The 56,232-nt window shown below is 70.2% G+C and carries 46 protein-coding genes and 1 pseudogene; 19 read left to right on the top strand and 28 right to left on the bottom strand.

Annotated features, from left to right (window positions below; genetic code table 11):
- Positions 1–282, top strand: a 282-nt coding sequence (locus tag ABD908_RS11120) for a hypothetical protein (protein WP_425584370.1), incomplete at its 5' end; no start/stop codon positions are given.
- Between the two features lie 10 nt (positions 283–292).
- On the opposite strand, the gene ABD908_RS11115 is transcribed toward ABD908_RS11120, so the two are convergent.
- On the bottom strand, positions 293–1,840 hold the full coding sequence (locus ABD908_RS11115) for a TM0106 family RecB-like putative nuclease (RefSeq protein WP_344995171.1): 1,548 nt from the start codon (positions 1,838–1,840) through the stop codon (positions 293–295).
- 194 nt (positions 1,841–2,034) lie between these two features.
- Between ABD908_RS11115 and ABD908_RS11110 the strand changes: the two genes are divergently transcribed.
- Complete coding sequence (locus tag ABD908_RS11110) at positions 2,035–2,700, top strand: DUF6474 family protein (protein WP_344995168.1); 666 nt, start codon at positions 2,035–2,037, stop codon at positions 2,698–2,700.
- A 314-nt stretch (positions 2,701–3,014) separates the two neighbouring features.
- A complete protein-coding gene (locus tag ABD908_RS11105) occupies positions 3,015–3,170 on the top strand; it encodes a hypothetical protein (RefSeq protein WP_344995164.1) in 156 nt (51 codons plus the stop codon).
- A gap of 169 nt (positions 3,171–3,339) precedes the next feature.
- On the opposite strand, the gene ABD908_RS11100 is transcribed toward ABD908_RS11105, so the two are convergent.
- The gene (locus tag ABD908_RS11100) at positions 3,340–3,912 is read right to left on the bottom strand and encodes a TetR/AcrR family transcriptional regulator (protein ID WP_344995161.1); all 573 of its coding nucleotides are present in this window, start codon (positions 3,910–3,912) and stop codon (positions 3,340–3,342) included.
- Positions 3,913–3,995: 83 nt separating this feature from the next.
- Here ABD908_RS11100 and ABD908_RS11095 point away from each other — a divergent pair, with 83 nt between their 5' ends.
- The gene (locus ABD908_RS11095; RefSeq protein WP_344995158.1) at positions 3,996–4,913 is read left to right on the top strand and encodes an NAD-dependent epimerase/dehydratase family protein; all 918 of its coding nucleotides are present in this window, start codon (positions 3,996–3,998) and stop codon (positions 4,911–4,913) included.
- Here ABD908_RS11095 and ABD908_RS11090 read toward each other — a convergent pair.
- Positions 4,863–6,113 carry an MFS transporter gene (locus ABD908_RS11090; protein ID WP_344995155.1) on the bottom strand — a complete coding sequence of 417 codons (1,251 nt, stop codon included), beginning with the start codon at positions 6,111–6,113 and terminating at the stop codon, positions 4,863–4,865. The two genes, ABD908_RS11095 and ABD908_RS11090, sit on opposite strands and share 51 nt — an antisense overlap.
- Before the next feature lie 115 nt (positions 6,114–6,228).
- Here ABD908_RS11090 and ABD908_RS11085 point away from each other — a divergent pair, with 115 nt between their 5' ends.
- Entirely contained in the window at positions 6,229–7,461 is a 1,233-nt protein-coding gene (locus tag ABD908_RS11085) for a cytochrome P450 (RefSeq protein WP_344995152.1), read from the top strand.
- On the opposite strand, the gene ABD908_RS11080 is transcribed toward ABD908_RS11085, so the two are convergent.
- Positions 7,448–8,998: a succinic semialdehyde dehydrogenase gene (locus ABD908_RS11080; RefSeq protein WP_344995149.1), complete on the bottom strand. Its 1,551-nt coding sequence runs from the start codon at positions 8,996–8,998 to the stop codon at positions 7,448–7,450. The two genes, ABD908_RS11085 and ABD908_RS11080, sit on opposite strands and share 14 nt — an antisense overlap.
- A 103-nt stretch (positions 8,999–9,101) precedes the next feature.
- On the opposite strand from ABD908_RS11080, the gene rraA reads away from it, so the two are divergent.
- A complete protein-coding gene (gene rraA, locus ABD908_RS11075) occupies positions 9,102–9,590 on the top strand; it encodes a ribonuclease E activity regulator RraA (RefSeq protein WP_344995146.1) in 489 nt (162 codons plus the stop codon).
- 53 nt (positions 9,591–9,643) lie between these two features.
- Here rraA and ABD908_RS11070 read toward each other — a convergent pair whose 3' ends face one another.
- Positions 9,644–9,955, bottom strand: a complete 312-nt coding sequence (locus tag ABD908_RS11070) for an RNA-binding S4 domain-containing protein (RefSeq protein ID WP_344995143.1) — start codon at positions 9,953–9,955, stop codon at positions 9,644–9,646.
- A 33-nt stretch (positions 9,956–9,988) separates the two neighbouring features.
- On the opposite strand from ABD908_RS11070, the gene ABD908_RS11065 reads away from it, so the two are divergent.
- Positions 9,989–10,867, top strand: a complete 879-nt coding sequence (locus ABD908_RS11065; protein WP_344995140.1) for an alpha/beta fold hydrolase — start codon at positions 9,989–9,991, stop codon at positions 10,865–10,867.
- Positions 10,868–10,871: 4 nt separating this feature from the next.
- Here ABD908_RS11065 and ABD908_RS11060 read toward each other — a convergent pair whose 3' ends face one another.
- Positions 10,872–11,015, bottom strand: coding sequence for a hypothetical protein (locus ABD908_RS11060; protein WP_344995137.1), 144 nt, complete (start codon positions 11,013–11,015; stop codon positions 10,872–10,874).
- A gap of 221 nt (positions 11,016–11,236) precedes the next feature.
- Here ABD908_RS11060 and ABD908_RS11055 point away from each other — a divergent pair, with 221 nt between their 5' ends.
- Complete coding sequence (locus ABD908_RS11055) at positions 11,237–11,782, top strand: hypothetical protein (RefSeq protein ID WP_344995134.1); 546 nt, start codon at positions 11,237–11,239, stop codon at positions 11,780–11,782.
- 57 nt (positions 11,783–11,839) lie between these two features.
- On the opposite strand, the gene ABD908_RS11050 is transcribed toward ABD908_RS11055, so the two are convergent.
- Positions 11,840–12,616 (bottom strand): helix-turn-helix transcriptional regulator, encoded by a 777-nt coding sequence (locus tag ABD908_RS11050; RefSeq protein WP_344995131.1) that lies wholly within the window; start codon positions 12,614–12,616, stop codon positions 11,840–11,842.
- 86 nt (positions 12,617–12,702) lie between these two features.
- Here ABD908_RS11050 and ABD908_RS11045 point away from each other — a divergent pair, with 86 nt between their 5' ends.
- Positions 12,703–13,092, top strand: coding sequence for a PaaI family thioesterase (locus ABD908_RS11045; protein ID WP_344995128.1), 390 nt, complete (start codon positions 12,703–12,705; stop codon positions 13,090–13,092).
- Between the two features lie 41 nt (positions 13,093–13,133).
- On the opposite strand, the gene ABD908_RS11040 is transcribed toward ABD908_RS11045, so the two are convergent.
- Both ABD908_RS11040 and gltB read right to left on the bottom strand, forming a co-directional pair.
- Positions 13,134–14,600, bottom strand: a complete 1,467-nt coding sequence (locus ABD908_RS11040; RefSeq protein WP_344995126.1) for a glutamate synthase subunit beta — start codon at positions 14,598–14,600, stop codon at positions 13,134–13,136.
- The gene (gltB, locus tag ABD908_RS11035; protein WP_344995123.1) at positions 14,593–19,200 is read right to left on the bottom strand and encodes a glutamate synthase large subunit; all 4,608 of its coding nucleotides are present in this window, start codon (positions 19,198–19,200) and stop codon (positions 14,593–14,595) included. Before gltB ends, ABD908_RS11040 begins: the two co-directional genes overlap by 8 nt.
- A gap of 232 nt (positions 19,201–19,432) precedes the next feature.
- On the opposite strand from gltB, the gene ABD908_RS11030 reads away from it, so the two are divergent.
- The 4 genes from ABD908_RS11030 (at position 19,433) to ABD908_RS11015 (ending at position 29,066) form a co-directional block, all read left to right on the top strand.
- On the top strand, positions 19,433–20,197 hold the full coding sequence (locus ABD908_RS11030) for an ABC transporter permease (protein WP_344995121.1): 765 nt from the start codon (positions 19,433–19,435) through the stop codon (positions 20,195–20,197).
- Between the two features lie 88 nt (positions 20,198–20,285).
- Positions 20,286–21,488 (top strand): diflavin oxidoreductase, encoded by a 1,203-nt coding sequence (locus tag ABD908_RS11025; protein ID WP_344995119.1) that lies wholly within the window; start codon positions 20,286–20,288, stop codon positions 21,486–21,488.
- 187 nt (positions 21,489–21,675) lie between these two features.
- Positions 21,676–27,261 (top strand): glutamate synthase-related protein, encoded by a 5,586-nt coding sequence (locus ABD908_RS11020; protein ID WP_344995117.1) that lies wholly within the window; start codon positions 21,676–21,678, stop codon positions 27,259–27,261.
- A 14-nt stretch (positions 27,262–27,275) separates the two neighbouring features.
- Entirely contained in the window at positions 27,276–29,066 is a 1,791-nt protein-coding gene (locus ABD908_RS11015) for a sulfite reductase subunit alpha (protein ID WP_385924601.1), read from the top strand.
- Between the two features lie 76 nt (positions 29,067–29,142).
- On the opposite strand, the gene ABD908_RS11010 is transcribed toward ABD908_RS11015, so the two are convergent.
- The 6 genes from ABD908_RS11010 to ABD908_RS10985 form a co-directional block, all read right to left on the bottom strand.
- Positions 29,143–30,396, bottom strand: coding sequence for a flavin-dependent oxidoreductase (locus tag ABD908_RS11010; RefSeq protein WP_344995114.1), 1,254 nt, complete (start codon positions 30,394–30,396; stop codon positions 29,143–29,145).
- A gap of 31 nt (positions 30,397–30,427) precedes the next feature.
- Positions 30,428–31,885, bottom strand: coding sequence for an aldehyde dehydrogenase (locus ABD908_RS11005; protein WP_344995112.1), 1,458 nt, complete (start codon positions 31,883–31,885; stop codon positions 30,428–30,430).
- A 25-nt stretch (positions 31,886–31,910) separates the two neighbouring features.
- Positions 31,911–32,711, bottom strand: a complete 801-nt coding sequence (locus tag ABD908_RS11000; protein ID WP_344995109.1) for an SDR family NAD(P)-dependent oxidoreductase — start codon at positions 32,709–32,711, stop codon at positions 31,911–31,913.
- Positions 32,712–32,776: 65 nt separating this feature from the next.
- Entirely contained in the window at positions 32,777–33,973 is a 1,197-nt protein-coding gene (locus ABD908_RS10995; RefSeq protein ID WP_344995106.1) for an NAD(P)/FAD-dependent oxidoreductase, read from the bottom strand.
- Positions 33,974–34,210 (bottom strand): ferredoxin, encoded by a 237-nt coding sequence (locus ABD908_RS10990; RefSeq protein WP_344995103.1) that lies wholly within the window; start codon positions 34,208–34,210, stop codon positions 33,974–33,976.
- Positions 34,211–34,259: 49 nt separating this feature from the next.
- On the bottom strand, positions 34,260–35,435 hold the full coding sequence (locus ABD908_RS10985; RefSeq protein ID WP_344995100.1) for a cytochrome P450: 1,176 nt from the start codon (positions 35,433–35,435) through the stop codon (positions 34,260–34,262).
- Between the two features lie 123 nt (positions 35,436–35,558).
- Here ABD908_RS10985 and ABD908_RS10980 point away from each other — a divergent pair, with 123 nt between their 5' ends.
- On the top strand, positions 35,559–36,182 hold the full coding sequence (locus ABD908_RS10980) for a TetR/AcrR family transcriptional regulator (RefSeq protein ID WP_344995098.1): 624 nt from the start codon (positions 35,559–35,561) through the stop codon (positions 36,180–36,182).
- Positions 36,183–36,203: 21 nt separating this feature from the next.
- On the opposite strand, the gene ABD908_RS10975 is transcribed toward ABD908_RS10980, so the two are convergent.
- From ABD908_RS10975 to ABD908_RS10925, 11 genes are all read right to left on the bottom strand, one after another.
- Positions 36,204–37,142: a hydroxymethylglutaryl-CoA lyase gene (locus ABD908_RS10975; RefSeq protein ID WP_344995096.1), complete on the bottom strand. Its 939-nt coding sequence runs from the start codon at positions 37,140–37,142 to the stop codon at positions 36,204–36,206.
- The gene (locus tag ABD908_RS10970; protein WP_344995094.1) at positions 37,139–39,418 is read right to left on the bottom strand and encodes a hydantoinase B/oxoprolinase family protein; all 2,280 of its coding nucleotides are present in this window, start codon (positions 39,416–39,418) and stop codon (positions 37,139–37,141) included. The genes ABD908_RS10975 and ABD908_RS10970 overlap by 4 nt, the downstream gene beginning before the upstream one ends.
- Complete coding sequence (locus ABD908_RS10965) at positions 39,415–41,529, bottom strand: hydantoinase/oxoprolinase family protein (RefSeq protein ID WP_344995092.1); 2,115 nt, start codon at positions 41,527–41,529, stop codon at positions 39,415–39,417. Before ABD908_RS10965 ends, ABD908_RS10970 begins: the two co-directional genes overlap by 4 nt.
- On the bottom strand, positions 41,526–42,755 hold the full coding sequence (locus ABD908_RS10960; protein ID WP_344995089.1) for a CaiB/BaiF CoA transferase family protein: 1,230 nt from the start codon (positions 42,753–42,755) through the stop codon (positions 41,526–41,528). The genes ABD908_RS10965 and ABD908_RS10960 overlap by 4 nt, the downstream gene beginning before the upstream one ends.
- A complete protein-coding gene (locus tag ABD908_RS10955; protein ID WP_344995086.1) occupies positions 42,752–43,999 on the bottom strand; it encodes an alpha/beta hydrolase family protein in 1,248 nt (415 codons plus the stop codon). Before ABD908_RS10955 ends, ABD908_RS10960 begins: the two co-directional genes overlap by 4 nt.
- Positions 43,996–44,259: a hypothetical protein gene (locus tag ABD908_RS10950; protein WP_344995083.1), complete on the bottom strand. Its 264-nt coding sequence runs from the start codon at positions 44,257–44,259 to the stop codon at positions 43,996–43,998. Before ABD908_RS10950 ends, ABD908_RS10955 begins: the two co-directional genes overlap by 4 nt.
- Positions 44,256–44,900 (bottom strand): VOC family protein, encoded by a 645-nt coding sequence (locus ABD908_RS10945; RefSeq protein WP_344995080.1) that lies wholly within the window; start codon positions 44,898–44,900, stop codon positions 44,256–44,258. The genes ABD908_RS10950 and ABD908_RS10945 overlap by 4 nt, the downstream gene beginning before the upstream one ends.
- Complete coding sequence (locus ABD908_RS10940) at positions 44,897–46,582, bottom strand: AMP-binding protein (protein ID WP_344995077.1); 1,686 nt, start codon at positions 46,580–46,582, stop codon at positions 44,897–44,899. Before ABD908_RS10940 ends, ABD908_RS10945 begins: the two co-directional genes overlap by 4 nt.
- Positions 46,572–48,173 (bottom strand): FAD-dependent monooxygenase, encoded by a 1,602-nt coding sequence (locus tag ABD908_RS10935; RefSeq protein ID WP_344995074.1) that lies wholly within the window; start codon positions 48,171–48,173, stop codon positions 46,572–46,574. Before ABD908_RS10935 ends, ABD908_RS10940 begins: the two co-directional genes overlap by 11 nt.
- Before the next feature lie 89 nt (positions 48,174–48,262).
- Complete coding sequence (locus ABD908_RS10930) at positions 48,263–48,991, bottom strand: TetR/AcrR family transcriptional regulator (protein ID WP_344995072.1); 729 nt, start codon at positions 48,989–48,991, stop codon at positions 48,263–48,265.
- Between the two features lie 247 nt (positions 48,992–49,238).
- A complete protein-coding gene (locus tag ABD908_RS10925) occupies positions 49,239–49,730 on the bottom strand; it encodes a Fur family transcriptional regulator (protein WP_344995069.1) in 492 nt (163 codons plus the stop codon).
- A 170-nt stretch (positions 49,731–49,900) separates the two neighbouring features.
- Here ABD908_RS10925 and nicT point away from each other — a divergent pair, with 170 nt between their 5' ends.
- Positions 49,901–51,034, top strand: coding sequence for a Nickel transporter NicT (gene nicT, locus ABD908_RS10920; RefSeq protein ID WP_344995066.1), 1,134 nt, complete (start codon positions 49,901–49,903; stop codon positions 51,032–51,034).
- 58 nt (positions 51,035–51,092) lie between these two features.
- Here the strand turns inward: nicT and ABD908_RS10915 are convergent.
- A pseudogene (locus ABD908_RS10915) lies at positions 51,093–52,200 on the bottom strand (Fic family protein).
- On the opposite strand from ABD908_RS10915, the gene ABD908_RS10910 reads away from it, so the two are divergent.
- Positions 52,091–52,333 carry a PaaI family thioesterase gene (locus tag ABD908_RS10910; RefSeq protein ID WP_344995064.1) on the top strand — a complete coding sequence of 81 codons (243 nt, stop codon included), beginning with the start codon at positions 52,091–52,093 and terminating at the stop codon, positions 52,331–52,333. The pseudogene ABD908_RS10915 and the gene ABD908_RS10910 sit on opposite strands and share 110 nt — an antisense overlap.
- A gap of 59 nt (positions 52,334–52,392) precedes the next feature.
- On the opposite strand, the gene ABD908_RS10905 is transcribed toward ABD908_RS10910, so the two are convergent.
- Complete coding sequence (locus tag ABD908_RS10905; RefSeq protein WP_344995061.1) at positions 52,393–52,854, bottom strand: GbsR/MarR family transcriptional regulator; 462 nt, start codon at positions 52,852–52,854, stop codon at positions 52,393–52,395.
- Between the two features lie 65 nt (positions 52,855–52,919).
- Here ABD908_RS10905 and ABD908_RS10900 point away from each other — a divergent pair, with 65 nt between their 5' ends.
- The 3 genes from ABD908_RS10900 to ABD908_RS10890 form a co-directional block, all read left to right on the top strand.
- Complete coding sequence (locus tag ABD908_RS10900) at positions 52,920–53,882, top strand: ABC transporter ATP-binding protein (protein WP_344995058.1); 963 nt, start codon at positions 52,920–52,922, stop codon at positions 53,880–53,882.
- Positions 53,879–55,444: an ABC transporter permease gene (locus tag ABD908_RS10895; RefSeq protein WP_344995055.1), complete on the top strand. Its 1,566-nt coding sequence runs from the start codon at positions 53,879–53,881 to the stop codon at positions 55,442–55,444. The genes ABD908_RS10900 and ABD908_RS10895 overlap by 4 nt, the downstream gene beginning before the upstream one ends.
- A 59-nt stretch (positions 55,445–55,503) precedes the next feature.
- Positions 55,504–56,232 (top strand): GNAT family N-acetyltransferase (locus ABD908_RS10890; RefSeq protein ID WP_344995052.1); only part of this gene is annotated, 729 nt, incomplete at its 3' end.

The following is a 56,232-nucleotide window of genomic DNA, read 5'->3' as shown; positions in this document are numbered from 1 at the left end:
CCCGCACACCACGCCCCCGCACACCACGCCCCTGCACACCGCGCACCCGCACACCGGGCGCCGGCTGCGTCGGCACCGGCGCGCATCGCCCCGGCTCCTCCGGCCCCGGCACCGTCGAACGCGGTACCCGACGACTCGTTCGCCTCAGAGTTGGGACGGATCGCCTCCACGGCCGCCGATCTCGCGCCGGCGCTGATCGCGACCGCGGGCGCCGTCGCGCTGCTCGGCAGCGCCGGCTTCATCGACGCGATGCGCAAGGCCGCCGCCGCCCGCGCCGGCTAACGAGCTGCCGCTACACCAGCGGCAGGTCGTCCACCGCCGTGCTGCACATCCACTCGCGCAGCACGCGGGTGGCGCGGACGTCGTCTTCGTTGTACTCGAGGATGCGGCGACGCTGCGCCGTGCGGGCGTCCGCGTCGTGCCCCGGCTCGCGGCCGGAGGCCACGAGGTACCACGCCATCGACGCCTCGCCACCCGCCTCGGGATCGCGCCACGCGAAACCCGCTGAGCGGGCGACCTTCTTGAGACCCCGTCCGTCGAGCGACAGGAACGACCGCCCGACCGCGATATACATGTCCACCCACTCGGAGGAGCCGATGAACTCCTCGACCGCGGCACGGGTGGGGATACCGGGCTCGCCGGCGAACCGGTCCGCCGAACCCAGCAGCCAGCGGTTCTCGGCCTGCTGTGAATAGCAATAGGCCGCGAACGTCTTGCCCGCGCCGTGGGCTTCCGCGCGTCGATCCATCAGCCACGACCAGAACGCGGCGAACGAGCGTGCCTCGTCGCGTGTGGGCAGTGGGTCCCAGGTGACGAACGGCCGGTAGCCCAGGTCGACGCCGTCGCGGTGCAGCCACGTGCCCCACAGGTATGCGCCGTCCTCCTGGAAGCTCTCCATGTCCACGTCGACCTCGACGTCGGCGCGCCGCACCGTCACCCTCGCGCGCCTGCGCACGAGGCGCTGCCCGCCCAGCCACGCCCGCGCCATCGCGCGCAGGTCGCGCCAGGAGCCCGCCAACTCGGCGGGCGGGTCACCGTCGTAGTCCACGAGCTCGTCGACGGTTTCCAGGCCCGACGCCCTGAGGATGCGCGCCGCGGACTGATCGGCGACGAGGCCCACATCCCGCACCGCGGTCAGCTGCGCCTCGCAGTCCTGCCACCACGGGCACCGTCGGCACTCCGCGACACGGACGGGCTCGGTCTCGACCTCGCCTGCCAGGATCGCCCGACGATCAGCGAACCGCTCGTCGTAGCCGGGCAGCAGCGGGGCGACATCGATACACAGGACGGCCTCGCCATCGACGCCGATCACGCCCCCGACCAGCGCAGCCGACGCGTGACCGGTGTCCTGCAGCATGCGGGTCAGGTGTGCCAGACGCATCGCGTCGCCGCGGTGCGTGCGGGCACGGCGCGTGGCGTCCTCATGCGGTGCCCACCGATCGAGCGGGGACGTCAGGGCGCCCGCACCCGGATCGGAGACCTTGTGGTTCACCACCAGGATCGGCACGTACCCGTCGCGCACGCGCTGCAGCAGCTCGGAGTGCCCCGTGCGCCCGCCCGACGGTGGCAGCACGGCGCCCCATATCCGCGGTGCGCCGCCGCGGATGGCCGCCATCGTGCGCCCCACAGCGCCCGGACCGGGTTCGATCACGGTGAGCGGGGCGAGAGCGGCCAGCCGCTCGCGCACGCGCGCACGGTGCAGCGCGGCGGCCTCCTTCCGCAGCACCGCACCCGGATCCGGTCCGGGGACGACGGTGTCGCGTGCCCCGTCACCCGATCCCGCCCCGCGCGTCTCGAGCCACAGGCGATGCCGGCAGCCGGTGAGTGCACGTGCCGGCACCGCCGGGCTCGGAGCCCGGGCCGCTTCACTTCGCCCCATCGGGGTCTCGACCGTATCCACTGAGGCCCATTATCGCGGGCACCTACGACACGAGCCGTCAGCGCCACTCGGTCGGCACACAGGGGGCCCTGGCCCGCCGGTGTGAATATGCGATGCTGTACCCACCACGAGGCCCCGGCGAAGGACGTGTAGTGATGGGACTGTTCCGCAGCAAGAAGCCGAAGACCACTCGCGCGCAGCGGCGTGCCGAGGCCCGCGCGCTGAAGGCGAAGGCCAAGCTGGAGGCCAGGCTCGCGGCGAAGAACCAGGCCAAGCGCGACAAGTCCGGCACGAAAGCCGACCTCACGCGCGCGAAAGTGATCGCCAAGATGCAGGGCAAGTCCGACAAGAACGCGCTCAAGATCGCCGAGCTCGACGCGAAGGCGGCCGTCGAGGGCAAGCTGCTGTCGCAGGTGCGCATCAAACGCTACATCTCCACGGCGCGACTCCTGGCGCCCGTCGTGGCCCCCGTCGCCTACCGGGCCGCGGCTGCCGGCCGCAACAAGCTCGACGCCGCGCGCGCCACCCGTCTGGGCGTGCCGGTCACCGAGGTGGCGCAGTACACCGGGCACGGCGGCGCGCTGGCCGCGCGGATCGACACGGCGCGCGCCTCGCTGACACGCCTCGAGCAGGCCCACCCCGACGCCGAGACCAAGGCGTTCACCGGCTCGGTGCGTACCCGCCTCGACGATCTGGCCTCTGCCGTCGCCACCTCGAGCTCGATGCCCACCGCACGCCGCCGCACGGCCAACGCCGCGGTCTCCCGTGAGCTCGACGGTGTCGAGGGTGATCTCCTCAACCGTCTCGGGGTCAGCTCCTGAGCAGAGCCCAAGGGGCGAGTGCTGCAGTCCCACCGTCGAACTCACGGTGACCTGCGGAAGGTGAAGTCCGCCACGACGACCCCGACGCCGGACTGGCACGTACAACTCGTGGGCAGCGCCGAACCCGAACACCCGGCACCGTCGCTCACGTTGACGACCGGCGATCCAGACGACGTCGGCAGCGCGGCCGGTGCGGCCCTCGCCGACACCGGAGCCCGCCGGCATCGGCATCCGCATCGCGCTGGGCGTGATCGGTATGGCCGCGGGCGCTCTCTCGCTGCGACGGCGCTCGTGACTGTCGGGAGGCGCTGACGGTGACGGGACCGGGCGCACGACCACCCGGTGGAACACCGACGCACCGGGTCACCTCCGCGGACGGGCACGTCGTCACCGGCAGCGGGCGGTCCACCCCGCCCCGGGCGTGGGTCGAGCCCGCGGTGCCGGCCTTCCTCGTGGGCCTCGCCGCCTAACCAGCGGCGCACCTGGCCGCGCGGGGGCCGGCGGCATGCCGAGGAGCGGTCCGGCCAGCGGGCGATCGCGGAGACGGCCGCCATCGCCGCGACGTTCGGTCTGGCGGCCGGCCTGTCACTCACCGCCTGACCACACGACACGCGAATGACACGCGAAACGGGAATCCGCTCACTCCAGCCGCGCGGCAGCCTCGCGCAACGCCGTGAGCTCACGCCGGGCGAGCACCGGAAGCGACTGCGACCGCGCCGGCTCCACCCAGCGGGCGAAGGCACGGCCGAACGCCTTCACACCCAGCTCGGCTGCGAGGTCCGCGTCCGGTTCCGGCACGCCACGCTCGACCAGTGCCGCCGCGGCGGAGGCGGCCAGCAGGTGCCGCTTGTACACCGACCGCTCGGCGAGTTCAGGGTTACCGGCGACCACCGCCAGCAGCCGCGGTCCGAAGTCCCGCTGCGCGGGCGTGAACGATGCACAGAGTGCGGCTACCCCGGCCCCTATCGCTTCGAGGACCGTGGCCGACGGTGGCGCGGCGGCCACCCCCTCGGCCAACAGCCGCGCGTGCACCTCCTGGCCGACGAACAGCACCTCACGCTTGTCGCGGAAGTGCCGGAAGAACGTGGTCTTGGTCAGCCCCGCCCGCTCGGCTATCTGCGCGACAGCGGTGGCGTCGTAGCCCTGCTCCGTGAACAGGTCCAGCGCCGCCATCACGAGACGTTCCTTCGCGTTCGGCTCCCATCGACCCATGAGCCAAGCATAGGTGATGTGACTCGGTACCATCATCGCGCTACAGTGACGGTACCAAGTAACGTCACTCAAGGGAGACTCCCATGCACGTTCTCATCACCGGCGCGGGCGGCCACATCGGATCCGCGATCGTCGCCGAGCTACTCCGCGCCGGGCACCAGGTGACCGGCCTGGTCCGCTCGGAGGCGTCGGCTGCCACCGTCATGGGGCTCGGCGCGCGAGTGTTGCGCGCCGACCTCGGCACGCCCGACGGGCTCGCCGCCACCGTCGCCGCGCTGGGTACCGACGGTGCCGATCGGATGGACGCCGTGATCCACCTCGCCTTCGACCACGCGGCGGTGTCTGCCGGGGACATGGCCGGCGCGGCACGGTCGGACCTCGCCGTGGTGCACGCGCTCGGCGACGCTCTCGCCGGGACCGATCGCGCCCTGGTGGCCGTCGGCATGACACCCATCGGCGATCCCGCGAGCGACGCGGCGATCGAGGCCAATCCACGCTCCGCCGTGGCGAAGACGGTGGCGGGGCTCGCCGATCGCGGCGTCCGCTCCGTGCTGGTCGGGGTCCCGCCGGTCACCCACAGCGCGGACGACCGGCACGGCTTCGTCCCCACGCTGATCGGCATCGCCCGCCGGACAGGCGTTTCCGGCTATCTCGGGGACGGGACCAACCGCTGGCCCGCCGCGCACACACGCGACGTGGCGCGCCTGTTCGCGGCGGCTGTCGAGCGCGCCCCGGCCGGTGCAGGACTATCGGCTGCAGCGGAGGAGGGGATCGAGGTCAGGGCGATCGCCGAGGCGATCGGTCGCCGCCTCGGGGTGCCGACGGTGTCGGTGGCACCCGCCGACGCAGCAACGCATTTCGGCCATTTCGCGCCGTTCGCAGCGCTGGACATCGCTATCCCCGGCGCTGCGGCCAGCCGGTCACTGGGCTGGACTCCCGTGCAGCCCGGACTACTCGCCGACCTCGACGAGGGCCACTACTTCGACGACGTCACCGTGTGAGCCCCGGTACCCGGCGCACGGGAAGGCGCGCTTGCCGGCGGCGGCGACGCCGAGCCCGGCGACCGCCAGCACCGCCCCCACCAGCGCGAGAGATGTTATAGGCGACGATGTTTCGAGCAGGACCCCGCCGAGTGCGGCGCCGAGGCCGATGCCCACGTTGGAGGCGGAGTTGATCCAGGCACCCGCGATCTCGGGTGCGTCGGGTAGGGCCCGCACCGCCGCGGCCTGGTACATCGACGACACTCCGCCGAAGGAGCCGGTCCACAGCGCCACCGCGGCGATGGTCGCGATCATCCAGTACTGCGCCACGCCTACGCACACCAGGCCACCGCCCAACACCGCCAGCACGGCGAGCACGGTTCCGCGCGGGCGGCGGTCGATCGCGCGCCCGGCGCCCCACAGGCCGATCAGGCCACAGAAGCCGAACACCATGAGCAACGGGCCCGTCCAGGTCTGGTGTACGCCGGCCGCCAGGAGCACCACGGTGATGTACGTGTAGACGGTGTAGTGGCCGAGGAATGCAAGTGCGTCCGAGACGACGACGATGCCGAGATCGCCACGCGCCCTTCGGTTCACACCATTCATGCGGGCCGTACTCCCAGGTACGGCGGGAAGCGTCGCGGCGAGCCGCACCAGCGCTACCGCGAGCGCGGCGGCCACCGTCAGGAATGCCGCGCGCCACCCCAACGCAGACCCCACCGCGGTGGACAGCGGGATGCCGAAGACGAATCCCACGGAACCTCCGCCGCCCACGATGGCGAGTCCGCGCCCCACCTGCTGCGCGTTCACGATGCGCGGCACGTATCCGATGCACACCGCGAAGAACAGGGCGTGCGACAGCCCGCCGACCACGCGGCCGGCGAGGACCACGGAGAAGGAGGGCGCCAGGGCGATCACGGTGTTGCTGAGGAGGTACACCGCCGTGGTCGCGAGGATCAGCGGCTTGCGGGGCAGGCGTCGCGTGACGATGGCGAGCGGGACGGAGCACACCGCCACCAGCACGGCGTAGACGGTGACGACCAGCCCCGTCCGCGACGTGCTGACGTCGAAGGACCGGGCGATGGTCGGGAGTAGGCCCACCGGGAGCATCTCGGTGGTGACGGCGAGGCATGCGGCGACTGCGAGGGTGAGCAGGCCGGGCATGGATTCGCGCAGGCTGCGGGTGGCAGGCGACTGGGGGGCAGTGATGCTGGTTTGCACGTGTCCCCAATATACTCAGCTTCTGAGTTTATTCGAATCGACAGGGCCCGTTGGTGATAGAAGACTCACCGCCGGCGACGATGAGCTCTCCGTCACCCCGGCGCACACTGGACGGGTGAAGCGGCTGATGTTCGACGACGCGTACTTCCGGGATCCGCACGCCGCGACCGCGGCCCTCCTCGCGGACGCGCCGGTCCACCGGTTCGCCACGGAGTCCGACATGCGCGGGTGGCTCGTGGTCGGCGCCGACGCAGCCCGGGCAGCGCTGACGGACCCGCGGATCGCCAAGTCTCGCGACGCGATGATCGGCAACGTGCCCCGACCCGGCGCGGGGCCGCTCGCGCGACTACGCCGCGCGGGAGCGCGGATGCTGGTGGCACACATGCTCGCCGCCGACCGACCGGATCATGCCCGGCTGCGCCGGTCGGTCGCGGCCGCATTCACCCCGGCGGCAGTCGCGGGGTACGCCCCGTGGATCGAGGATTCCGCGGCACGGCTGCTGGCCGACGGGGACCCGGCCTCACCCCGCGACCTCGTCGCGACCCTCGCGTTCCCGCTGCCGGCCCAGGTGATCTGCCGGATCCTCGGCCTTCCGCCGGAGAGCGCGGCCGCGCTCGCCGACGCCAGCAGCGTCCTGGGCGACGTGGTGGTCGCCGACCCCGATCACCTACGCCGAGCGGCGACGGTGTTCGCGCGCGAGCTGATTCCGCGGCTGGCGGCACGCGGCCTCGCGCCGCGGTCCGACCTGATGAGTGCGATAGCGCGCGACGTACGGTGCCGTGCGCTCACGCCGGCCGAGGCGCTGTCGACGACCGCGCTTCTGTTGATCGCGGGGCAGGAGACCACCTCGAGCCTCATCTCGCACGCGGCGCTCACGGTGATCACGCGCCCGGACCTCGCGGAGCGCGTCCGCGCCGACCCGACGGCACTGGACGGCGTCCTCGACGAAACCCTGCGATCGGACCCACCCCTGCCGGTGACCACGCTGCGCCGGACGACCGCCGCCGTCGACGTAGCCGGAACACGGATCCCCGCCGACGAATGGGTGCTCGTCTCACTGCTCGGCGTCGGGCTCGACACGGACGGGGATCCGCACGCGCACATGGCCTTCGGCCACGGAATGCACTACTGCCTAGGGTCGCACCTGGCCCGGCTGGAGGCACGGATCGCCATCACCGCGCTGTTCGACCGGTTCCCGCGCGCCGCGCTGGCGCCCGGGACCCGGCTGAGCCGGCGGCGTAGCGTGGTGTTCCGCCAGCTCGAGCGACTCCCCGTCGTCCTGGCACCACGCGACACGGCCCCGGAGCCGATCGATCCCCCACGCGCGGGCGGCGCTACCGACCGATGAACTTCAGGTTCTTGACGATCTCGGGCACCAGAGTCAGGAACACGTTGCGCGGCACGAACTTCACGCCACCCAGGCCGATCACGCGCTGACGGGCGATGGTCTGCGACTCCATGTACTTCAGGAGCCCCTCGGTGCCGTGCCGGCGCCCGACACCACTGATGCCCATGCCGCCCATCGGGGCGGCGGTGGAGCCCCACGCGGCGGCATAACCCTCGTTGATGTTGACGGTGCCGGCGTTGATCCGTTCGGCGATGGCCTGTGCCTGCTTCGCACTGCCGGCGAAAACGCTTGCGTTGAGGCCGTACTCGGTGTCGTTGGCGCGTTCCACCGCCTCGTCGACCGACTCGACCGCGTAGACCGACACCAGCGGGCCGAAGGTCTCGTTCGCATAGCAGGTCATCTCGTCGGTGACGCCGGTCAGCACGGTGGGCTCGTAGAAGTACGGGCCGAGGTCCGGCCGCGCCTTCCCGCCTGCGACAACGGTGGCCCCCTTGGCCACGGCGTCGTCGACATGCGCGGCCACGGTGTCGATCTGCGCCTGCGACGCGAGCGAGCCCATCTCGTTGACGAAGTCGTAGCCCGCCCCCAGCGGCAGCCGCGCGATGCGCTCCGCGAATGCCTTCGTGAACGCCTCGACGGCCGGACGCTCCACGTAGATGCGCTCGATCGAGATGCACAGCTGCCCCGAGTTCGAGAAGCACGCACGGGCGGCACCGTCGGCGGTGTGCTCGATCGGCGCATCGGCGGTGACCACCATGGGGTTCTTGCCGCCCAGCTCGGCGGAGAAGCCGATCAGGCGGCGGCCGCACTGCTCGGCGAGGGTGGCGCCGGTGGCCGACGAGCCGGTGAACATCAGGTAGTCGCAGGCCTCGACGATGGCGGTGCCCACCACGGCGCCGGGTCCGGGGACCACGGCGAACAGGTCCTTGGGCAGGCCGGCCTCGTACAGCAGCTCGGCGGCGGCGAGCGCACAGTAGGGCGTCTGACTGTCGGGCTTGATCACCACGGCGTTGCCGCCGGCCAGCGCGGCCACGGCGTCGGACACAGCCAGGGTCAGCGGGTAGTTCCAGGGCGAGATGACGCCGACGACGCCCTTGGGCTGATAGCGCACGCGGGTGGCGGTGAACACGGGCAGCATGCCCGCGACGCGCTTACCCGCGAGCAGCCCCGGGGCGTTCCGGCCGTACCAGCGGGCCGTCATCGCGACGTCGAGCGTCTCCTCCTGCGCGTACTGCCGGGCCTTGCCGGTCTCCGCCTGGATCATGTCGACCAGGTCGCTGCGGCGGGCGTTGACCAGGTCGGCGAACTTCAGCAGGACCTGTGCGCGCTCCCTGGCCGGTCGCTTCGCCCACTCGACCTGGGCGGCACGAGCCCGGGTGAAGGCGACCTCGACATCCTTCTCGGTGCCGATCGGGATCGTGGTGAGCGTCTCGCCGGAGAACGCCTCGAGCACGTCGCGGCTCGTGCGGGACTCGGGGGTGTCGATGGCGGCGAGCGCGCGGAGTCGGTCGAACGTGGCCTGGGTGGGAGCTGGCATGTGGGCCAGGTTACCCGCTTGTTGATGGACACTCAATAGGGCGCCGATCAGACGGTGCCACAGGCCGTGGGGTGCGCAGGCCCCCGGATTAGGATCGGCGGGCATGAGCCACGTCCAGTTCACCCCCACCGCCGACCTCGTCGATGAGATCGGCCCTGACGTCCGCAGCTGCGACACCCAGTTCCGCCAGTTCGGTGCGCGCCGAGCGTTCGCCGGCACCGTCGTCACCGTCCGCTGCTACCAGGACAACGCGCTGCTGAAGTCCGTGCTCGGCGAGCCCGGCGAGGGCCGCGTCCTCGTAGTCGACGGCAGCGCCGAGGGCGTGCCCTCGCTGCACACCGCCCTCGTCGGCGACCTCATCGCCGAGCTCGGCCGCTCCAACGACTGGGCCGGCATCGTGGTGTTCGGCGCGATCCGCGACTCCGCCGTGATCGGCACCCTGAACATCGGCGTCAAAGCGCTCGGTACAAACCCGCGCAAGTCCACCAAGACCGGCCACGGCGAGCGCGACGTGCCGGTGAGCTTCGGCGGGGTCACGTTCAACCCCGGCGACACGCTCCACAGCGACGACGACGGCATCGTACTGCTCTAGCAGCGTTCCGCGGAACGCTCAGGCCAGGTGCCGCGCGGGACGAGGTCGTCCCGTCACCGTCGCCACCGGCGCTTCTTGCCGGACGGCGACGGTGCCGGGGTCGGCTCGACCTCCTCGACGATCTCCTCGACCACGGCGCCGCCCTCGTCCTGCACCACGCGGGCCTTGGCGCCGCGCAGGGCCACCAGATCGCCGGATCGCAACTGCCGGCCCCGGCGCGTCTCCATGGCGCCGTTCACCAGCACCTGCTCGTCGGCGATCACGAACTTCGCGTCCGAGCCGGACTCCACCAGGCCCGCGAGCTTGAGGAACTGCCCGAGCAGGATGGACTCGTCGCGGATCGTCACTTCGATGATGTCTGCCACGACATAGATTCTGCCGGGTCGTAGGCTCGGCGTGTGCCGCCACCCGCTCCCGGTGATTCGATCGAGCTCGCCGGCGTCCGCACGCACATCGTCGTCGACGAGCCGCGTCGCACCGAGGACGGCGTACCCGCCGTCCTCTCGTCCGGTCTCGCCGGCAACTGGTTCGACTGGGATCACTGCGCCGCGCTCCTCGCGTTGCGCCGCCGTGTCGTGCGACTCGACCGCCCCGGCTACGGCCTGTCCGACCCGTGGCCGAACGACGTGCTGCCCACCATCGACGCGGAGGTCCGACGGTTCGCCGGCCTCCTCGATCACCTGGAGATCGAGCGCGCCGTGCTGGTCGGTCATTCGATGGCGAGCTTCTACGTGGAGGCGTTCGCGCGGATCCACCCCGACCGCACCGCGGGCATCGTCGTCCTGGACGGGAGCGTGGAAGACACGCCGCACCCCGTTCTGCCGGAGCGGACCCGCTCCCGGCTGGTCCTGGGCGGAGTCGGCACCACGGCGCGCTTGCGGCTGGGCCGACTCGCGGCGCCGGCGGTACGGAAGGTGCTCATCCACTCCGCCCCGCCGGGCGGGTTCACCGAGGGGCAGCGCGCCTGGTACCGGCAGATCGTCCCGACCGACAGGTACATGGTCGCGGCGCTGCTCGAGAACGCGCAGTACCCGATCATGGCGCGCGAGCTCCTAGCGGTGCGCGAGCGATACCCCCGGCTCACGGCCCCCGTGACGGTGGCGGCGGCGTTCAGCGGGCGGCCCTCGCCGTGGGCCGCGCACTGGTCGACGGTGCAGCGCCGCTACGCAGCGCGTCTGAGCGGGGAGTTCGCGGTGGTGTCACCGGCGGGCCACCACATGATGATCGACCAGCCGGGCCAGGTCGCCGCGCTCGTCGAACGCGTGCGCCGCCGGTGACGCGCTACGCGCGCAGGTCGCGCAGGTCCGCTGCGGTGACGAGCCGCTCCGAGTCCTCAGTGAGCATCCGGATCAGTCTGCGCGTGCGCAGACGGCTGATGCCGAGGGTGGATCGGTTGTCGGTTCGTCCGAATCGAGTCAGCTTCACGAGATGCTCCGAGGTTACGTGCGGCGGAATTCAGTAACGTAAACAGTACTTTTGATCTCCGGTGCCGTCCATTCGAGCGGCCGCAACGTGGCCAAGTCGACACCGACGGTTTCACATTCGCCACACGAGTATCACCCGTCCCGGCCGTGTGCGCGACCCGACGCGCCGGAGCGTCAGGGGCGACCAGTGGACCGCGAGCGTTCATCTCTACCGTCGTCCCCATGGAGATCCGGTTCACGCGGTCGGCGGGCGTCGTCATGCTGATCGTGCTGTGCGCGCTGTTGGGCACGCTCTTCGTGGTGGCTGCGGCCGCGGTGATCGCGTCCGGGGATGTGCTGGGCGTCGACCTCTTCGTGGGCCCCCTCGGCCTACTGGTCCTATGGGCGACGTGGGCGCTCGCGCGCAGGGTGTGGCGCCGCGAGATGCTGGCGGTCGTCGACCCGGCCGGCATCACATTCCCGCGGATCAAAGACCCCGCGCTGCGGCGGTGGGAGTGGTGGGAGATCGCGCGCGTCGACGGCGTGGACATCCGGGCGAACGCCTCCAGGATCCGGGAGCTGCGGTTCGTGCTCGCGGACACCCCCCGTGCACGCACGCTGTACGACACGTTCCCCACCCGCAACACCTGGCTCTCGTCGCGCAGGACACAGTTGCAACAGGCCACCACGGTGCGGTTCGCGGCGGGTGTCCGCCCGCGACGGCCCGAGGTCGCGCGATATCTGGGTCTCGTCGGACCGCGCACCGCGGGTCTGCCGTTCCGGCCCTGACCACTGTCGAACCTCGGTGGGATCGCCCCCGTATCGCGTCCACGCCCCGATCCGGCGCTATTCCACCGAGGTCGAGACGGCCGCCAGCCGGGCCCGCGTCGCCTGGTCCGCGGGCAGCAACGTCTCGAGGTGCAGGTCGTCGATGGTGGCGTCGTTCGGCGTCAGCACCACACTGACCACGCTGAACAGCCGCAGCGGCGGCTCCCCCGGCTCACCGCGCAGCACGAGTTCCACCACCGGCCCCGACGGCACCGACGCCGCATCGCCGCCCGGAAACGCCCGACACTCATCGAGCAAGGCCGTCAGTCGCGCGTCTGCGATGCGGTCGGCGCGCGCACCGACCTGGTGCAGCAGGTGCGCACGCCAGCCGCCGAGCCCGACGATGCGCGGCGCCAGCCCGTCCGGATGCAGGCTCAGTCGCACGACGTTGACCGGCGGCTCGAGCAGGTGCGGCGCGCAGCCCTCGAGCAGCGGCCCCACGGCGGCGTTCGCGTCGACCAGGTCCCAGTACCGGTCGAGCAGCACCGCGGGGTACGGCATGTGCGCGTCGAGCAGCGTGCGGAACGACGCGAGAACAGCGGAGGAGTCCGACGGTGTCGGCTGATACCGCGGCGCGTAGCCGCCCGCGAGCAGCAGGCCGTCGCGCTCGCGAAGCGGCACGTCGAGATGCTCCGCGAGCCGCAGGATCAGCTCGGCGCTGGGCCGAGCCCGCCCCGTCTCGACGAAGCTCAGGTGCCTACCGCTCACCTCGGCCCGGCTCGCGAGTTCCAGCTGGCTCAGGTGCCTGCGGTGCCGCCACCTGCGCAGCAGCCCACCCACCTCCGCCGTCGTCATGGCGTCGACGCTAACCCCGCCGGGTAATCGTCGCCATTACCTCCGACGTAATCGCCTGAGGCGAAGCGGTGGCGCAGACTGCGGACATGACGGATCCCGCGGCGCTCATGCCCTTCGCGACCACCCTCGGCATCTCGGCGCCCGAGGCGACCCCCGACCGGGTGGTGTGCACGCTCGACCATCGGCCCGAGCTCGCGACCGCGGGCGGCGCGATGCACGGCGGCGCGCTGATGACCCTCGCGGACTGCGCGGGCGCGCTGCTCGCGGTGCTCAACCTGCCGCCGGGAGCGTCGACCACCACGACGGCGTCCACCACCAACTTCCTGCGCGCCGCGACCGGCGGAACACTCACGGCCACAGCCGAACCCGTGAAGGTGGGCAGGCAGGTGATCGTGGTGCAGACCACGGTCCGCGACTCGCTCGGCAAGGCGCTCACGACCACCATCGCGACGCAGCAGGTCCTCGCCCCACGCTGAAGTGATCGACGGACCGCCCAACAACGTCCGCTCGTACCTCGCTACCGCTGGGGCGCGTCTGTCGGCGCGATCGGCGCCGGCAGCGCCGTGTAGCCCATCAGGAACTCGTCCACGGCCGCCGCGGCGCTCCGACCCTCGGCGATGGCCCACACGATCAGCGACTGGCCGCGCCCGGCATCGCCGGCCACGAACACGCCCGGCACCGTCGTCTGGAAGTCGTCGCCGCGCTTGACGTTGCCGCGGTCGGTGTACTCGACGCCCAGCTTGTCGAGCAGGTCGCCCCGCTCGGGGCCCACGAAGCCCATCGCCAGGAGCACCAGGTCGGCCTTCAGCTCGAAATCCGAACCGGGCACCCGCTCGAACTTCCCGCCCGAGAACTTCACCTCATGCGCCTTCAGTGAGGTCACCCGGCCGTCCTCACCGACGAACTCCTCGGTGTTCACGGCGTAGACCCGCTCGCCGCCCTCCTCGTGGGCGGACGACACGCGGTACATCAGCGGGTACAGCGGCCACGGCGTCGAGTCGGCGCGCGCCTTCGGGGGCATCGGCATGATCTCGAACTGGTGCACCGACGCGGCGTCCTGCCGCAGCGCCGTGCCCAGGCAGTCGGCGCCGGTGTCCCCGCCGCCGATGATCACGACGTGCTTGCCACGTGCGTGGATCGGGGGCAGGCCCGCGTCGTCGGTGACATCGTCGCCGAGCTGCACGCGGTTGGCCCACGGCAGGTACTCCATGGCCTGGTGGATGCCGTCCAGCTCACGGCCGGGAGCCGGCAGGTCACGCCCCTTGGTGGAGCCCATCGCGAGTACCACGGCGTCGAAATCGGACTGCAGCTGCTCCACCGTCACGTCGACGCCGACGTTGACGCCCGTCTTGAAGACGGTGCCCTCCGCGTTCATCTGGGCGAGGCGGCGGTCGATGTGCCGCTTCTCCATCTTGAACTCGGGGATCCCGTAACGCAGCAGGCCGCCGATGCGGTCGGCGCGCTCGAAGACGGTCACGGTGTGCCCGCCGCGGGTCAGCTGCTGGGCGGCGGCCAAGCCGGACGGCCCGGATCCCACGACGGCGATCTTCTTGCCGGTCAAGGTGGTCGGGTGCTGCGGTGAGACCCAACCCTCGTCGAAGGCGCGGTCGATCAGCTCCACCTCGACCTGCTTGATCGTCACCGGGTCCTGGTTGATACCGAGGACGCAGGACGCCTCGCACGGTGCGGGGCACAGCCGCCCGGTGAACTCCGGGAAGTTGTTGGTGGCGTGCAGCCGCTCGATCCCGTCGTGCCAGCGGTCCTTGTAGACCAGGTCGTTCCACTCGGGGATCAGGTTCCCCAGCGGACAACCGTTATGACAGAAGGGGATACCGCAGTCCATGCAGCGCGACGCCTGCTTCTGCAGGGTCTGCCGCTCGAACGGCTTGTACACCTCCTTCCAGTCCAGCAGACGCAGCGGAACGGGCCGCCGCACGGGCAGCTCCCGCGAGGTGTGCTTGATGAAACCCTGGTAATCAGCCACGTGCGGCCTCCATCACTGCGTCGTCGACGTTCCGGCCGTCCAGTTCTGCGCGGGCGATCGCGGTGAGCACCCGCTTGTAGTCGCGCGGCATGACCTTCGCGAACAGTCGCCTCTCACGCGGCCAGTCCGCGAGGATGTGCGCAGCGACGTCCGAGCCGGTCAGGTCGTAGTGCTTCTCCACCACGCTGTGGACGAACTCCTTGTCCGCCTCGTCCAGCGACTCGAGATCGACCAGCTCGGTGTTGAGGTCGCGGACGAAGTCCTCACCCGGGTCGTACACGTATGCGACGCCGCCGCTCATCCCGGCACCGAAGTTGCGTCCGGTGGTGCCGAGGACCACGACCCGGCCGCCGGTCATGTACTCGCAGCCGTGGTCGCCCACGCCCTCGACCACGGCGGTGGCGCCCGAGTTGCGCACCGCGAACCGCTCGCCCACGCGGCCGCGGATGAACACCTCGCCGGCGGTCGCGCCGAACAGGATCACGTTGCCCGCGATGATGTTCTCGGCGGCGACGAAGCCCTCGGGGGCGTCGGCCGCCGGGCGGACCACGATGCGGCCGCCCGAGAGGCCCTTGCCCACGAAGTCGTTGGCGTCACCGAACAGCGTGAGCGTCATACCCTTCGGCACGAACGCGCCGAAGCTGTTGCCCGCGCTGCCGCGGAAGGTGATCGAGATGGTGTCCTCGGGCAGCCCGTCTGCGCCGTACGCCTTGGTGACCTCGTGGCCGAGCATCGTCCCGACGGTGCGGTTGACGTTGGTGATGGCCGACTCGAACGCCACCGGGGTGGTGTTGTCGAGCGCCTCCCGGGCCTGCGTGATCAGCTGCTGATCGAGCGCCTTGTCCAGCGAGTGGTCCTGCCGACCGGAACAGTAGAGGTCCTGGTTCATGAACGGCGAGTCCACCTGGGCCAGGATCGGCGACAGGTCGAGCTTGCCGGCCTTCGCGCCCTTCCAGTGCTCGAGCGCGGCCGCGGTGTTCAGCACCTGCGACTGCCCGACAGCCTCGGCGAGCGTGCGGAAGCCGAGCTGCGCGAGCAGCTCTCGGACCTCCTCGGCGATGAACAGCATGAAGTTCTCCACGAACTCCGGCTTGCCCGAGAACCGGCGGCGCAGCATCGGGTTCTGCGTCGCGACGCCCACCGGGCAGGTGTCGAGGTGGCATACCCGCATCATGATGCAGCCCGACACGACCAGCGGCGCGGTGGCGAAGCCGAACTCCTCACCGCCGAGCAGGGCGGCGACGATGACGTCGCGGCCCGTCTTGAGCTGGCCGTCGACCTGCACGACGATGCGATCCCGCAGGCCGTTGAGCAGCAGCGTCTGCTGCGTCTCCGCGAGGCCCAGCTCCCACGGGGCGCCTGCGTGCTTGACCGACGTGAGCGGGGTCGCGCCGGTGCCACCGTCGTAGCCCGAGATGAGCACGACGTCGGCGTGCGCCTTGGAGACACCCGCCGCGACCGTGCCGACACCGATCTCGGAGACCAGCTTCACATGGATGCGGGCCTGCGGGTTGGCGTTCTTGAGGTCGTGGATCAGCTGCGCGAGATCCTCGATCGAATAGATGTCGTGGTGGGGCGGCGGCGAGATCAGGCCGACGCCGGGCGTCGAGCCGCGCACCTCGGCGACCCACGGGTACACCTTGTGCGGCGGCAGCTGGCCGCCCTCACCGGGCTTCGCGCCCTGCGCCATCTTGATCTGGATGTCGGTGCAGTTACTGAGGTAGTGCGAGGTCACGCCGAACCGGCCGGACGCGACCTGCTTGATCGAGGACCGCCGGAAGTCGCCGTTCTCGTCGGGGTAGAAGCGCCGCGAGTCCTCGCCGCCCTCCCCCGAGTTGGAGCGGCCGCCGAGGCGGTTCATCGCGATCGCGAGGGTCTCGTGTGCCTCCGCCGAGATCGAGCCGTAGCTCATGGCGCCGGTCGAGAAGCGCTTGACGATCTCGGACGCGGGCTCGACCTCGTCGAGCGGGACGGGCGGGCGGTCGGGCACGATCTCGAACAGGCCGCGCAGGGACGCCAGCTTCTTCGTCTGGTCGTTGACCAGGCTGGTGTACTCCTTGAACACCTTGTACTGGCCCGTGCGGGTCGAGTGCTGCAGCCTGAACACCGTCTCCGGATTGAACAGGTGGTACTCGCCCTCGCGGCGCCACTGGTACTCACCGCCCACCTCGAGCTCGCGGTGCGCGAGCTCCTCGGGGCGCTGCAGCAGGGCGCGGCCGTGGCGTGCGGCCACGTCGGCGGCGATCTCGTCGAGGCCGACGCCGCCGAGCTGGCTCTGCATGCCGGTGAAGTACTCGTCGCACAGCTCCTGCGACAGGCCGATCACCTGGAACAGCTGCGCACCCGTGTACGAGGCGAGCGTCGAGATGCCCATCTTGGACATCACCTTGAGCACGCCCTTGCCGGCGGCCTTGACGTAGTTGGCGACGGCCTTCTCGCGGGAGATGCCGGGCAGCTCGCCACGCACCACCATGTCCTCGACGGTGGCGAACGCCATGTACGGGTTGACGGCGGCGGCGCCGAGGCCGACCAGCAACGCCATGTGGTGCACCTCGCGAGCGTCGCCGGACTCGATGATGAGGCCGACCTGCGTGCGGGTCTTCTCGCGCACCAGGTGTTGGTGCACCGCCGAGGTGAGCAGCAGCGACGGGATGGGCGCGAGCAGCCGGTCCGAGTTGCGGTCGGACAGGATGATCAGGCGGGCGCCGCCGGCGATGGCCTCGGAGACCTGGGTGCGGACGGTGTCGAGCGCGTCGGCCAGGCCCTGGCCGCCCTCGGCGACCGGGTACAGGCCCGGGATGACCACCGAGCGGAACTCGGGCAGGTTGCCGTCGTCGTTGACCTTGACCAGCTTGATCAGCTCGTCGTTGTTGAGGATCGGCTGATCCAGCTTGATCCGCCGACAGCTCACGGCCGAGGGGTGCAGCAGGTCGGACTCGCTGCCGATGGTGGCCCCGAGGCTGGTGACGATCTCCTCGCGGATGGCGTCCAACGGCGGGTTGGTGACCTGCGCGAAGAGCTGCTGGAAGTAGTCGAACAGCAGCCGCGGGCGCAGGGACAGCACGGCGACGGGGGTGTCGGTGCCCATGGAGCCGATCGCCTCGGCGCCGGTCTTCGCCATCGGCGTGAGCAGGATGTTCAGTTCCTCGGTGGTGTAGCCGAAGATCTGCTGCCGTTCGGTGACCCGGTCGTGCGGCATCACCGGGCGCGGCCGATCGGGCAGCTCAGACAGCTGCAGCAGGCCCTCGTCCAGCCACTCCTGGTACGGCTCGGCCGCGGCCAGGTCGGCCTTGATCTCGTCGTCGGAGACGATGCGGCCCTGCGCGGTATCCACCAGGAACATGCGACCGGGCTGCAGGCGGGTCTTGTAGACGACCTCGCTGTGCGGGATGTCCAGGATGCCGACCTCGGAACCGAGGACGGCGAGGCCGTCCTTCGTCACCCAGATCCGCGACGGCCGCAGACCGTTGCGGTCGAGCACCGCACCGATCACGGTGCCGTCGGTAAAGCACACCGCGGCCGGGCCGTCCCACGGCTCCATCAGGCTCGCGTGGTACTCGTAGAACGCCCGCCGGGCGGGGTCCATGTCGTGATTGCGCTCCCACGCCTCGGGGATCATCATCAGCACGGCGTGCGGCAGCGGCCGGCCGCCCAGGTGCAGCAGCTCGAGCACCTCGTCGAACCGGGCCGTGTCGGATCCGCCCTTGGTACAGATCGGGTAGATCTTCTCGGCCGCGTCCGCGCCGAACACCGACGGATCGAGCAGCGCCTCACGCGCGCGCATCCAGTTCTCGTTGCCGTTGACGGTGTTGATCTCGCCGTTGTGGGCGACGCGCCGGTAGGGGTGCGCCAGCGGCCACGACGGGAACGTGTTGGTGGAGAACCGCGAGTGCACCAGGCCCAGCGCGGAGGTGACCCGCGAGTCCTGCAGGTCGAGGAAGAAGCCACGTAGCTGGGGCGTGGTGAGCATGCCCTTGTAGACGAACGTCTGCCCGCTCAGCGACGGGAAGTACACCGTCTCGGAGCCCTCGGCGCCGGCGCCGGCACCGTCGGTACCCAGCTCACGCTCGACGCGCTTGCGGATCACGAACGCGCGCCGCTCGAGGTCCATACCCGCCAGGGCGGCGCCGGACTCGTCCTCGCCCGCGATGAAGACCTGTCGCAGCGTGGGCATGGCGTCGCGGGCGAGCGCTCCCAGCGACGAGTCGTCGGTGGGCTGCTCGCGCCAGCCGAGGACCCGCAGGCCCTCCTCGGCCACGATCTCCTCGACACCCTTCGCCGCTGCGGCGGCGGCGGCGGCGCCCTGCGGGAGGAAGGCGATGCCGGTGGCATAGGAGCCGGGCTCGGGCAGGTCGAAATCGACGACGGCGCGGAAGAACGCGTCGGGTACCTGGATCAGGATGCCTGCGCCGTCACCCGTATTGGGCTCGGCGCCCGCCGCTCCTCGGTGCTCGAGGTTCACCAGGGCCTGAATGGCCTTGTCCACGATGTCTCGGCTCTTCCGGCCGTGCATGTCCACGACGAACGCGACACCGCACGCATCGTGTTCGTGAGCAGGGTGGTAGAGCCCCTGGGGGCCGGGGGGTGTGAATCGGCTCATCGTGAACCTGCTTTCGCAGCAGCGCCTCGCGGCGGGTACGTCAAAACATGCCTGGTGACATGAGTGGGCCACCGCAGGCGTCGTTGGCTGTGCTCAAACGATAAGGATCAAGCCGGTATAACGCCAAATCCAATCAGCTCGCGAAGAAAACGAGATCGGGTTCTGTCAGCCTTACCTTATTCAATGCTCACACGGGCTCATAGACATGGAACACGCAGGCTAGATTGGCCCGGTGACATCGACGTCCGCGGGCGAGCTGCTGCGCCTGGGGCCCGCCCTGGCGGTCGCACTGGTGCTGCTCGCGCTCGCGGCCACGAGCGTCGCGTGGCTGGGCCGGACGGGCCACGCGCGGCAGGTCGCGTGGGCGTCGCTGCGGGCTACGGTGCAGCTCACGGCGCTGGGTGCGGCGCTGACGTACATCGTGGACGATCTGTGGTTCACGGCCGCGTTCCTGCTGCTGATGTCCCTGGCGGCGGCATGGACGGCCACCGGCCGCATCCTGCGCGGCCGGCCGACCCCGCGGACCATGGCGCTGACCTGGGCCGCCGTCGCCGTCCCGGCCAACACGCTCGTCGTGGTCCTCGTTCTCGCCGCCGTGGTGCCCGCCAAGGGAATCGCGATCATCCCGACCGTCGGGATCATCATGGGCGGGGCGATGACCACCGCTTCGCTGGCCGGGCAGCGCGCGCGGCACGAGCTGACCACCCGCATCGGCGAGGTGGAGGCCGGGCTGGCACTGGGCCTGGAGCCGGTGTTCATCCGGCTCGAGGTGTGCCGGCCGGGCGCTGCCACGGCGCTGATCCCCGCACTCGACCAGACGCGCACGGTGGGGCTGGTGACCATCCCCGGGGCGTTCGTGGGCATGGTGCTGGGCGGCGCCGCACCGTTCGTGGCCGCCGTGATGCAGCTGTTCGTGCTGGTCGCGCTGCTGGCGAATTCACCGATCGCACTCGTGGCGGTCACGCAGTTCGTGGCGCGCGGGTGGTACGACCGGTAGGTGCCGCGCCGCGCGCGTCCTACCCTGGTTCGGAACCGACGGCTAGCGGCTAGTACCGACGAACAGCGAAGCAGAGGTGTCACCCACCGTGTCAACGCAGACAGGCTCGACCGCGTCCAGGCTCGCCCAGCCGCGCTGGAGCAAGCGCTCGCCGTACCCCGCCCGGCTGCTGGCCGACCGCCTGCTGTCCCGCAAGGGCAGCGGCAAGGAGATCCGACACTACGAGCTGGACCTGGGCGACAGCGGGATCGAGTACGCGCCGGGCGACGCCCTCGCGGTGTGCCCGATCAATCAGCCGGGGCTGGTGGAGGCACTGCTGGGCGCGCTGGGCTTCGACGGTGACACGGACGTCGACGGCGCGCCGCTGCGGGAGCGCCTGACCCACGACTGGGAGATCTCGACGCCGCACCGACCGCTGCTCAAGGCGCTGTGGGAGCGCGACCCGAGCAGCGAGCTCGCGGCGGTGCACGGCCGCGGCGACAAGCACGCGATGTCGCATTACCTCTGGGGCCGCGACATCCTCGACCTACTGCACCTGAGCCCCGGGGTCGGTTTCGAGGCCGCCGAGCTGCCGAAGGTGTTCCGACCGCTGCAGCCGCGCGCGTACTCGATCAGCTCCAGCCCGCTCGCCATGCCCACTCAGGTGCACCTGACGGTGGCGACGGTGCGCTACGGCGGCGGCGTGGGAGGTCGCGACGCGGCCGACCGGGTGCGGGGCGCGGGGCCGGCGGGACCGCGCGTGCACGGCGGCGTGTGCTCGACGTACCTCGCCGACCGGGTCGACGTGGGCGACACCGTCGGGGTCTTCCTGCAGGCCAACAAGGCCTTCCGGCTGCCCGAGGACGACCGGCCGGTGATCATGGTGGGCCCGGGCACCGGCATCGCCCCGTTCCGCGGCTTCCTGCACGAGCGGGCCGCGCGCGGCGCGACGGGCCGCAACTGGTTGTTCTTCGGAGACCGGCATCGCGCCACCGACTACCTGTACGAGGAGGAGCTCGCCGGATTCCAGGCGTCGGGCGTGTTGGACCGGCTCGACCTCGCCTTCTCGCGGGACACCATCGAGAAGCTGTACGTGCAGGCACGGATGGCGGAGAACGCCGCCGAGCTGTGGGAGTGGCTGTCGGCCGGGGCGTGTCTCTACGTGTGCGGCGACGCGACGCGCATGGCGCACGACGTGGACGCGGCGCTGCACCGCATCGTCGTCCAGCAGGGCGCGATGGACACCGAGGCCGCGAGCGCTTATGTCAAGCAGCTCAAGCGGGACCACCGGTACATGCGCGACGTGTGGTGAGCCCGCGTCGAGGTGCGGACCCAGCGTGGCGGTGGTACACATCGTGAGTGACCGGCACCAGCCCGGCACCCGGCGACCCGCCGACCAGCTGATAGTGAGGTTAGCCTTACCATAATCGGATGGCGCGGATCCGCTTGCGCCTTGCCACGGCCCGGTCACCCGGGCCCGGAACCGGTTTGGAGCCTCGATGAACTCTCCCCACCTCGGCCTGTACGACCCGGCCCGAGAGTCGAGCGCCTGCGGCGTCGGTTTCGTCACGCGTCGCGACGGCCGGCAACGGCACGAGGTGATCGAGCTCGGCGAACTGGCGCTGTGCGCGATCCCGCACCGGGGCGGGATGTCGGCGGAGGGCGTCGGCGACGGTGCCGGCGTCTCCGTCGACCTGTCCGTCGAGTTCTTCCGACACCTGACGGGCCGTGAGCTGGTGCCCGGTGGGTTCGGGGTGGCCAACCTGTTCCTCCCGACCGACCCCGCGCAGCACCCGGTCGCGCGCCGCCTGGTGCGACGGTGCCTGGAGCGCAACGGCTTCGAGGTGGTGCTCGAGCGCGATGTCCCCGTCGACGAGGGCGCCGTGCGGCCTGCAGCCCTGCCGTACCAGCTGCCGATCGCGCAGTGGGTCTTCGACTTCGCCGAGGGCGACGGGGCCGGGTTCGACAGAGCGGAGGTCGACCGGGCCGCGAACGCCGCGCTGCTCGACATCGAGCGCGCAGCATACGGTTCTGTGGAGCTGAAGGGCCTGTACCCGCTCTCCGTCTCGGCGCGGACGCAGGTGCTCAAGGGACGGCTCAACGCCGACGAGGTGGTGCGGTACTTCACGGACCTGCGGGACCCCCGGCACTCGGTGCGCACCCTGTACTTCCACACCCGGTTCTCCACGAACACCGAACCGCATCCGTCGATGGCGCAGCCGTTCCGCATGATGGCCCACAACGGCGAGTTGAACACGGACCGCAAGAACCGGCTGTCCGACGATGCGCTCGCCCGCGCGCGCTCGCGCACCATCGTCCGCCCGCCTGGCCAGTCCGACTCGAGCCGCCTCGACCAGACGCTGCAGAGCCGCGTGTTCGACGACGGCCTGGACATCGTGGAGGCGGTGGTCTCGCTGATGCCGCCGGCGTGGGAGAACGACGCCACGCTGCCGCCGGCGGTGCGGGACATGTTCGAGTACTTCTCCCTGTACGAGGAGAAGAACGACGGTCCGGCTGCGGTGATCTTCTCGGACGGTGACGTGGTGGGAGCCCGCCTGGACCGACTGGGGCTGCGCCCGCTGCGCACGGTCGAGACCGACGAGTACCTCGTGGTGGCGTCCGAGGCGGGGCAGGTGCCGTTCCCGGACGAGACGGTGACCCGGCGCGGCCGGATCGAGGCCGGGGGCATGCTCTACCTCGACCACCGGACCGGCGACGGACGCGTGGTCCGCACCGGTGAGGCACTGGATACCCTTGCCGCGCAACGAGACTACGCAGAATTGCTGAAGTCTGCACGAGTGCGGCTCAGCGACATCCCGGCCCCCGACATCCAGCGCGGCACGGGCACGCTCGGCTATCCGGGCGACCTCAGCCTGCACGGCCGGTACGTGGCGTACTCGATGAACCAGGAGAGCTTCCGGTTCCTGCTCGATCCGATGCTCGCGGACGGCGCCGAGCGGATCTCCGCGATGGGCTACGGCAACGCCATCAACGCGTTGTCCGATACCGAAGGCGGTATGGCGAAGTACTTCTCGCAGCGCTTCGCCCAGGTCACCAACCCGCCGCTGGACTCCATCCGCGAGGCCGACGCCATGAGCATGCGTGTGGTGCTGGGCTCCAAGCAGGGTCGGCAGATCGTGCTGGACTCCCCGATCCTGGGCCACCTGGACATGATCAAGCTGCGCCGCCAGACGGTCGTGCCGCTGCGACACTTCGACACGCTGTACCGACCGGCGAGCGGCGCGGGCGCCGAATACGACGCGCCGGAAGGCTACGCGGTGGGCGACGCGGCCGACAACGCCGACGCCGTGCTGGATGCGGTGGACCGGTTGTGCGACGCGGTGGAGGAGTTCGCCCGCACCACGGGCGGGATCGCCGTCCTCACCGACCGCGGCGTCTCGCGCGAGAAGGCACCGCTGCCCCTATTGCTCGCGATCGCGGCGGTGGACACGCGGCTCACGGCGACCGGCCTGCGGCTGCGGGTCTCGCTCGTCGCCGAGTCCGGACAGCTGCCGTCGTCGCACCACATCGCGTCGGCCCTCGGCTTCGGTGCGTCCGCTGTCTACAGCCTCACCGCCCGGCTCCGCGCCGAGGAGCGTTTCCCCAGCCCAGCGGTACCGGCCGGCGAGATCACCGACACCGACCGCGCTTTCGACCGCTTCCGCAAGGCGGCCGAGAAGTCGCTCGCCAAGACCATGGGCCGGGTGGGCCTGTGCACAGTGGAGAGCTACATCGGCGGCCAGTTCTTCGAGCCCAACTACCTCGATACCCGGGATCCCGTGCTGGCCCGATGTTTCCCGCACCTCGACGCCCCCGTCGGCGGCGTCGGCTTCGCGCGGATCGCGCAGGCCGCCAGCGAGTGGCACGCACGCGCGCGCGACGTCGAGACCGAGCAGCAGCTGCCGCTGCTGGGCCTGTTCAAGGAGCGGTCCGACGGTGCCGGGCACTCCTACGGCATCAGCGCGGTGCGCGGCTTCGCGGGGATGACGGAGGAGCCGATCGAGGTGGGCGGGGGCACGCCCGCGGCCGAGCCGCTGCGCCTGCTCACGCTCGCCGGCCTCGACGACGCCTTCGGCCTGACCGACGACTCGTACCGGCACACGGGATTCGAGGCGCTCACGCCCGAGCAGATCGACGCATTCGAGATCACCCCCGGCTACCGCGAGTTCCTGGCCGCGACGCTGCTCGAGCGGTCCCGCCGCCCGTCGGCGCTGCGCGACGTGCTCGCACTGCCCGCCGACATCACGATGCTCACCTCCGCGGAGGAGTTCACCCGCGAGTTGGCACGGTTCTCGTTGACCGGCAACGGCAGCCTGCTGGCGCGCGGCATCGAGGTCGAGCGGCTCGCGGGCGACATGTTCCGCATCCGGCTGCTCAACGCCCCCGACGGCGGCGGCGAGGCCGCCGACGCCTACGCCGGTTTCGCCGCATACCTCGACGGCACGTTCCCGGGCGAGGTCGTGGCCGCTGCAGGCGCCGACGGCCTGATCGCCGGCGAACCGCTCACCGTCAAGGTCCGCGGTCGCGCCCTGGTCTACTTGAATCTGCTCGGCTCGGCGCCGCCCAGCATCCCGCTCGAGCAGGTCCAGCCGGCGCACGAGATCACTGCCGCGCTCGCATCGGGTGCCATGAGCCACGGCGCGCTGGTCGCGGCGGCGCACGAGGCGGTCGCGCACGGCACCAACATGGCCGGCGGCATGTCCAACTGCGGCGAGGGCGGCGAACACCGCTCCCGCTACGGGACCATCCGCGGCTCGCGGATCAAGCAGTTCGCGTCGGGCCGATTCGGCATCTGGGCCGGCTACCTCGCCGATCCCATGCTCGAGGAGCTCGAGATCAAGATCGGCCAGGGCGCCAAGCCGGGCGAGGGCGGGCAGCTGCCCGCACCCAAGGTCACCGTCGACATCGCGGCGGCGCGCGGCGGCACCCCGGGTATCGAGCTCATCTCTCCCCCACCGCATCACGACACCTACTCGATCGAGGACCTGGCGCAGCTGATCCACGACTGCAAGGCCGCGCGCGTCCGGGTGGTCGTGAAGCTCGTATCGTCGGAGGGCATCGGCACGATCGCCGTGGGCGTGGCCAAGGCCGGCGCCGACGTGATCAACGTGGCCGGTAATACCGGCGGCACCGGCGCCGCCGCAGTCACCAGCCTCAAGTACGCCGGCCGGTCGGCCGAGCTCGGGATCGCCGAGGTGCACCAGGCGCTGGTCGCGAACGGCCTGCGGAGCAAGGTGATCCTGCGCTGCTCCGGGGCACACCAGACCGGCGGCGATGTCGTGAAATCGGCCCTGCTGGGCGGCGACAGCTTCGAGTTCGGCACCACGGCGCTGATGATGCTCAAGTGCGTCATGGCCAAGAACTGCAATATCAAGTGCCCGGCCGGCCTGACCACGAATCCCGAGGTGTTCGACGGGGATCCGCGCGCGCTGGCGCAGTATCTGATGAACATCGCACACGACGTCCGCTCCATTCTCGCCGGGCTGGGTATGCGGTCGCTGCGCGAAGCGCGCGGGCGGACCGACCTGCTGCAGCTGCTCGAGCACCCGTCCGCGGTCGGCCGACTCGACCTGCGCGCGATGCTCACCCGCGTCCCGCGCAAGACGGTCACCGACCCGGTGTACCTGGAGAAGGACTACTCCGTCGACGACGCGCTGCTCACCACGGTCACCGAATGGCTTTCCGAAACCGCGGATCCCGCCGAATCGATCACGATCCCGGTAACCCCGCTGAGCAACCGCAACAAGTCGGTGGGCGGGCAGCTGTCGATCGACATCGAGCGGATGCTCAACCACACCGACGAGGTCGGGGAGCACCCGGCGGTGCTCACCAACGAGCGCGGGCGCCGCTACCTCGCCGACGGTGCCCTGCGGATCGAGACGTCCGGCACCGCCGGGCAGTCGTACGGCGCCTTCCTGGTCGACGGGATCACCCTGTTGCACACCGGGACCGCCAACGACGGTGTCGGCAAGAGCCAGTGCGGCGGCCGGGTCGTGGTGCGCTCGCCCGGCGGAGGAGCATCCGACGCCGGTGGGAACGTGCTGGTCGGCAACTTCGCATTGTTCGGCGCCACCGGCGGCCGCACATTCGTGGAGGGCGAGGCGGGCGACCGGTTCGCGGTACGGAACTCGGGCGCCACGGCGGTGGTCGAGGGGGTAGGCGAGTACTGCTGCGAGTACATGACCGGCGGCTCGGTGCTCAACCTGGGCGAGTACGGCAAGGGCCTCGGCAACGGAATGAGCGGCGGCTTCGTATACCAGTACGATCCCGCGGGAACCCTTGCGGCGGAGGCGAGTGACTCGCTGATCGTGCACCCGTTGGTCGGCGACGACGGCGGAACGGACCTTCCGATGTTCCACGAGGAGGCGGTCCGCACGATGCTGGGTTGGCACCTCGAGGCCACCGGCTCGCCGCTCGCGGCGCAGCTGCTGGACGAGTGGGAGACCGCCCGCACCCGATTCTCCGTCGGCATGCCGCGCGCGCTGCTGCTGTACCAGGACGCCGACGCGATCCTCGCGGCCAAGGGCCGCAAGGATCTGCTCGACGAGCTCGCGAGGGCCGTTGCCGCGCACCGGCTGCGCACCTTCAAGCTGGACCTGCGCGACGACCGGCCGGTGGCGGCCGGCGCGGTCCCGGCGCTCGGCGAGCCGGTCATGGGCGCGGGCGGCTCCACCACCGCGTTCGCCCTGCTGTCGTCGTTCACCGTGCTGGCGATCGCCCGCGAGATCGCGGCCGAACGCACCCCGGGCGCGATCGACGAGACGGCCCGGAAGCTGTTGCTCACCGAGGATTTCGCAGTCACGCAGCGGCTGATCAAATACATCCGCCCGCGGCTCGAGCACTACGACGACTCCGAGCTGGCGGCCCAGATCGCGGCCAAGCGGCTCGCCGACTACTGCACGTCGCTGACCGAGCGGAACGTACTGGGAATGGACGCGCTGGGCACGTACGGCTGGATCCTGTACCAGCGCACGCGGAACGACTCCGTGCTCGACCACGCCCGGTTCGACTCGATCCTGGTGCAGGCCGCACTCGGCGACCTCGCCAAGATCGCCCCCACCGCAGTCGAGGAGGCTCTCTCGTGACCACCGCACCCGCGTTGCCGCCCCTTCCCGGTGCGCCGACCCGTCGGGCCCCCGATCGCGGCGCACCGTTCAGCCGCGACCAGCAGGCGTGGCTCGCCGGCTTCCTGGCCGGGCTGCAGGCCGTGCGCGCCCAGGACGAGAACGCCGCCCCGGTGGCGACACTCACCGCCACCGTGTTGTTCGGCACGCAGACCGGCAACAGCGAGGAACTCGCCGAGCGCCTGGCCGGGGCTCTCCGGGACGCAGGTCTCGGTGCCGCACTCGCGCCACTCGACGATGTGACGCCCGAGTCGCTGGCCGCCGCCGGCCACGTCCTGGTGGTCACCTCGACGTACGGCGAGGGTGAGATGCCCGACAACGCCGAACTGTTCTGGGAGGCACTCTCTGCCGAGACGGCCGGACGACTCGAGGAGCTGCGGTACGCCGTACTCGCGCTGGGCGACAGCGGCTACGAGGGCTTCTGCCAGGCGGGCCGGCTGATCGACACCCGGCTTGAGCAACTGGGCGCGACCCGCATCATCCCGCGCGTCGACTGCGACGTCGAGTTCGATGAGCCGGCCTCCGCCTGGATCACCGACATCGCGGAGCATCTCGCCGCCGAGGCCCCGGCGGCGCTGCCGGGGGCGAGTCCCGCCACCGTCGTCGCCCCGGCCCCGCCCGCGAAGCCACGGGCGGCGCGGCCGAAGTGGAATCGCAAGTCGCCGTATCCGTCTCGGCTGGTCGCGAACCGCGTGCTGTCGGGTTCGGGCAGCGCCAAGGAGATCCGACACTTCGAGCTGGACCTCGGCGACAGCGGTATCCGGTACGCGGCGGGCGACGCCCTGAACGTGGTGCCGCGCAACGCTCCTGCGCTCGTCGACGACCTGCTGGAGGCGCTCGGGCTCGACGGTGACACCCCATCCGACGGTGCCCCGCTGCGCGAGCGGCTCGAGACGCACTGGGAGATCTCGACACCGTCGAAGGACCTGATGCAGGCGATCGCCGAGCGCGACCCGGGATCCGATCTGGCCGCCGTCCTGGCGCGCGGCGAGCGCGAGACCCTGGACGCGTACCTGTGGGGCCGCGACGCGCTGGACCTGCTGCGCGCGAGCCCGGGCTGCGGCTTCACCGCCGACGAACTCACCGGGCTGCTGCGGCCGCTGCAGCCGCGCGCGTACTCGATCTCGTCGTCGCCGCTGGCCAGCCCCGACCGCATCCACCTGACGGTGGCGGCGGTGCGGCACGACGAGGGCCACGGCGAGGCGCCACGGGAGCATGGCGGGGTGTGCTCGACGTTCCTCGCCGACCGGGCCGACGACGCTCCGCACGTCGGGATCTTCCTGCAGCCCAACGCCGCGTTCCGGGTGCCCGCCGACGGTGACCGGCCGGTGATCATGGTGGGCCCCGGCACCGGCATCGCGCCGTTCCGCGCGTTCCTGCACGAGCGTGCGGAGAGCGGCGCGACGGGCCGGAACTGGCTGTTCTTCGGCGACCAGCACCGCGCGAGCGACTTCATCTACGAGGACGAGCTCGACGCGTTCACGAAACGCGGTGTGCTGCACCGGCTCGACCTGGCGTTCTCGCGTGACCAGGCCGAGAAGGTGTACGTGCAGACACGGATGCTGGCACAGGGCGCGCAGCTGTACGCCTGGCTCCAGGACGGCGCACACTTCTACGTGTGTGGCGACGCGACGCGCATGGCGAAGGACGTCGACGCGGCCCTGCGCCGCGTCGTGGAGCAGGCGCGTGGGCAGGGTCCCGAGGACGCCGACGAGTACGTCGCGCAGCTGAAGCGGGACAAGCGATATGTGCGGGATGTGTACTGACGCACCACGATCCGCACCCTGCCCGCGCCATACGCCCCTACCCCGTCCGCCGCCGGAGGAGGCTTCGAGGTCCACCTCACGTGCGCCCCTTGTTCGCCACCGTTTCCAGGTCATAGCCGGCGACCACCTGGTACCCCTTGGTGAAGGCCTCGATCTCCGCCGTCGAGATGACGTCGTCGATTCGCTCGAAAGTGCCTCCGCCGGTACGGCGCTCGACCTCTTCGATGAGGGCGTCCGGCGGAGTCTCGCGATTCGTCAGGACGATCTTGTTGACGATCGGCAGACGCTCGCTCTCGTACTCGGCGAGGGCCGTGAATGGGTCGGACGTCGTGGCCAGGCAGGCGGCGAGCGCCTCGGCGTCGAGGATCGCCTGCGCCGCTCCGTTTCCGCCGCGCGGGTACATGGGGTGCGCGGCGTCGCCGAGCAGGGTCACCCGCCCGAAGGTCCACCGGTCGACCGGGTCGCGGTCGGCCATCGGATACGACAGGATGATGTCCGCATCCCGGACGAGTCGCTCGACGTCCAGCCAGTCGAACTTCCACCCCGCGAACAGGTCGATGAAGTCCTCGAGTCGGCCCGGAGCACTCCAATCCGTGGGTGACGCGGCGTCGGTCACGACCTCCACAACCCAGTTGATCAACTGGGTGCCGTTGCCATCGATGTCGTCGCGGATCGGATAGACCACCAGCTTGCCGGTCCGGTGCAGCGCGCCGACCCGGGTGGCACTGGCACCCGACAGGAACGGCGCGCCCCTGGTCACGCCGCGCCACATGTTGATCCCGTGGAACAGAGGCTCCCCCTCGTCCGGGTAGAACGCCTTCCGCACTGCGGAATGCAATCCGTCCGCACCGATCAGGACGTCGCCCGTCGCCATGGCAACGGTGTGCCCCTCGGCGTCGACGAACCGGGCGGCGACCCCCGCCTCGTCCTGCGCGAAGTCCGCGAGCCGATGCCCCGTGTGCACCCGCTCGGCGCCGATCCGCTCCACCACTGCGCGGTGCAGGACGCTATGCAGGTCTCCCCGGTGGATCGAGAAATGCGGGTAGGCGTAGCCGGCGTCGATCCCGGTGGCCTCTGTGTGAATCTGCTGTCCCCTCGATGTGTAGAAGGCGAACTCCTTCGCCTCCACTGCCACGTGTGCGAGCCGGCTTCGGAGCCCCAGCTCGGCGAGCACTCGGACCGCGTGCGGCATGAGATTGATGCCGAGCCCGAGCGGCCGGAACTCGGGGGCCGCGTCGTAGAGCTGTATGTCGATGTCGTCGAAGCGATGATGCAATGACAGCGCAAGCGCGAGCCCGCCGATGCCCGCGCCACCGATCAGTACCTTCATGCGAAGTCCCCTCGTGCTCACGCGGCGCGGCTCAGGCGACGCTCGCGCCGGGACGGATGATGATGCTCTTCGGCTCGAGGTAGTCCTTGATCGCATCGACCCCGTTCTCCCGGCCGATTCCGGAATTCTTGAAGCCGCCGAACGGCGCCATCACGCTGACGGTGCGATAGGTGTTGACCCAGACGGTGCCGGCGGCGAGGCGCGGGGGCAGGTTGAGCGCGCGGTCGAGGCTGGACGTCCACAACCCCGCAGTGAGCCCGAAATCTGTGTCGTTGGCGATCGCCACGGCCTCGTCGTCGGTGTCGAACGGGATGGCGACGAGGACCGGCCCGAACACCTCCTCGCGGGCGATCCGCATGTCGTTCGTGACGTTCGTGAAGATCGTCGGCTCGACGAAGAGGCCGTTCTCTCCGCCGGTCGGTGCCACGCGGTTGCCGCCGAGGACCGGGGTCGCGCCCTCCCGCTTCGCCGCGTCGATGCGCTCGAGAACGCTGGTGAACTGCGGCCGGGTGGCGATCGGTCCGATGTCGGTGTCCATGTCGGCGGGGTCGCCGAGCCTCGCATCGCGCATCTGGTCCGCGAGCTTCGCCACGAACTCGTCGGCGATCGAGCGCTCGACCAGTAGTCGTGAGCCGGCCAGACACGCCTGGCCGGACGTGTTGAAGATGCCCATGCTCACGCCGGCGAGCGCGGCGTCCAGATCGGCGTCCGCGAAGACGATGTTCGGTGCCTTGCCGCCGAGCTCGAGAGTGACGTGCTTGAAGCCTGTGGCGGCGGACCGTGCGACGGCGTGACCGCCCACGTGGCCGCCGGTGAACGCGACCTTGCGGACCAGGGGATGGGACGTCAGCGCGTCCCCGATCTCGGAGCCGTAGCCGGTCACGACGTTGATCACGCCCGGCGGGAATCCCGCCTCATCGGCCAATTCGACGAGGTGAAGCACGGACGTCGAGGCGAACTCGGACGGCTTGATCACCACCGCACAGCCCGCGGCGAGCGCGGGCGCGATCTTGGTGGTCGTCAGCAACAGCGGGCCGTTCCACGGCACGATGCAGGCGACCACCCCCATCGGCTCGTACCGGGTGTAATGGAAGAATCCCGGCTTGTCGAACGGTGAGACCGAGCCTTCGACCTTGTCCGCCAGGCCCGCGTAGTACTCGAAGTAACCGGCGAGATGGTCCACCACGCCGAGCGCCTCCCTGCGGCGCCGCCCGATGTCGGTGATCTCGAGCTCGGCCAGTCGGCCACCCTTCTCCCGGATGAGCTGCGCGAGGCGGTACAGCAGCCGGCCGCGCTGCGTCGCGGTGAGCGATCCCCACTCCCCCCGACCCGCCTCGTCGGCGGCCTCGACGGCGTCCGTGACGTCGGCGGTCGTTCCACGTGGAATACGCGCCCAGACTTCACCGGTGTAAGGGTTCTCCGAGTCGATCCACTCACCTGACGCGGAGTTCCGCCACTGCGCGCCGACCTTCATCCTGAAGATTTCCATCGTTGCTCCTCTGTTGAGCCTGCTGTCACGGCAGGTAGATGCCGCCGTTGACGTGAATGGTCTGACCTGTGATGAAACGGGCGCCTGGTCCGAGGAGGAACAACGTCGGGGCCGCGACATCGTCGGGATTGCCGAACCGGCCTTGCGGGATCATCGCCATCCGCTTCCGGTACGCCTCTGCACCACCGAACCAGCTCTCGCCGGAGATGCTCCGAACATCGTTGCCCTGCCCGGTCCCGCCGGCCATGAACGCCGTCTCGACGATGCCGGGCGCGATCACGTTCACGCGGATGTCGGGGGCGAGCTCCTTCGCCAGCGACTTCGCCATCGCGACGAGACCCGCCTTCGACGCGCTGTACGCCGCGAGCCTGGGCGGCGGCTGATTCCCGACTCCGGAGCCGATGAACACGAGTGTTCCGGAACCCTTCGCGATCAACGGAACGAAGGCCTGCGCGGCCAGAAACGCCCCGCGTAGGTTCACCGCGTGGACCCGATCCCAGCGCTCGACCGTGTACTCCAGGGTCGGCGTGTCCCGGTCACCGATGCCGCTCACATACACGACCGCGTCGACTTCGCCCCAGCGGTCCCGCGCGAACGCCGCCGCGGCGGTGATGGACGCGGCGTCGAGGACGTCGATCTCCCGTGTGACGATGTCGTCCATCTCGCCACGCTCGGCGATCGCCTGTGCGGTATCGAAGGCGATGACGTCGGCGCCCGCCCGCTGCGCCCCCTCCGTCAGAGCGGCGCCGATCCCGCCGTGGCTGCCGATGACGGCGATCCGGGCGCCTCGAACCGGGCCCAGATTGGTGTAATCGATTTCCTGCACCTTCGTCCTCTCCGTGGATGTCAGCTGGTCGTGTGGGACCTGCACCTGTGTCAGGCCCGGTGTCGTCACCCGGTCTGCGCGAAGGCCGCGAGGCCGAGCCTCTCGACGACCGCGTCGAGGGTGGGGTCTACGACCTGCAGCAGCTGCCTGGCCCGCAGGCACCGTCCTTGAGAATTGATCGTGGTCACGCCGGTGACCAGGCCGTCCTCCACGCTGAGCACGACGTGCTGGTCGGCCCCGGAGGTGAAGTGGACCTCGTCGGTCGCCGCCCTGCCTACGGTTTGAATCCTCCAGTCGAACTGGTCCGACCAGACGTAGGGCACCTCGCTCACCGGTGACGGAGCGCCGGAGGCGATGGACCGCGCCACGTGCTGGCCGTGCCGTACAGCCGTCGTCCAGTGCTCGTGCCGCTCCAGCCGCCCATACCGGGGGTTGTCCCAGCGTGCGACGTCGCCGACCGCCCAGACGCCGTGAGCGGCGACCAGGTTGTCATCGCAGACCACACCGTCGTCGATCGTCAGCCCGGAGTCCGCCAGCCACTCGACGTTGGGGACGGCGCCGATCGAGACGACGGCCCAGTCTCCTTCCAGGTCCCCCATGCGCACGCCACCCCCCGCTCGGGGCTCGAGGACCGGGTCCGTCGTGCCCAGCCGGAACCTCACTCCCCCACCGACGTGTTCGTCGGCGATGCGCGCTGCGGCGCTCGCGGGGATGCCGCGGGTGAGGATCCGCGGCGCTACATCGACGACGGTCACCGTCATTCCCCGCGCCGCCGCGGCGGCCGCCGTCTCCAGCCCGAGGAAGCCACCGCCCAGCACGAGCAGGCGGCCGCCGCGGCCCACCGCATCCCGCAGCCGCACCCAGTCGGACCGGGTGCGTACGTAACCGGCGCCGACGGGCAGCGGGTACGGCACTTCCCGGGGCCGGCAGCCCGTCGCGATGACCAGGTCGTCGAACGCGACACGGCCGTGGGAGGTCTCCACCCACCGACCGGCGAGGTCCAGGCCGGTTGCGACCACGCCGGGTCGGAAGTCGACAGCGCGCTCGCGCAGCGCGGATTCCGTGGCGAGCAGTTCCAGCCGATGGTCATCGCCCAAGCGCTTCGACAGCTGCGGCTTGTCGTACGGTTCTCCCTCGTCGGGCTCCAGGAGCACGACGCGGCCGGCGAAACCGGCGTCTCGCAATCCCATCGCGCACCGAGTGCCTGCGACCGATGCGCCGACGATGACGACGGTGCGGTCGGGAGCGGTGGCCGACAGCATTCAGGCCTCGCGCGGGACGAGTCGCAGAGCGGCGGCCGGGCAGTCCGCGACCGCTGCCGCCATCGTCGCCCGCTCGTCGTCGGACCAGTCCTCCCTGAGCAGGACGGCCAGGTTGGAGACCAGGTCCAGCTCGAACATGTCGGGCGCCGCGAAGACACAGTTGCCGTACCCGTTGCACCTCTCGAGGTCGAGCTCGAGCGTCTCGGTCGGTGAGGACACCGTCACCCGGTTCGCCATCGCGATCAGCCTTCTTCCGTCAGTGAGTGTTCGGTCGATGAGCGTTCTGTCAGCGAGTCGGCTCGGCCGCGAAACGCAGGGGCAGGGCGCGGAGCCCACTCATGGTGCCGCCGCTTAGCGGCGCGAATTCGGGCTCGCCGGCGTACTCGACCGGCGGCAGCGTGATGAGTTTCTCCAACAGCAGACGCAGTTCGGTGCGGGCGAGGAGCGCCCCCGGACACTGGTGCCGCCCGAAGCCGAAGGCGAGATGCCCAGCGGCCGAACGTTCCACATCGAACTCATCGGCCTCGGCGAAGCGCTCCGCGTCGTGGTTCGCTGCGGCGTAGACGAGCAGCACTCTCGAACCCGCGGGTATCACGACTCCGCCGACCTCGACGTCTCGCGACGTGGTGCGGCCGATGCTGTGGATCGGCGAACTGTGGCGGAGCGCCTCCTCGACGAACTTCGGGATCAGCTCAGGACGCTCGCGGAGCAGGGTCTGCCGCGCGGGATCGTCGGCCAGGTACCGCAGGATCCACCCCGAGGCGTTCATCGTGGTCTCATGCCCGGCGACCGCGAGACCGAGCAGCAGCCGTTCCCGTTCGTCGTCGGTCATGGGGCGCTCGTCGACCCGCTGGTCGAGCAACGAGGTGATGAAGTCGTCTGGCCGCGTCCGACGGTGCCGCGCGACCTCGGCACGGACCAGCTCCATCAGGCCGGCGCGGGCGGCGAGGATGTCCTGTTCGGTCGCTTTCGACCAGCCCTCCTCGGCCAGGTCACGGAACTGCGCCACCGTGTCCCAGTCGAAGCCGACGACCTGGGTCAGCACATGCAGGGGAAGCGGCAGGCCCACCCCGGAGACCCAGTCCCCTCCCCCTTCGGCATGGAAGTCGTCGACCAACCGATCGATGAGCGCACGCAGCCCGCCGGCCATTCCGCGCACCGAATCGGGCGTGAGCCGGGCGGTGACGACCGCACGGTAAGAGGTGTGTTCGGGCGGGTCGTTGTCGATCACGATGAGCCGGCCGTCGCCGACCGTGGGGACTCGGGTACCACCGCCGGAGATGAAGCTGTCCGGATCGCGCAGGGCGGCCAAGACGTGAGCGTACTCGGTGAGGACGTAGAAGCCCCCGTACTCGGGCGAGAAGACGACACCGTCGTCTCGCAGATCCGCGTAGATCCCCCACGCCTCCCGCGAGTCGGTGATCGCGTGGTGATCGAACGGGCATGTGCTCGCGGCAGGCATGTTCGCTCCCTTCTATGACGAAGTCGCCCTTGTGGATTCATCGTGGCGCAGCCGACTCTGACCTAGAATCATAAAACAGAACGATACGTTTCGTCTAGATCCAGATGCCCTATCCTGCAAGGCATGGACAACGGGAGCCCGAAGACGCAGGAGGCGCGGTCAGGGGACGAGGCGGCGGACTCCCGACGCGGCCCGCAGGAACGTACCCGTCGCGCCGTGATGGACGCGGCCAGAGAGTTGCTGCGAAGTGCCGGATTCGCCGACCTGACCGTCGACGGGATCGCAGCCCGGAGCGGCGTCGGCAAGGCCACCATCTACCGATGGTGGAGCAACCGGGCCGACGTGGCGATGGACGCACTGCTCGAGGAGCGGGGCCCGGTGGGCTGGTTCGTCGAGGACCGGCCGGCGATCGAGAATCTACGGGCGCAGCTGCTCGTCGCCACCGAATTCCTCGGCGGTCCGAACGGCACCGTCGTCGCAGGCCTGCTCGGTGACGTGCAACACGATCCGCAGATCGCACGGGCCTTCCGGGAGCGCTTCCTCAGTCCGCTCGTCGACCTCACCCGCACCCTGCTCGCGATGGCGGTCGACGAGGGCGACGTGCGCCCCGATCTCGACCACGACCTGCTCATCGACCTGCTGACCGGGCCGATCTACTTCCGCTTGCTGGTCACCGGAGAGCCGCTCACAGCGTCCGCGACCCACTCACTGGTCGACGCGGTGCTGCGTGGGGCGCGACCCGCGTAGCCGCGGCTGATCACACGTTCATCATCGTTGCGCTCTTCCGCGCGCCGCGACTCTCTCCGCGCCGGCGACGTGCGCCCGGAACAGGTTGCTGGACAGGTCGTGGCCGACCACATCCCGCAGGACAGCGACCGCGTCCAACACGGCGTCGATCCCGACGCCGGTGTCCACGCCCGACTCGTCGAACATGTACGCCAGCTCCTCCGTCGCGATGTTCCCGGTCGCTCCAGGCGCGAACGGGCAGCCACCGAGCCCGCCGAACGACGCGTCGAATCGGGTGACGCCGGCCTGGTACGCGGCCCACGCCGATGCCAGGCCGATCCCCCGCGTGTTGTGCAGGTGCACACCGAGTTCCACGCCGGGCGCGACGGCCCCTACGACGTCGAGCAGCTGGGTCATGCGGCCGGGAACAACGGTGCCGATGGTGTCGCCGAAGCTGATCCGATCGGCACCCGCTTCCACAGCCCGACGGGCGATCTCCGCCGTATGGTCCGCGTCGACACGCCCGCTGAACGGGCAGTCCCATGCGACGGCGATGATCACCTCGGCAGTGCCACCCGCTCCGTGAGCCAGATCGGCGATCACGCTGACCGCGGTCAATGCCTCTTCGGTCGTGCGGCGGACGTTGGCCGCGCTGTGCGCGTCGGTGGCGGACACCACGTACTCGAGGTTCACCACATTCGACGTCACGGCCCGACGCGCCCCGTTCGGACTCGCCACCAGTGCCGAGAACGTGATATCCGGCCACCGATGCAGGTGGGCGGCGAGTTCCTCCGCGTCGGCGAACGCCGGCACCGCGGTGGGCGAGACGAACGACGTGGCCTCGATCTCCCGTACCCCGGTCACGGCGATCGCGTCGAGAAGCGCCAGCTTCGCTGCCAGCGGGACCGGATCCTCGAGCTGGAGGCCGTCCCGGAGCCCCACCTCGCGGATCTCGAGGTGGGGCCGGGCGGTGTCGGTCACGCCATCGCCGCAGGCTGGTCGCTGGGCACGATCTCACTGCGGAGTTGCGTCCCGCACCCCGGGCACACGTAGTTGCGCAGGATCACGTCGTGGTCGACGTAGGTCGTCGACGCGACGCGGGTGCCCGGGACGGCCCCCAGGACCGACTGCTCCTGGATGCGTACGGCGTCGACGATGTCGGTCCCCGCAGGGCCGAACCGGTGGTCGCACCACCTGCACGCGACCGCACCGCCGGCACTGTCGGCGACCACCATCAGGTTCGCGTCGAGCGGCCGCGTCGCCTCGGCGGGCACATCGGCGACGCTGCCGGGCGCATCGTCGAGCCGGGCTCGGCGGAGCGCCGCCCTCCCCCGGGCGGTCGCCTCGGCATCCACCCGTCCCGCACGGACGGTGACGCCGTAGACGGTCTCCGCAGCACGCGCCGAGACCTTCCCGTCGGCGACGTCGCCGGCAACGGCCTCGGGGTCGCGCTGCAGCGGGTCACCGTAGCCGCCACCACCGGAGGGGTGGATGAACACGGCATCCGCGAGGCCGATGAACAGCTCGGCACGGTTTCCCACCACCTCGAGATCGCCGCCCAGCTCCTCCATCGAGCTGGGGATTCGTCCGGCGGCCAGCAGTCCGACGATGTCCGTTCCGCGGACCACCGCGTCGAACGCCGCACCACCCGGCATTCCACCGGCCAGACCGGCGCTCTCGGCGCGCGCCTTGCCGTTGCCTGAGAACGAACCCGCCACCGGGAAGGGGGTGCCGTGCGGCACGAGGCACGCCGACATCGACAGGCCGCCGCGGTGCGCGCCCGCGCCACCCGAGTCGACCTCCTCACGCCGCCACAGCACCAGATACGGCGACAGGTACTCCTGCATCTCCACGTCGGGGGCGCGGCCGAGGGGGATGGGCAGGATGCCGGCGGTGTCCGTGCCGTCTCTGTCCGGCTGCGCGCCGTAGCCGCCCGCCATCATGTCGAACAGGAGCGACACCCCGGGCACGCCGCGCTGATCGATGCCGGCGATGGTGACGATGCCGTACGCGCCCGTGCAGCCGGCCTGTACTCGCGGCTTGAGCTCCGCCGAGGCGTCCATCAAGCGCCCCAGACACTCCGCCACCAGGTTCGAGGTAGCCCACGCCGACGAGATCGGCGCCAAGCCGATCGCGGCGGGATAGGTCGCGTTGTTGATGGTGCCCTCTTCGCTGACCAGGTCGAAGCATCGCATCAGGCCGCCCGTGCACCAGGGGATGTCGCCCGCGAGTAGTGGCAGCAGGGCGAACATGACACCGGCACGCATACCGGAGTAGGGGCTGTTGATCATCCCCGTCTGTGGATCGGTCCCGGTGAAGTCGAAGGTGAGGTGATCACCCGTCTTCGTGAGCGTGAGCGCGATCTTGTGCAGACCGCGGTCGCCCACGGCGGACTGCTCCATGTACCCGATGCTGCTCCACGATCCGTCGGGGATGGACACGAGACGGGCACGCAGCCGCCCCTCGGCATCGTCCATCATCCGCTTCATCACGGCCTTGACGGTGTCGGCGCCGTAGCGCTCGACGAGGGCCGCCAGTCGGCGCTGTCCCACCTGGTTCGCGCCGATCTCCGCGCGCAGGTCCAGCTGTACGTGGTGCGGCATCCGCGAGCGGCGTACGAACGAATCGAGCACGTCGTCCTGGAGTTCCCCGCCACGGATGATCTTGATCGGCGGGGTGGGAACGGCCTCGGTGAACACGTCGACGGCCGCGAGATCCGCGGACCCGGGCTTGGCCCCGCCGACATCGATCAGGTGACAGATCGCGCTGGTCCAGGCGAACAGCTCACCGTCGATGAAGATCGGGGCGATGATCGCGGTGTCGTTCTGGTGCAGGCCGCCGCCCACCCACGGATCGTTGGTGAGGAACATATCGCCGGCCTCGATACCGGGGTTGCGGCTGCGGTTCTGCAGGATCCAGTAGATCGCCAGGTCCATCGACGCCACGAGGCCGGTGTTGTACAGGCCCACCTGAACCTCCTGCCCCAGTTCGTCGCAGATGGCGAAGTCGAAGTCGTTCGCCTCCGTGACGCCTTGCGAGCCGGACATGCGCTTGAGCGTCTCGCCCATCTCGTCGGTGATCGACCAGATGCGGTGGCGGATCACCTCGTAGGTGAGCGGATCGATCGCGTCGCCGGCGTCCGCGGCGACTTCGTGCAGCCGCAGCAACGGGTCGATCCGCGCACGGAGATCCGCCATCGGCAGCGGGCGACTCGCGAATCGCTCGGAGCCGGCTACCGGCATCAATGGTTGGTTCATCGGGTCACCTCTTCGAGGTCGATGCGGATATTGCCGAACTCGTCGATCCGGGCCTCGCGACCGGCCGGGACCGCGACCGTGGTGGTCGGGACCTCGATGATCGCGGGTCCGGGGACCACGTGGCCGCTGCGGAGCAGCGCGTAGTCGTACACGGAGGTGTCTTCGAAGCCCCGCGACACCTCCAAGAACACCGGCCGTCGGGCCTTGATCGCGGCAGACGCGTCGGAGCCGTCCGCCTCGGCGTGCAGTGTGAGGCCGGGACGGAACGCAAGACGCCCGACCCCCTGCACGCGATAGGTGATCATCTGGATGCCGGCCTCGCTGAAGCCGGATCCGGCTCCGAACAGCTGGGCGTAGCGTTGCTCGAACGCCTTCGCCATCAGCTCGACGCCTGCGGCGTGCAGCTCACCCTCCGGCGCATCGGCACTGACCTCGAACATCTGGGCCGTGTAGCGCGCATCGAAGCTGCGCCGCACCTCGAGATCGACGTAGTCGACCCCCTGCCGTTCGATCGCTTCGGTCACCTGCTGCTCCAGCTTGGCGAAGTTGGCGGCCGCTACGTCGGGGTCGAGCGGGAACGGGGCGGGGTCGGACAGCTCCGCCGTCACGATCACATCCGACGCGGCGAGGCCGAAAGCGGAGAACCCCGATGCCGCGGCACCCAGGGGTACGACGAGCTCGGGGGCGCCGAGCTCCCGCGTGTAGGCGGCCGCGTGGATCGGACCGGCACCGCCGAAGGCGTACACCGCGAACTCGCGCGGGTCGTGGCCGGATTCGATGACCACCTTGCGGGCGAGGTCCGCCGTCTGCGCGTTCTGCACCTCGTACACCGCCGCCGCGGCCTGCTCCACCGTCAGCCCGAGCGGCTTCCCGATGTGCTCCATCAGCGCCGCCTCCGCGAGGTCCTTACGGAGCTCCTGCTTGCCACCGAGGAAGTAGTCGGGGTTGATGATGCCCAGCACCAGGTCGGCATCGGTGACGGTGGGCCGGGTTCCGCCGGCACCGTACGCCGCAGGGCCGGGGACCGCGGTGGCGCTCTCCGGGCCCACCCGCAGGTTGCCACCCTCGTCGATCCGGGCGATGGCACCGCCGCCCGAGCCGATCGCGTCGACGCGGATCGTCGGCACGTTGATCGGCTGCTGGTTGATGATCGTGGTCGTCGACCGGACCGGCTCGCCGTCGACGATGAGGCCGACGAGGAAGGTGGTTCCACCGACATCGGCGGTCATCACGTTGCGGTGGCCCAGCTGCTCGGCCAGCCGCGCGGCACCGATCACGCCGCCGCTGAGCACCGAGCCCACGGTGGAGATCGCCGTCTGTGGCGCCTCCTCCGCTGAGACGGTGCCCCCCGAGCTCTGCATGATCAGTAGCGGCCCCGTGAGGCCGCGGTCGGCGAGTTCACGCGACAGGGGCTCGAGGTAGCGGCGCAGCGGCGGGCCCAGCTGGGTGCTCATGATGGTGGTGGCGTTGCGCGGGAACTCCCGGATGCGAGGCGAGACCTCGTTCGACACCGCCACGAACACGTCGGGGTCGATCTCCCGGATGATCTCCCGGATCCGCAGCTCGTGCCCGGGATTCTGGAACGACCACAGCAGCGATACCGCGATCGCGCGGACTCCGGTGGCGAGCAGGTCCTTCACCGCGGCGCGGACCTCGTCCTCGTCGAGCGGGACCACCACCGCGCCGGTGTAGTCGACGCGCTCGGTGACTTCCGCGACCCGGGACCGCGGCACCAGCGGCGCCGGTTTGCGGGTACGCACCACGTCCTGCTTCTCGTGTGGGGAGAGGCCGAGATAGCGACCCTCGATGTTCATGATCGCGATGGAGTCGGCGTGGCCCTTGGTGGTGATGAACCCCACCGGATCGACCTTGCCGGTGACCAAGGCATTGATGCTGGCCGTGGTGCCGTGCGAGACGTACGCCGTGTCGGCCAGCAGTTCGCGTTCGCTGATGCCCAGCTCTTCGGCCAGGGCGCCGACGGCGTTCAGGACGCCGCGGGAGTAGTCCTCGGGTGTCGACGGTGTCTTCGCCCCCACCACGGTGCCATTCGAATCCGCGGCGACCGCGTCGGTGAACGTGCCGCCCACGTCGATACCAATCACGTAGCTCACGGTGTCTCCTTTCTGCCGGTGAGCTGGACGATCTGCTCCTCGGATCTGCCGAGGAGCTCGCCCAGCACGTACCGGTTGTCGGCGCCCAGATCGGGGCCGAGATTGCGAATAGGGAGGGAGCGCTCGCCCAGGAGCGGAGCGATACCCGGGAATGCGACGGGTCGCCGCGAACCGTCGCCGGTCTCGACGTCGAGGTGCTGGACCATGCCGCGGACGGCGAACTGGCCGTCTGCGCAGATGTCGGCCGCGGTGTAGATCGGGCCGGCGGGAACCCCCGCGGCTTCCAATAGAGGAAGGACGTCGACGCGGTCGTGCCGCACAGTCCAGTCCCCGATGGCGTCATCGAGCAGGTCGCGCTCGCGCCACCGGTCGGCATTGGATTGCAGCGCCGGATCGTCGGCGAGGTCGTCCCGGCCGATCAGCGCCATCAATCGTTTGTAGATCCCGTCGCCGTTGCCGGCGATCACCACCATCGAGCCGTCCCGACACGGGTAGGCGCTGGACGGTGCGATGCCGTCGATGCGCGGCCCGGTACGCGTGCGCTCGACGTTGTGCGCACAGTGGTCGGGTAGCAACGACTCCGTGACCGCGAGTACGGCCTCGTTCAGCGCCACGTCCACTACCCGGTCGCGAGCGGCACCGTCGGTCCCGGTGGCGCGCTCTCGATCCAGCAGTTCGACCACGGTGCCGAAGGCTGCGAGCATTCCGGCGACGGAGTCTCCGATGGACACCCCGACCCGCGACGGTGGCCGGTCTGGCTCTCCGACCAGCTCGCGCAGCCCGCCCATCGCCTCGGCGACCGCGGCGAACCCCGGCCGCGCGCTCAGCGGGCCCGTCTGTCCGAACGCCGAGACCCGGGTGATCACGAGGTACGGGTTCACGGCCCACAGCCGGTCCGGGCCGATGCCCCAGCGTTCCAGTGTGCCGGGTCGGAAGTTCTCCAGCACCGCATCGCTGCAGGCCGCGAGGTCGAGCACCACCTGGCGCCCCTCCTTGGTCCGCAGGTCGACGGTGATGGACTTCTTATTGCGGTTGATGGTGCGGTACAGCATCGACGTATCACCGCCGTTCAGGCGCCACGAGCGGAGCTCGTCGCCCGTGCCCGGGCGCTCGATCTTGATCACCTCGGCGCCGAAGTCGGCCAACATTCGGCCGGCCGTGGGTGCCGCGATGAAGTTCCCGAGTTCCACCACACGGATCCCGGCGAGCGGTAGGCGCACGGTCATGGCACGTCCGCGAGGTCGAAGCGCTCGCCCAGCCACGCCACGACCTCGTCGCCCACCAGCTCGTTGCCGGTTCGCTCGCCGCGAGCGATTGCGCCGCCGAAGTGGGTCCCGCGGACGGCTCGGGCGGACTTGTCCGTCCCTCCCAGTGCCGCGCGCATGCGCGCCGAATCGGCGGGGAAACCCGCCTGGTCCCCGGTCAGCTCGATGAACAGCGACGGAACCGTGACTCCCGGGGCGCAGCGCGCGAAGTCGGCGTTCGAGGCGTTCCCCGACCATGTGGACAGCCAGGCCTCCGGCGTGGACAGCCGCCCGAAACCGACGAGTCCGTGATTGATCAGGTCGGGCCGCTTTCCGAACACCGACCCGTAGGGGCGCTCGTTCGAGTCCAGCCGCAGGTCGACGGTGCGCGGATCGGCATCGGTGCGGTACACGGTGATGATCCGCGGCATGATCGCGCGCCGACGGTCCACGGGGTCGTCGGACTCGGCGAACCGGGTGCGGGAGCTCTTCGCATCGTCCAGCAGCTCCCGCGCGTGGGCGTCGATCCGGGTGATCCGCTCCCGCTGCGCCACCCGGTACCGATCGACGAACTCGAGCGTGAACCTCGAACTCCCGGGCGGCTCGGCGAAGCCGTTAGCAGGATCGAACGCGTACAGCTCGGGGTCGATGGAATCGGGGTCCTCCTCGTCGATCACCGAGGGGTCGATACAGGCCATCAGCAGCCGCCCCTGCCCCGGGTGCGGGGCGTAGAACACGGCACCGTCCAGCTGCGGCATGTCGGCTTCGGCGAAGCCCGTCGGGCGCCCGCCCGGGGTGCGCGCGATCCGCTCGCCGGGCGGCAGGCCCGACTGTTCCGCGTAGAAGGCATACAGCGTTCCGCCACCCGAATGCCCAAGCGCCACAACCGAATCAAACTCTTGCTCGCGAAGGAATCCGATCCCGGCGGCCACGTCGAGCACCGCCTGCTCGTGCACCAGATTGAGGTCGTTGTTCACCGACCGCGTGTGTTGGGTCCACACCGCGGCGCCCGCCCGCAGCAGCGCCGGCACCAACGGGTGGTGGGTCAGATCCTGGCGCGGGTGCATCAGACAGACCACGGTGCGCGCGCCGGGCACCCGGCTCAGGACACCGCGCACCGTCGCGCCGTCCGAGGTCTTCAGCTCATGCACGGTCGTCACGGTGACGGCCGGCCGGCCGGCCGTGTCCAGCATCCGACCGGCGCCCAGGCCCGTAGCCGTACTCATGCGAATCTCCCGCCTCGGCGGTGCTCGACGAGGAGCGCCTCCTTGTCGTGTTGCACGATCTCGCCGTCGCGGACGCCCGCGACGATGCTGTACCAGACGGCGTGTCGACATCTGCTGGCGACGCGATCGATCCGGACGCGGTTCTCGCCGCTGATCTCGAAGTACGGGCCGACCATATCGACTGCGAGCGAATCGTCACCCCTGGCGAACTCGACCGCGCCGGAGTTCTCCGGCACGTCGAGCACGAACAGGCTGGTCACAGCTGGGCTCCCTGGGCGTCCGACCACGCCGGCGCGCGCTCGACGATGAGCTCCGCCTTGCGGGCGAGCAGCTTGCCCAGGGTCGGCTCGGGCTGCATGCTGATCTCGATGAGGGCATCGACGGTGAGCTCGGCATCCAGGTCCTCCTGCGGGGTCACCGGCCGTAGCGCGCGGGTGATCTCGAAGAAGTACCCGTTCGGGTCGTGCGTGTAGATCGACTCGATGGTCTCGTGGCGGATCTGCATCTCCACCGGCCAGTCGCTGGCATCCAGCCGATCGCGGTACTCGAGCAGCTCATCCTCCGACTCGACGTGGATCGCGAGGTGCCGCGAGCGCAGGAAGAACTCGGGCGCCTGGCCGTCGAACGCCGCGTAGACGTCGCCGCGGGCACCGGCGTGCAGGGGCTCCAGGCCGAAATAGTAGAAGAACGCCAGCCGATCGCCGTTGCCGATATCGAAGAAGAAGTGGACGAAATCGGGGTGGTCCTCGGGTCCCCAGCCGAGCGCGCAGATCGAATGCACGACGGGGAAGCCGAGAACGTCCCGGTAGAAGGCGACGGTGGCCGCCGGGTCGAAGGTGGGGAACGCGACGTGGTCGACGCCCCGGACATGGTGGCCGAGCGGTGCTTCGGGATAGTTCATGATCGAATCTCCTCTGTCTGTCGGGGTGTGGTCGCCATCCGCGCGCGCAGGGCACGCTTGTCCAGCTTCCCCACCGGGGTCAGCGGCAATGCGTCCATCGATTCGAGACGTTCCGGCCACTTGAACTTCGCCACCTCGAGCTGCGCGAGGAACTCAGTGACCTGTCCCAATGTGGGGGTAAGGGCGCCGGGCACGGGCTCGACCACGATGCATCCGCGCTCGCCGAGTCGGTGGTCCGGCACCGCCACCAGGGCGACACGAGCCACACCCGGCATCCGCGCAACCAACGCCTCGATCTCGGCGGTACTCACTTTCTCGCCACCGCGGTGGATCACGTCCTTGATCCGCCCCTCGAATACATACGTGACCGCGCCGTCGACGGTGCGGCGGGACACCAGGTCACCGCTACGGAGAAGCCCATCGGATGTGAAGCCCTCCGCGTTGGCGGTGGGGTTACGCAGATAGCCGCGAAGGGTACTGGGGCCGCGGTAGCAGAGCTCGCCGGGGGCGCCGTCCGGTACCTCCCGCTCCGCACCCGGGGCCAGTACCCGCACCGTCTCGTCCTCCGAGAGCGGAGTCCCCAGCGTGTGCTGGCGAGCCTGTGCCGGCCACTCCTCGGGCGTCACCATGACGAGCCCCTCGGATGACCCGTAGAGGTGGAGCACACTGATCCCGCGATCGGCGAAGATCGCAAACGCGTCATCGGTGACCCGGGTGCCCGAGTACACCACGTGCCGCAGGGCGGCCGTGGCGCGATCGAAGTCGGGTCGCATCGCCCACTCCACCGCGAGCGCGCCATAACCGAGGAAGTCGGTGACCCCGTTGTCGATCATGACCTGTAGCAGGGTGTCGACCGCAGGCGTCGCGACCACGACCGCCGCCCCCACCGTGTGCGCCGCGTGCAGCGCGAGCAGGATTCCGGCGTTGTGGATGAGCGGCAGGAAGTGCATCACCCGGGTGGTCTCGTCCCAGCCGAGGCGCTGCGTGAACTGGCGTGAGGTGAGCCAGTAGTCGTCGTGCCGGCGCGGGATCACCTTCGGGGTGCCGGTGGTGCCGCCCGAGAGCTGGAAGACGCCGATGTCATCGCCGTCGATCCCTTCGTCGATCCGTTCCACCGCGGAGCGCGCCACGGCGGGTTCGAGCTCGGCGCCGAGATCCTCGAGGCGGTGGGTTCCAGCGCCCGCGGTCACAGCGCCCACGGTGATCACTACGCGGCGCCCGGCAGCGCGCTCGGCCATCTCCACGGCGAAGCCGGTCAGGTCGAACTTCGAGTAATCGGCTGCCACGATGTGCGCGACCGCCTCTGTCTGAGAGCCGATCTCACCGATTTCGTGGCCGCGGTACGCAAGCAGTGTGGCGACCGGCACCAGGCCCGCCTTGATCACCCCGTACCACGCAAGCACCGCATCGAGGGTGTTGTCCAGCTGCAGCAGAACCGCCCCGCCCGGCCGCAGCCCCAGATCGGCGAGCCCCGCGGCCACGCGATCGGATCGCTCGTCCAATTCGCGGTAGGTGTACATACCACCCGCAGCGATCACCGCCGGCCGGTAGGAGTGTTCGAGCGCCGCCCTGTGCAGGTGCGCACCGATCGTCACGTTCTCCCAATCGCCGCAGTCCCGCAGCCGGGCCAGCTCCTCGGGCGACACTGAACCGACGTATTCGCGCCAACGATCAATGCGCATCAGCAGTCTCCTTTCCGTCGCGGCGCGGCGCGGTCACGGCCGCGCGCACTGCGAAATCGATCCGGCCCGCCACCAGGCCCGACGCCACGGCATCGGCGGCGTCGGGGCCGACCGAGACACCTGCGGCGCACCCCGTCTCCAGACGTATCCGCTCGGCGACGTCGATCCGGTCGTCGATCGCAGCCGAGGTGTGTGCTCCGTCCAGCACGACGACGCCGGCGCCGGCGGCCCGCGCCAGCCGGACCCGCTCGAGCACGGCATCTGCCTCCTCGCCCCACGGATCATCGAGATCGACTGTCAGCCGGAGGGCGCTGCCGTCCGCGACAGCGGATTCCGGGACCAGCCGACACGATGGTGCGCCGACGGGTCGGTCCAGCGTGCGAGCCAGTATCCAGTCGGTGAGGTCGCCGTCCGGAAGCTCCTCATCGGACACTCCCGCCCACGATGCGACGGCGGCGCGGACGAGGCCGCGGCTCGGCCCGGAGGCGTCCAGCGAGAACGGCTCGAGCCGGGACAGGAAGGCGAAGGCGATCCGCTCTCCGCTCAGGTCCAGCCGCCTGGGGAAGGAATCCCACCACCGTTGGCTGCGCAGCGCCCAGCGTTGGAACCGGTCGACCGCCGGCCGCCTCGCATCCTCGAATGCGCGCAGTGCCTCGGCGATCGACCGGGGCTCATCGTCGAGGGCATCGGCGAGCGCGATCGCCGACTCCATCGCGAGTTTCGTGCCCGACCCGAGCGAGGGGTCGGCGTTGGCAGCTGCGTCGCCGAGAAGAACGACCTTGCCGTCCACCCAGCGCCGGCAGCGCACCGTGCTGAACCGGAACCACTGCGACCGGTTGCCGACCAACGGCTTGCCGCCGAGCAGTTCGCGGAACGCCACGGACAGGAAGGCGAGCGACTGCTCGTCGGAGTCACGAGCAGTGACCGGCGCCGCGCCCACCGCGGCCTCCAAGCTGGTCAAGGCGGCGGAGTCGGTCTCGATTACGAGCGCCGTGCGCCCCTCACCGTACGGGTACGCGTGCGCCGTGAACACACCGTGTTCGGTATCGACGGGGTGGAACACCGTGCCCTCGAGCTGCGCCTCGCTGCCGCACCACATGTAGATCCCGCGGCCGAGCGTCACCGTCGGCTCGAAGACCTCCCGTCGGGCCTCACGGGCCGCGCTGGACACGCCGTCGGCGGCGATCACGAGGTCGGCATTCGCGCCCACCTGCTCCAGCGTCACACTGCTGTCGAGTTCCACCCGCACGCCGGCGGCCCTGGCCTGGTCGACCAGCGTGTCCAGCAGACCCGCCCGCGAGACCGCCACGCCGCGGTGGAACCCAGGGATCCTGACGGTGCTGTGCCCTAGACGGAACTCCGCCACCGGAACCCGCGCCGACCCGCGCTGGATGCGTTCAGCGGTCTCCGGATCCACGGCCATGACCGCGGTGAGCAGACCACCGGTGAGCCCGACACCGAAACCGAACGTATGGGAGGGATCGGTGCGCTCGTGGACCGTGACCCGCCAATCCGGGTGACGCAGCGCGAGCAGCCGCGCGGCGAACAGCCCTGCGGGCCCTCCGCCGATCACAACGATGTCATAGGCCATGGGTGTGATCGTAGACACACTTCGACATGTGCGTCAACCATTTGGCTTGCTTGACAAAACTCCTGCGTATCGCACGCTCGCGGCCGCAATCAACTCCCGCGCAGCATCTCCGCCAGGGTCGAGAGTTCCTCCTGCGCCGCAGTGAGGACGTCGAGACGGCTGCGCTCGGCCGCACCGTCGGGACGGGTCACGAGTCCACCGATCACGAGATCGGCGAACTGTTCCGCGATGTCGTCGAGGTTGTCCCCGTCCCTGACCCAGAAGGCAGTCCAGTTCCACATCCCGAAGAGCGCGAACGCCGCGGCGCGCGGGTCGGTCGGGCGGATCACCCCTGACTTCTGACCTGCGATGATGATCTCGACCACGTCCCGGAACATCGCACGACGTTGGGCGCGGTGCTCCCGGGCGATCTCGTCGGGCATGAGCGCTTCGCTCTGCAGCAGTAGCCGGAAGCGAGAGGAGTTCGTCGCGACCAGTCGGACCATTCCGGTCATCACGTTGCGAAGCCGCTGATCGGCGGGGAGGTCCGCGTGCAGTTGGGCCGCGATCACCTCGTGGCCGACGGCCGTGATGTCCTGCACGATGCGAACCAGCAGCTGGTCCTTGCTCGGCACGTAGTAATACAGCGCGGTCCGGGTGACACCGATCTCCTTCGCGATGTCCTGCAGGCTGGTTCCGGCGAATCCCCGTTCGGCGAACAAGCGTGCGGCCGCGTCGAAGGCCTGCGACTCGATCCGCTCCCGTCGCAGCCGGGAGCGCCCCTCGCGGGATTCGACATCGAGCTCGTCGGAATCAGACCGGTTGTTCGTGTCCGTCATACCCGTGACCCTACGTCCGCGCGGCCGCGCCTCCCGCTGGCGCGGCTGTGGACGCTCCTACCCCGTAACCAGCGGATCGACCCCGTTGAGCACCACCCGAACGGCGGAGGACTACGCGCACTTCTGCGCGTGCATCGACACGGAACGCGTGGAATAACCACTGATACACCATGATTCACACGAAACAGTAACCAAGTGCAGCACACGTCGGCGCCGACGTGGCGGGCTTTCTGCCAGTGCTCGACGGCTAGTCCGCCGCGGTCGCTCGACACCCCGGGCACAGGCCGTGCAGTGTGAGGCCGGCCCGGTCGGAGAGCAGGAACCCCGTTCCCTGGCTGGCCTGGCTCAGCGCGGCGCTCAACTGCTCGGCCGGGACCTCGATGATCGCACCGCAGCGGGTGCACACGGCGTGGTGGTGCGGCTGCGCAGCAAGGCCGTAGGTCGATACGTTCTCGTCGACTGCCAACGCGTGCACCACTCCGACCCCGACGAGCGTGGACACGGTGCGATACACGGTCGTGAGGTCGACATCCCGGCGTCGCTCGACCAGCCGCTCGTGGATCCGGGCGGCGGTCAGGTGGTGCTCGCCCCGCGCATCCGCCTCGACGAGTACGGAGAGCACCGCCAGGCGCGGCGCCGTGCAACGCAGATCGTGCTCGCGCAAGAGCTTTCGGAGTCCATCGCCGCTGTCACCCGCCGCGACCGACCGGTCGGGCGTGCTGTGGCGCGCCGCTGTCATGGAACCAGTGTGACCCGATCGACGCCGTCCGGCAACGACCGTTCCGAACACCCGGTCGGTACCTCCCGCCCCGTGCGACCGCCACTTGCCAATGTATTGCAGGACGGACGCGTCAGGCTTAACCTCGATACATTCCGAAAACCATCCGGGGCCACGAGAAGGGCGCACCGATGATCTCGACTCCCACCCTCTCGAACCGGTCGAGGCTGACGACGATCCGCACCGCGCTCACCCGCGCGGAATGGACCCGGGCGGGCGGGATGGTGACCGCCATCGTCGCCCTGCACCTGATCGGCTGGATCAGCCTGATGGCATTCGTGGCCCCGAATCACTACAGTCTCGGCAGCCAATCCCTCGGTCTGGGAGTCGGACTCACGGCCTACACCCTCGGGTGTCGGCACGCGTTCGACGCCGACCACATCTCGGCGATCGACAACACGACCCGCAAATTGATGGCCGACGGCCGACGGCCGCTCTCGGTGGGGTTCTGGTTCTCGTTGGGCCACTCCAGCATCGTGTTCGGACTGACCCTGCTGCTCGCGCTCGGCGTCAAGACGATCGCCGGACCCGTGCAGGACGACAGTTCGGCACTGCACCACTACACCGGCCTGATCGGCACCACCGTCTCGGGAGCGTTCCTCTACCTGATCGCGATCATCAACGTCGTCATCCTGACCGGCATCGTCAAGGTGTTCCTCGAGATGCGACGAGGCACTTTCGACGAGGCAGCCCTCGAGGAGCACCTGAACAACCGCGGATTCATGAACCGGATCTTCGGCCGGCTGATGAGGTCGATCACTGCGGAATGGCAGATGTATCCGGTCGGGGTGCTGTTCGGGCTCGGATTCGACACCGCGACCGAGGTCGCACTGCTGGTGCTCGCCGGCACCAGCGCCGCTTCCGGGCTGCCCTGGTACGCAGTCCTGTGCCTACCGGTCCTGTTCGCCGCCGGTATGAGCCTGTTCGACACCATCGACGGCTCGTTCATGAACTTCGCGTACGGATGGGCGTTCTCCCGACCGGTGCGCAAGGTCTACTACAACCTCACCATCACGGGCCTCTCGGTGGCCGTCGCCCTGATCATCGGCACGGTCGAGCTGCTCGGCCTACTCTCCGGCCAGCTCGACTGGAGCGGACCGTTCTGGAACTGGATCGGCGGCCTGAACATCAACACGCTCGGGTTCGTGATCGTCGGCCTCTTCGTCGTCACGTGGGCGGCGTCCCTGCTGATCTGGCGCTTCGGTCGCATCGAGGAGAGGTGGAGCGCCGCCAGGGAGGCCACCCCGGCCGTGGACGCGGACTGACGAGTTCCCAGGACCCACGCCGGGCGTCGCGAGGGGCGGGAGACCACGCTCCAGTGCACTAGGCCGGTCCGATCCCGCCGGCGTCGTGCCGGACACGTCTGCCGACCGCGCTGCTGAGCGCGTCGAACTCGGCCAGGACGTCGACCGCGGCCCAGATCCGGTTCCGCTTCGACTCGGTGATCACCTCCAGCACACCGGCATCGACGAGCCGGTTGAGCGCCCGATAGGTGCTGGGTTCCGCCGTGCCGGTGATGCCCTGCGCGGTGTCGGCATCGAACACCGGCGCCGTCGAAGGCGCAGCGAGGAGAGACTCCGCCGCGACGGCGCACGAATGCAGAGCCGCGGTCGCGACATACCCGACGAACCCATCCACATCACCCGCGCGGTACCCGTCGAGCAACCCGAAGTAGCGGTGAGTTGTCCGCCAGCATCACCGACGCCAGCGGGACGGTGATCCTGCGCGTGAGCCCCCGGCCACGCAGCACCGCACTGAGCAACGCCCGCCCGATCCGGCCGTTACCGTCGACGAACGGATGGATGGACTCGAACTGCGCATGAGCGATCGCCGCCTGCGCGACGATCGGCAGATCGTCACGGGCGACGAAGGCGAGCAGGTCGTCGATCAGCTCAGCCACCAGATCCGGCGGTGGCGGGACGTACAGCGCGTCGCGCGGCGAGTAGTCCGAGCCGCCGATCCAGCTCTGCACGTCCCGGAACCGTCCGGAGTCCCGAGCCGCGTAGGGATCCGGGGCCATCAGCAGGGTGTGTGCAGTGAGCAGCGTGTCGCCGGTGATCGGCCCGGTGCCGGCGGAGTCGACCATCGCGATGAGCGCCTGCACCGCGGCCAGCTGGGACCTCGCCTCCGCCGACGCCTTACCGCCGGCGAGGGCGCGACCGAAGGCCTTCCACCCGGCATCGACATACTCGATCCTCGGCGAGGCGACGGACTCACTACGCAGTAGGAAGTCCGCGAACGGCGCCAGATGCTCGCCACGGCCGGCCTCGAGCGCCGCAGTCCTCACGCCGGGCGATATCGGCGCCGGATACATCGTGGCCATGCTCGACGACACGATGAGCCCGGCGACGGTGTCGGCGCTCGGCGTGACTGCGCCGACGGTCGATCTGCACGTCCAGTTCCTGCGGCCGGCCCAGCCGGGAAGACTGATCGGCCGCGGGCGCGTCGTGCACGAGGGCCACCGGATCTGGTTTCTCGCGGCAGAGCTCGTCGATGCCGCCGGGCGGGTGGTGGCGTCGGGCACCGCGACCGCCATGGTGCGTCGGGCGGCGCAGGCGGCGTGAGCACCGGCGACTCGGCAGCAGGCGACACACGCACCGTCGCCCGGTCAGTAGTCGCCCGGTCAGTATCCGTACGTCTCGACGCGGCGGGCGCGCCATCGCTCCATCAGGTCGGGCAGCTCACCGAGCACGAAGGCGAAGAAGTCCCGCATCACCTCGACCCGCTGCGCGGCGGGGCCGCCCGGGGGGAGCTCCTCGAGCCCCGCCTGTGCCACCGCGAACCACCGCTCGATCACGGCGTTCCGCGAGGTCAGGGCCTCGTACCAGATGTCATCGCCGAGACCGAGCGCCGTGCTCCGGCTACCCGGCACATGGCGCCGGCGGATCATCCCGGCCTGGGTGAGGTAACCGACCGCCCCCGACACCGCACCGGCCGAGACCTGCAGCTGCTCTGCCACCTGCGCCGGCGTCAGCTCCCCCTCCGGCGAGGCCAACACCGCGGAGAACACCCGCGCGGCCATCCTCTGCATGCCCGCATCCACCATCGCCCCGGCCAAGTTCTCGACGAAGTTCGGTGCATCCATACCCGTGAACCCTACCAACATTCGGACACTTCACAAAGTTCTGAAGTTCGACTACGGTCGAGCGCATGACCACAGATGTCGTCGTCGCCGAGGGCCTGACCAAGGATTTCGGGAAGGTGCACGCGCTCACCGGACTGGACCTGCGTGTGGCGGCCGGCGAGGTGCACGCCTTCCTCGGACCCAACGGTGCCGGTAAGTCCACCACGATCCGCATCCTGCTCGGACTGCTGCGCAAGACGTCCGGCACCGTCAGCCTGCTCGGCGGCGACCCATGGTCCGACGCGCCCGATCTGCATCGCCGCGTCGCGTACGTGCCCGGCGACGTGACGCTGTGGCCCAATCTGTCCGGCGGCGAGACGATCGACCTGATGTGTCGGCTGCGCGGGGTCGATGCGGGTGGGACGGGACGGAGGGGCGGCGCCCCGAGCGCGTACGCGGCCCGCCGAGCCGAGCTGATCGAGCGGTTCGCCCTCGACCCCGCCAAGAAGGCCCGCACGTACAGCAAGGGCAACCGACAGAAGGTCGCACTGGTCGCCGCCTTCGCCGCACCCGCCGAGCTGCTGATCCTCGACGAACCGACCTCCGGCCTGGACCCGCTGATGGAGGAGGTGTTCACACAGTGCCTGAAAGAGGTTGCAGCGCAGGGATGTTCGGTACTTCTATCCAGTCACATCCTCTCGGAGGTCGAGGAGGTGGCCGACACCGTCACCATCATCAAGGACGGCGCCGACGTCGAGACCGGGAGCCTTGCGTCGATGCGGCACCTGTCGGGCACCCGGGTGGAGGCGACCCTCGCACGCCCCGTCGACCTCGCCGGGCATCCGGGGATCACGGACCTGGCCGTCGACTCGCGGCCGGTCGGGCAGCACGTATCGGTCACCGTCGACGACGCGCACCTCGCCGCCGTGCTCACTATCCTGGCGGCCGCCGGGCCCACGCAGCTGACCAGCCGGCCACCCACCCTGGAGGAGTTGTTCCTGCGACACTACGCACCGACCGCTCCCGCGCACCCGGCGGCGACGCGATGAAGGGACTCGCCCCCACGCTCAGACTGGTCCTGCGCCGCGACCGGATCCAGGCGCCGGTGTGGTTCTACATCTTCGTGGCGATGGCGGTCTCGGCCGTGGTCTCCGCGAAGGGCCTCTATCCGCACGCCGACCAGCTCGTGTCGGCGGCCGCGGCGGCCGACCGGAACGCCTCACTGGTCGCGCTGTTCGGGCCGGTGTACCAGCCCACACTGGGCGCGCTCGCCATGGTCAAGATGATCGTGCTGATCCCGGCCTGCCTCGGACTGCTCACCGGCCTACTGGTGGTCCGGCACACCCGCGCCGACGAGGACTCCGGGCGGCGAGAGATGCTGGGCGCGGCGGCGATCGACCGCATCGCGGCGCCGGTCGCGGCACTGATCGAGTCCGTCGGGCTCTCGCTGCTGATCGGTGCGGTGGTCGGAGTCGGCCTGACGGTGACGGGGCTCCCCGCCGTCGGCGCGGCGACGTTCGCCGCCGAGTGGGCGCTGGTGGGGTCGTTCTTCGCCACCGTCGGGCTGCTGTGCGCACAGCTCGCCGAGGGCGCGCAGGGAGCACGCGGGCTGTTCGCCCTCGTCCTGGGTGTGAGCTACGTGCTGCGGGCGCTCGGCGACATCCAGGGCCTACACCGGGTCACCCGCGAGCCGACCGCCTGGACCTGGCTGTCCCCCCTCGGCTGGGCACAGCAGATGCGGCCGTTCGCGGGCGACCGGTGGTGGCCCGCACTGCTTCTCGTGGCCGGGGCGGCGATACTCGCCGCCGGGAGCCTGCGGATCGCCGCGCGCCGCGACCTGGGCGCTGGACTGATCCCCGTCGGCCGGGGACGGCCCGCGGCGGCGGCGGGCCTCCGGTCCGCGCCCGCACTCGCCTGGCGGCTGCATCGCACGCAGGTCGGCGCGTGGGTCGTGGGCTTCCTGGCGTGCGGCGTGGCGTTCGGCGGGATGGCGTCCGCGATCACCGGCCTGGCGTCGCCCGGCACGGCGGACCTCGTGAGCCGCCTCGGTGGGGGCGGGACCGATCTGGTCGACGCCTTCTACGGCGCGATCTTCTCGATCATGGGGATGATCGCGGCCGTCCTCGCCATCTCCCTGACCATCGCTCCCGCGGGTGAGGAGACGTCCGGCCGCGCCGAGTACCTGCTCGCCGGTCCGGTGCGCCGCACCTCGTGGTTCGGGTCGCAGTCGGTCCTCGCGCTGCTTGCGAGCGCGGTGGTGGTGGCCGCCGGCGGGGTGGGCGCGTCACTTGTGGCCGACCGTGACCTCGTGCTGCCGGCGCTCGGCGTCCTGCCGGCGGTATGGCTGCTCGCCGCGGTCGGCGCGCTCGCCGCGGGCCTGTCGGCCCGGGTGACGACGGTGGCCTGGGTCGCGTTGGCCCTGTGCGTCCTGATGCTGGTGGCCGACGTGCTGCGGCTCCCGTCCTGGGTGAGCCGGCTCTCACCGTTCAGCCACATCACCGCGCAGCCCGGGCAGACGCTGCTGACCGGGGCCGCGACGGCGATGGTGATCGCCACCGTCGTCGCGATGGGCCTCGCCGTCGTCGCCGTGACGCGCCGGGACGTGGGGTAGGCGGCGCGGGGGTACCGACTGCCCTTGACTCCGCGACGCTGCACTGCCGATGTGAGTACATGACCGCGCTGCGCGACGACCGCCTGCAGATCCGCATCGACGCGGCCTCGAAACACCGCCTCGAGTCCGCGGCGGCCCATCAGCACCTGTCCCTGTCCGCATTCCTGCTCCAGGCCGCGGGGCGGGCCGCCGACGAGATCCTCGCCGATCGCGACTTCGTGCCGCTCGACACCGCCCTGCATGACAGATTCGGATTCCGCAGCGGCTCAGCGGTACTCGACGAGTGGCTGCGGCGCTACGCCGGTCAGAACCGCCGACGCGACACCTCCGCCACATGGGTGATCGCCGACGCCGACCACAGGGTGGTCTGCTACGCGACGCTGTCGATGACCGCGATCGACCGGTCGGCGGGCCCGCCGGGACTCGTGGCGCGCGCCCCCGACCCCGTGCCCGCACTGCTCATCGGTCGGCTCGCGACAGATGCGCGCGCCGCAGGCCGCGGCGTGGGAACCACGATGCTCCGGCACATCCTCGCGACGGCGGTGGAGCTGAACCTGACGGTCGCCTGCCGCACGGTGGTCGTGACGGCCATCGACGCCCAGGCGCGGTCATGGTGGCAGCGATTCGGATCGCCCCCCTGGCTCCAGACGAGCCCGAGGGGCTGGACCTGTACCTGCTCACCAAGGACATCGCCGCGACGCTCGATGCCCGCGGGCTGGGCGGCCGACCGCGGCCGCGTCGGATCAGCCGCGCGCGAGGCGCCGCATCCGCACCGCCAGCGCCGCGAC

This window comes from Tsukamurella soli, from assembly GCF_039541155.1.
GTDB lineage: Bacteria > Actinomycetota > Actinomycetes > Mycobacteriales > Mycobacteriaceae > Tsukamurella > Tsukamurella soli.
Note: the sequence above shows the minus strand (reverse complement) of the source record. Positions and strands in the feature narration are given on the sequence as shown.

Bases quoted from the DNA above. Each gene is read 5' to 3' on its own strand.
- ABD908_RS11110 (WP_344995168.1), top strand. From the start codon at position 2,035: ATGGGACTGTTCCGCAGCAAGAAGCCGAAGACCACTCGCGCGCAGCGG.
- ABD908_RS11100 (WP_344995161.1), bottom strand. From the start codon at position 3,912: ATGGGTCGATGGGAGCCGAACGCGAAGGAACGTCTCGTGATGGCGGCG.
- ABD908_RS11095 (WP_344995158.1), top strand. From the start codon at position 3,996: ATGCACGTTCTCATCACCGGCGCGGGCGGCCACATCGGATCCGCGATC.
- ABD908_RS11080 (WP_344995149.1), bottom strand. From the start codon at position 8,998: ATGCCAGCTCCCACCCAGGCCACGTTCGACCGACTCCGCGCGCTCGCC.
- rraA (WP_344995146.1), top strand. From the start codon at position 9,102: ATGAGCCACGTCCAGTTCACCCCCACCGCCGACCTCGTCGATGAGATC.
- ABD908_RS11055 (WP_344995134.1), top strand. From the start codon at position 11,237: ATGGAGATCCGGTTCACGCGGTCGGCGGGCGTCGTCATGCTGATCGTG.
- ABD908_RS11050 (WP_344995131.1), bottom strand. From the start codon at position 12,616: ATGACGACGGCGGAGGTGGGTGGGCTGCTGCGCAGGTGGCGGCACCGC.
- ABD908_RS11045 (WP_344995128.1), top strand. From the start codon at position 12,703: ATGACGGATCCCGCGGCGCTCATGCCCTTCGCGACCACCCTCGGCATC.
- gltB (WP_344995123.1), bottom strand. From the start codon at position 19,200: ATGAGCCGATTCACACCCCCCGGCCCCCAGGGGCTCTACCACCCTGCT.
- ABD908_RS11020 (WP_344995117.1), top strand. From the start codon at position 21,676: ATGAACTCTCCCCACCTCGGCCTGTACGACCCGGCCCGAGAGTCGAGC.
- ABD908_RS11010 (WP_344995114.1), bottom strand. From the start codon at position 30,396: ATGAAGGTACTGATCGGTGGCGCGGGCATCGGCGGGCTCGCGCTTGCG.
- ABD908_RS11005 (WP_344995112.1), bottom strand. From the start codon at position 31,885: ATGGAAATCTTCAGGATGAAGGTCGGCGCGCAGTGGCGGAACTCCGCG.
- ABD908_RS10995 (WP_344995106.1), bottom strand. From the start codon at position 33,973: ATGCTGTCGGCCACCGCTCCCGACCGCACCGTCGTCATCGTCGGCGCA.
- ABD908_RS10990 (WP_344995103.1), bottom strand. From the start codon at position 34,210: ATGGCGAACCGGGTGACGGTGTCCTCACCGACCGAGACGCTCGAGCTC.
- ABD908_RS10985 (WP_344995100.1), bottom strand. From the start codon at position 35,435: ATGCCTGCCGCGAGCACATGCCCGTTCGATCACCACGCGATCACCGAC.
- ABD908_RS10980 (WP_344995098.1), top strand. From the start codon at position 35,559: ATGGACAACGGGAGCCCGAAGACGCAGGAGGCGCGGTCAGGGGACGAG.
- ABD908_RS10970 (WP_344995094.1), bottom strand. From the start codon at position 39,418: ATGAACCAACCATTGATGCCGGTAGCCGGCTCCGAGCGATTCGCGAGT.
- ABD908_RS10960 (WP_344995089.1), bottom strand. From the start codon at position 42,755: ATGACCGTGCGCCTACCGCTCGCCGGGATCCGTGTGGTGGAACTCGGG.
- ABD908_RS10955 (WP_344995086.1), bottom strand. From the start codon at position 43,999: ATGAGTACGGCTACGGGCCTGGGCGCCGGTCGGATGCTGGACACGGCC.
- ABD908_RS10945 (WP_344995080.1), bottom strand. From the start codon at position 44,900: ATGAACTATCCCGAAGCACCGCTCGGCCACCATGTCCGGGGCGTCGAC.
- ABD908_RS10940 (WP_344995077.1), bottom strand. From the start codon at position 46,582: ATGCGCATTGATCGTTGGCGCGAATACGTCGGTTCAGTGTCGCCCGAG.
- ABD908_RS10935 (WP_344995074.1), bottom strand. From the start codon at position 48,173: ATGGCCTATGACATCGTTGTGATCGGCGGAGGGCCCGCAGGGCTGTTC.
- ABD908_RS10930 (WP_344995072.1), bottom strand. From the start codon at position 48,991: ATGACGGACACGAACAACCGGTCTGATTCCGACGAGCTCGATGTCGAA.
- ABD908_RS10925 (WP_344995069.1), bottom strand. From the start codon at position 49,730: ATGACAGCGGCGCGCCACAGCACGCCCGACCGGTCGGTCGCGGCGGGT.
- nicT (WP_344995066.1), top strand. From the start codon at position 49,901: ATGATCTCGACTCCCACCCTCTCGAACCGGTCGAGGCTGACGACGATC.
- ABD908_RS10910 (WP_344995064.1), top strand. From the start codon at position 52,091: ATGCTCGACGACACGATGAGCCCGGCGACGGTGTCGGCGCTCGGCGTG.
- ABD908_RS10905 (WP_344995061.1), bottom strand. From the start codon at position 52,854: ATGGATGCACCGAACTTCGTCGAGAACTTGGCCGGGGCGATGGTGGAT.
- ABD908_RS10900 (WP_344995058.1), top strand. From the start codon at position 52,920: ATGACCACAGATGTCGTCGTCGCCGAGGGCCTGACCAAGGATTTCGGG.
- ABD908_RS10895 (WP_344995055.1), top strand. From the start codon at position 53,879: ATGAAGGGACTCGCCCCCACGCTCAGACTGGTCCTGCGCCGCGACCGG.